The organism is Mucilaginibacter gynuensis, from assembly GCF_039541195.1.
GTDB classification, from domain to species: domain Bacteria; phylum Bacteroidota; class Bacteroidia; order Sphingobacteriales; family Sphingobacteriaceae; genus Mucilaginibacter; species Mucilaginibacter gynuensis.
Window position 1 is genome coordinate 1 of sequence record NZ_BAABFT010000011.1, and the last position, 57671, is coordinate 57671.

At 41.7% G+C, this 57671-nt stretch carries 47 protein-coding genes and 5 tRNA genes (1 of these 52 running past the window's edge); 46 read left to right on the forward strand and 6 right to left on the reverse strand.

Annotated elements, in window-relative coordinates:
* Window positions 1-463: 463 nt before the first annotated feature.
* A complete protein-coding gene (locus ABD894_RS18765; protein WP_345212611.1) occupies window positions 464-1573 on the forward strand; it encodes a Gfo/Idh/MocA family protein in 1110 nt (369 codons plus the stop codon).
* Window positions 1574-1751: 178 nt separating this feature from the next.
* Here ABD894_RS18765 and ABD894_RS18770 read toward each other — a convergent pair whose 3' ends face one another.
* Window positions 1752-3254, reverse strand: a complete 1503-nt coding sequence (locus ABD894_RS18770; protein WP_345212612.1) for a glycine--tRNA ligase — start codon at window positions 3252-3254, stop codon at window positions 1752-1754.
* An 88-nt stretch (window positions 3255-3342) separates the two neighbouring features.
* Complete coding sequence (locus ABD894_RS18775; protein ID WP_345212613.1) at window positions 3343-3774, reverse strand: hypothetical protein; 432 nt, start codon at window positions 3772-3774, stop codon at window positions 3343-3345.
* Window positions 3775-4005: 231 nt separating this feature from the next.
* On the opposite strand from ABD894_RS18775, the gene ABD894_RS18780 reads away from it, so the two are divergent.
* The 10 genes from ABD894_RS18780 to ABD894_RS18825 all read left to right on the forward strand — a co-directional run bounded on the left by ABD894_RS18780 (window position 4006) and on the right by ABD894_RS18825 (window position 14322).
* Window positions 4006-4713, forward strand: a complete 708-nt coding sequence (locus tag ABD894_RS18780) for an ATP-binding cassette domain-containing protein (protein ID WP_345212614.1) — start codon at window positions 4006-4008, stop codon at window positions 4711-4713.
* Between the two features lie 8 nt (window positions 4714-4721).
* Complete coding sequence (locus tag ABD894_RS18785; RefSeq protein ID WP_345212615.1) at window positions 4722-5225, forward strand: hypothetical protein; 504 nt, start codon at window positions 4722-4724, stop codon at window positions 5223-5225.
* A gap of 131 nt (window positions 5226-5356) precedes the next feature.
* Window positions 5357-5872: an outer membrane beta-barrel protein gene (locus ABD894_RS18790; RefSeq protein ID WP_345212616.1), complete on the forward strand. Its 516-nt coding sequence runs from the start codon at window positions 5357-5359 to the stop codon at window positions 5870-5872.
* Window positions 5873-6212: 340 nt separating this feature from the next.
* Window positions 6213-6719: a hypothetical protein gene (locus ABD894_RS18795; RefSeq protein WP_345212617.1), complete on the forward strand. Its 507-nt coding sequence runs from the start codon at window positions 6213-6215 to the stop codon at window positions 6717-6719.
* 262 nt (window positions 6720-6981) lie between these two features.
* The gene (locus ABD894_RS18800) at window positions 6982-7989 is read left to right on the forward strand and encodes a lipid A deacylase LpxR family protein (RefSeq protein ID WP_345212618.1); all 1008 of its coding nucleotides are present in this window, start codon (window positions 6982-6984) and stop codon (window positions 7987-7989) included.
* A 552-nt stretch (window positions 7990-8541) separates the two neighbouring features.
* Window positions 8542-10947, forward strand: coding sequence for a gliding motility-associated ABC transporter substrate-binding protein GldG (gldG, locus tag ABD894_RS18805; RefSeq protein WP_345212619.1), 2406 nt, complete (start codon window positions 8542-8544; stop codon window positions 10945-10947).
* Between the two features lie 34 nt (window positions 10948-10981).
* Entirely contained in the window at window positions 10982-12106 is a 1125-nt protein-coding gene (gene dnaN, locus ABD894_RS18810) for a DNA polymerase III subunit beta (RefSeq protein ID WP_345212620.1), read from the forward strand.
* 113 nt (window positions 12107-12219) lie between these two features.
* Complete coding sequence (locus tag ABD894_RS18815) at window positions 12220-12885, forward strand: DUF4397 domain-containing protein (RefSeq protein WP_345212621.1); 666 nt, start codon at window positions 12220-12222, stop codon at window positions 12883-12885.
* Between the two features lie 9 nt (window positions 12886-12894).
* Window positions 12895-13626, forward strand: a complete 732-nt coding sequence (locus ABD894_RS18820) for a DUF4397 domain-containing protein (RefSeq protein WP_345212622.1) — start codon at window positions 12895-12897, stop codon at window positions 13624-13626.
* 39 nt (window positions 13627-13665) lie between these two features.
* Window positions 13666-14322: a DedA family protein gene (locus ABD894_RS18825; protein WP_345212623.1), complete on the forward strand. Its 657-nt coding sequence runs from the start codon at window positions 13666-13668 to the stop codon at window positions 14320-14322.
* 1 nt (window position 14323) lies between these two features.
* On the opposite strand, the gene ABD894_RS18830 is transcribed toward ABD894_RS18825, so the two are convergent.
* On the reverse strand, window positions 14324-15298 hold the full coding sequence (locus tag ABD894_RS18830; RefSeq protein ID WP_345212624.1) for a zinc dependent phospholipase C family protein: 975 nt from the start codon (window positions 15296-15298) through the stop codon (window positions 14324-14326).
* 182 nt (window positions 15299-15480) lie between these two features.
* Between ABD894_RS18830 and rpsT the strand changes: the two genes are divergently transcribed.
* Together rpsT and radC are read left to right on the forward strand one after the other, a co-directional pair.
* Window positions 15481-15735 carry a 30S ribosomal protein S20 gene (gene rpsT / locus ABD894_RS18835; RefSeq protein ID WP_345212625.1) on the forward strand — a complete coding sequence of 85 codons (255 nt, stop codon included), beginning with the start codon at window positions 15481-15483 and terminating at the stop codon, window positions 15733-15735.
* 298 nt (window positions 15736-16033) lie between these two features.
* Window positions 16034-16732, forward strand: a complete 699-nt coding sequence (gene radC / locus ABD894_RS18840; protein ID WP_345212626.1) for a RadC family protein — start codon at window positions 16034-16036, stop codon at window positions 16730-16732.
* Here radC and ABD894_RS18845 read toward each other — a convergent pair.
* Window positions 16727-17041, reverse strand: coding sequence for a hypothetical protein (locus ABD894_RS18845; RefSeq protein ID WP_345212627.1), 315 nt, complete (start codon window positions 17039-17041; stop codon window positions 16727-16729). The two genes, radC and ABD894_RS18845, sit on opposite strands and share 6 nt — an antisense overlap.
* A 237-nt stretch (window positions 17042-17278) precedes the next feature.
* Between ABD894_RS18845 and ABD894_RS18850 the strand changes: the two genes are divergently transcribed.
* The 8 genes from ABD894_RS18850 (at window position 17279) to ABD894_RS18885 (ending at window position 27770) form a co-directional block, all read left to right on the forward strand.
* Complete coding sequence (locus ABD894_RS18850; RefSeq protein WP_345212628.1) at window positions 17279-17500, forward strand: hypothetical protein; 222 nt, start codon at window positions 17279-17281, stop codon at window positions 17498-17500.
* A gap of 281 nt (window positions 17501-17781) precedes the next feature.
* On the forward strand, window positions 17782-20181 hold the full coding sequence (pheT, locus tag ABD894_RS18855) for a phenylalanine--tRNA ligase subunit beta (RefSeq protein WP_345212629.1): 2400 nt from the start codon (window positions 17782-17784) through the stop codon (window positions 20179-20181).
* Between the two features lie 194 nt (window positions 20182-20375).
* On the forward strand, window positions 20376-20666 hold the full coding sequence (locus ABD894_RS18860; protein WP_345212630.1) for a hypothetical protein: 291 nt from the start codon (window positions 20376-20378) through the stop codon (window positions 20664-20666).
* Between the two features lie 21 nt (window positions 20667-20687).
* A complete protein-coding gene (locus tag ABD894_RS18865; RefSeq protein ID WP_345212631.1) occupies window positions 20688-20978 on the forward strand; it encodes a cell division protein ZapA in 291 nt (96 codons plus the stop codon).
* A 222-nt stretch (window positions 20979-21200) separates the two neighbouring features.
* Complete coding sequence (gene rny / locus ABD894_RS18870) at window positions 21201-22763, forward strand: ribonuclease Y (RefSeq protein WP_345212632.1); 1563 nt, start codon at window positions 21201-21203, stop codon at window positions 22761-22763.
* 45 nt (window positions 22764-22808) lie between these two features.
* Window positions 22809-23345 carry an Mpo1-like protein gene (locus tag ABD894_RS18875; RefSeq protein ID WP_345212633.1) on the forward strand — a complete coding sequence of 179 codons (537 nt, stop codon included), beginning with the start codon at window positions 22809-22811 and terminating at the stop codon, window positions 23343-23345.
* Between the two features lie 105 nt (window positions 23346-23450).
* The gene (locus ABD894_RS18880; RefSeq protein ID WP_345212634.1) at window positions 23451-26234 is read left to right on the forward strand and encodes a TonB-dependent receptor; all 2784 of its coding nucleotides are present in this window, start codon (window positions 23451-23453) and stop codon (window positions 26232-26234) included.
* Window positions 26235-26324: 90 nt separating this feature from the next.
* The gene (locus ABD894_RS18885; protein WP_345212635.1) at window positions 26325-27770 is read left to right on the forward strand and encodes a hypothetical protein; all 1446 of its coding nucleotides are present in this window, start codon (window positions 26325-26327) and stop codon (window positions 27768-27770) included.
* A 132-nt stretch (window positions 27771-27902) separates the two neighbouring features.
* Here ABD894_RS18885 and ABD894_RS18890 read toward each other — a convergent pair whose 3' ends face one another.
* Complete coding sequence (locus ABD894_RS18890; protein ID WP_345212636.1) at window positions 27903-29660, reverse strand: bifunctional lysophospholipid acyltransferase family protein/GNAT family N-acetyltransferase; 1758 nt, start codon at window positions 29658-29660, stop codon at window positions 27903-27905.
* Between the two features lie 89 nt (window positions 29661-29749).
* On the opposite strand from ABD894_RS18890, the gene ABD894_RS18895 reads away from it, so the two are divergent.
* From ABD894_RS18895 to rpoC, 20 genes are all read left to right on the forward strand, one after another.
* Window positions 29750-30613: a ComEA family DNA-binding protein gene (locus ABD894_RS18895; protein ID WP_345212637.1), complete on the forward strand. Its 864-nt coding sequence runs from the start codon at window positions 29750-29752 to the stop codon at window positions 30611-30613.
* Window positions 30610-31137: an adenine phosphoribosyltransferase gene (locus ABD894_RS18900; RefSeq protein WP_345212638.1), complete on the forward strand. Its 528-nt coding sequence runs from the start codon at window positions 30610-30612 to the stop codon at window positions 31135-31137. Before ABD894_RS18895 ends, ABD894_RS18900 begins: the two co-directional genes overlap by 4 nt.
* A 7-nt stretch (window positions 31138-31144) precedes the next feature.
* Window positions 31145-34537, forward strand: a complete 3393-nt coding sequence (locus ABD894_RS18905) for a DEAD/DEAH box helicase (protein WP_345212639.1) — start codon at window positions 31145-31147, stop codon at window positions 34535-34537.
* A 106-nt stretch (window positions 34538-34643) separates the two neighbouring features.
* Window positions 34644-34835 (forward strand): 30S ribosomal protein S21, encoded by a 192-nt coding sequence (gene rpsU, locus ABD894_RS18910; protein WP_345212640.1) that lies wholly within the window; start codon window positions 34644-34646, stop codon window positions 34833-34835.
* Window positions 34836-34925: 90 nt separating this feature from the next.
* The gene (locus ABD894_RS18915) at window positions 34926-35813 is read left to right on the forward strand and encodes a tyrosine-type recombinase/integrase (protein ID WP_345212641.1); all 888 of its coding nucleotides are present in this window, start codon (window positions 34926-34928) and stop codon (window positions 35811-35813) included.
* A gap of 12 nt (window positions 35814-35825) precedes the next feature.
* Window positions 35826-36173, forward strand: coding sequence for a ribosome hibernation-promoting factor, HPF/YfiA family (gene hpf / locus ABD894_RS18920; protein ID WP_345212642.1), 348 nt, complete (start codon window positions 35826-35828; stop codon window positions 36171-36173).
* Between the two features lie 253 nt (window positions 36174-36426).
* Window positions 36427-36499: transfer RNA gene (locus tag ABD894_RS18925), tRNA-Thr, on the forward strand.
* Window positions 36500-36584: 85 nt separating this feature from the next.
* Window positions 36585-36665: transfer RNA gene (locus ABD894_RS18930), tRNA-Tyr, on the forward strand.
* A 92-nt stretch (window positions 36666-36757) separates the two neighbouring features.
* Window positions 36758-36830: transfer RNA gene (locus ABD894_RS18935), tRNA-Gly, on the forward strand.
* An 86-nt stretch (window positions 36831-36916) separates the two neighbouring features.
* Window positions 36917-36988 (forward strand) — tRNA-Thr (locus ABD894_RS18940).
* A 61-nt stretch (window positions 36989-37049) separates the two neighbouring features.
* Window positions 37050-38237: an elongation factor Tu gene (tuf, locus tag ABD894_RS18945; protein WP_345212643.1), complete on the forward strand. Its 1188-nt coding sequence runs from the start codon at window positions 37050-37052 to the stop codon at window positions 38235-38237.
* Between the two features lie 100 nt (window positions 38238-38337).
* A tRNA-Trp gene (locus ABD894_RS18950) sits at window positions 38338-38408 on the forward strand.
* A 20-nt stretch (window positions 38409-38428) separates the two neighbouring features.
* Window positions 38429-38623, forward strand: coding sequence for a preprotein translocase subunit SecE (secE, locus tag ABD894_RS18955; RefSeq protein ID WP_345212644.1), 195 nt, complete (start codon window positions 38429-38431; stop codon window positions 38621-38623).
* A 12-nt stretch (window positions 38624-38635) separates the two neighbouring features.
* Window positions 38636-39178, forward strand: coding sequence for a transcription termination/antitermination protein NusG (gene nusG, locus ABD894_RS18960; protein ID WP_345212645.1), 543 nt, complete (start codon window positions 38636-38638; stop codon window positions 39176-39178).
* Window positions 39179-39358: 180 nt separating this feature from the next.
* Window positions 39359-39802 carry a 50S ribosomal protein L11 gene (gene rplK, locus ABD894_RS18965; RefSeq protein WP_345212646.1) on the forward strand — a complete coding sequence of 148 codons (444 nt, stop codon included), beginning with the start codon at window positions 39359-39361 and terminating at the stop codon, window positions 39800-39802.
* Window positions 39803-39825: 23 nt separating this feature from the next.
* Entirely contained in the window at window positions 39826-40524 is a 699-nt protein-coding gene (rplA, locus tag ABD894_RS18970; RefSeq protein ID WP_345212647.1) for a 50S ribosomal protein L1, read from the forward strand.
* A 2-nt stretch (window positions 40525-40526) separates the two neighbouring features.
* The gene (gene rplJ, locus ABD894_RS18975; protein ID WP_345212648.1) at window positions 40527-41045 is read left to right on the forward strand and encodes a 50S ribosomal protein L10; all 519 of its coding nucleotides are present in this window, start codon (window positions 40527-40529) and stop codon (window positions 41043-41045) included.
* Window positions 41046-41102: 57 nt separating this feature from the next.
* A complete protein-coding gene (gene rplL / locus ABD894_RS18980; protein ID WP_345212649.1) occupies window positions 41103-41486 on the forward strand; it encodes a 50S ribosomal protein L7/L12 in 384 nt (127 codons plus the stop codon).
* Window positions 41487-41633: 147 nt separating this feature from the next.
* Window positions 41634-45437, forward strand: coding sequence for a DNA-directed RNA polymerase subunit beta (rpoB, locus tag ABD894_RS18985; RefSeq protein ID WP_345212650.1), 3804 nt, complete (start codon window positions 41634-41636; stop codon window positions 45435-45437).
* A gap of 103 nt (window positions 45438-45540) precedes the next feature.
* Complete coding sequence (rpoC, locus tag ABD894_RS18990) at window positions 45541-49830, forward strand: DNA-directed RNA polymerase subunit beta' (protein WP_345212651.1); 4290 nt, start codon at window positions 45541-45543, stop codon at window positions 49828-49830.
* 117 nt (window positions 49831-49947) lie between these two features.
* Here the strand turns inward: rpoC and ABD894_RS18995 are convergent, their stop codons facing one another.
* Window positions 49948-50817 (reverse strand): endonuclease/exonuclease/phosphatase family protein, encoded by an 870-nt coding sequence (locus ABD894_RS18995; RefSeq protein ID WP_345212652.1) that lies wholly within the window; start codon window positions 50815-50817, stop codon window positions 49948-49950.
* A gap of 658 nt (window positions 50818-51475) precedes the next feature.
* Between ABD894_RS18995 and ABD894_RS19000 the strand changes: the two genes are divergently transcribed.
* The 5 genes from ABD894_RS19000 to ABD894_RS19020 all read left to right on the forward strand — a co-directional run.
* Window positions 51476-52885, forward strand: a complete 1410-nt coding sequence (locus tag ABD894_RS19000) for a UDP-glucose 6-dehydrogenase (RefSeq protein WP_345212653.1) — start codon at window positions 51476-51478, stop codon at window positions 52883-52885.
* A gap of 334 nt (window positions 52886-53219) precedes the next feature.
* On the forward strand, window positions 53220-54014 hold the full coding sequence (locus ABD894_RS19005) for a polysaccharide biosynthesis/export family protein (RefSeq protein WP_345212654.1): 795 nt from the start codon (window positions 53220-53222) through the stop codon (window positions 54012-54014).
* 13 nt (window positions 54015-54027) lie between these two features.
* Window positions 54028-56439, forward strand: coding sequence for a GumC family protein (locus tag ABD894_RS19010; RefSeq protein WP_345212655.1), 2412 nt, complete (start codon window positions 54028-54030; stop codon window positions 56437-56439).
* 39 nt (window positions 56440-56478) lie between these two features.
* Window positions 56479-57543, forward strand: coding sequence for an NAD-dependent epimerase (locus ABD894_RS19015; protein WP_345212656.1), 1065 nt, complete (start codon window positions 56479-56481; stop codon window positions 57541-57543).
* Window positions 57544-57569: 26 nt separating this feature from the next.
* Window positions 57570-57671, forward strand: partial view of a UDP-N-acetylglucosamine 1-carboxyvinyltransferase gene (locus ABD894_RS19020; RefSeq protein WP_345212657.1) — the 5' portion only. 1188 nt of this gene lie beyond the right edge of the window; 102 of the gene's 1290 nt are visible here — the first part of the coding sequence; the start codon lies at window positions 57570-57572; the stop codon falls past the right edge of the window.

The window sequence follows — 57671 nt, forward strand, 5'->3', positions numbered from 1 at the left end:
GGAAAGCCCTTGCATCAGTATCATGTGCAGAATAAAAATCCTTAGCGAATCTAAAGACGGCATGCTCGCCCCGCTTTACCTGCTCATACTCACTGATCAGGAATCGATATTTGCTAAGATAATTCCGTTTTAATGTAAGATCATTGTTAATGTTTCGCATAACGTTTAGCTTTATAACATAAAGCTAATTCTGTTACCGAATTACTTGACCTTTACAATTGCGAGGTACGAAGCAATCGCAAAGTATCCAGAGCGAATTTGTACAGTTATGTGATTGCTTCATTACGTTCGCAATGACACATTTTCTAAATCCAGGCCTTTGCTTTTATCACTCATCTATAACTAAATTTAAAAAAGCTACAACATTTTTTAACTCCCTGATGTTAAGGTTACAACAGGAGCAACCCCGGCTTCGGTTCTGTATGTTTCTATCAATCAATATACTTAAACAATATCGATACTTATGAAACTTAACGATTCCTTTAGCAGACGAAATTTCCTGAAAAGTTTGGGCTACGGCGCAGGTGCGTTGGCGCTGGCTCCGGCCTTAAACGCGTTTTCGCAGGGCTTGCCTGCCGATAAAAAGCTGGGCATAGCATTGGTAGGTTTGGGCGGTTACGCAGGCGGACAATTAGCTCCGGCCTTACAGCAAACCACCAATTGTTACCTTGCCGGTATTGTTACGGGCACACCATCAAAAGCCGACGAGTGGAGCAAAAAATATAACATCCCCGAGAAAAATATTTATAACTACGCCAATTTCGATTCGATAAAGGATAACCCTGCTATTGATATTGTTTACATAGTGCTGCCGGTTGCCCTGCATAAGGAGTTTACCATACGTGCGGCTAAAGCAGGTAAGCACGTAATATGCGAAAAGCCGATGGCTCTAAATGCCGCCGACTGTACCGAAATGATAGAAGCCTGCAAGAAAGCCAACCGCATGCTATCGATAGGGTATCGCCTGCATTTCGAGCCGCATAACCAGGAGGTGATGCGCCTTGGGCAGCAAAAGGTGTTGGGCAAAGTAACAGCGATTGATACCGCCAACGGCTTTGTTTACGGTGGCGATCCGAATGCCTGGCGTTTAAAAAAGGTGTTATCAGGCGGTGGCGCGTTGATGGATATGGGTGTGTATTCTATTCAAGGTTCAAGATACAGCGTGGGTAAAGAGCCACTGTACGTAACCGCTACCGAAGAAAAAACCAAACCCGACCTGTTTAAAGACGTAGATGAAACCATCTTCTGGGAACTGGAATTTCCGGATGGCTTGAAGGCCAAAGGCAGATCGAGCTATAACAATAACTGGGGCTACCTGAAGGTGACTGCCGAAAAAGGGAATTTCGAATTGCAACCCGCTTTTGGCTATGGTGGTATACATGGCAGTACCTCTGCCGGGCCCATGAACTTTCCGCAGGTTAACCAGCAGGCCCTGCAAATGGATGATTTTGCCCGCTGCGTAATCAACAAGAAACCAACCATCGTGCCCGGCGAAGAAGGGCGTAAGGATATGCTGGTGATAGATGCTATTTACCGCAGCATTGCATCGGGGAAGAGAGAGAAAATAGGTTGAAAGCTTAAAGCAGAAAGACTAAAGCTGAAAGGGGCTCTAAGCTGAAAGGATAAAGGTAAAAGCTGAAAGGTACATGAAGCGATAAAAAACCAAGTACAAAAAAGGCGAAAGGTTAAAAGCGGACAATCCACCTTTAACCTTTCGCCTTTAAGCTTTAACCTAAATGAAGCTTTCAGCTTTAGTCTTTTAGCTTTCTGCTTTCTGCTTTCAAAAGGTTCTTCCAGCTTACCTGGTCGCCGATTATTTTTTCTAATTGGCTGGCCGGTACGCGTTCTTGTGCCATGGTGTCGCGGTAGCGGATGGTTACAGTATCGTCTTCCAGTGTTTGGTGATCTACCGTGATACAGAAAGGTGTACCGATAGCATCCTGGCGACGGTAGCGTTTACCGATAGCGTCTTTTTCTTCGTATTGCAGGTTGAAGTCGAGCTTCAGTTTATCCATTATTTCGCGTGCTTTTTCAGGCAGACCATCTTTTTTGGTCAGCGGGAAAATAGCGGCCTTTACAGGCGCAAGGGCAGGGTGCAGGCGCAACACGGTACGGCTATCTTGCTTTTCCTCAGTGCTCAGGTCTTCTTCCTCGTAAGCGTTGATCATGGTAAGCAGGAACATCCTGTCTAAACCTATTGATGTTTCAATTACATAAGGGATATAGTTACCGTAAGGCTTGCCGTCTTCACCCAGTTCAGGATCGAAGTATTGCATTTTTTTGCCCGAAAACTTTTGGTGCTGGCTCAAATCGAAATCGGTACGGCTGTGGATCCCTTCTACCTCTTTAAACCCGAACGGAAAATTAAATTCAATGTCATAGGCCGCGTCGGCATAGTGTGCCAGTTTGGTATGCTCGTGGTAACGGTATTTAGCTTCGTCGGTGCCCAGGGCAAGGTGCCATTTCAGGCGGGTTTCTTTCCATTTGTTAAACCACTCTTTTTGTGTGCCGGGGCGTACAAAAAACTGCATCTCCATTTGCTCAAATTCGCGCATGCGGATAATGAACTGGCGCGCGATCACCTCGTTACGGAAAGCCTTACCAATTTGCGCGATACCGAAAGGGATTTTCATCCTGCCTGATTTTTGTACGTTCAGGTAGTTCACAAATATACCCTGCGCGGTTTCGGGGCGCAGGTAAATAGTATCCGATTCATCTGCAATAGCGCCAACCTGCGTACTGAACATCAGGTTAAACTGGCGTACATCTGTCCAGTTGCGGGTGCCGCTAACGGGGCAGGCAATTTCCTGCTCAATGATCAGCTCTTTTAAACGCGGCAGGTCTTCAGCTTTCAGGGCATCGTCCATAGCGGTTTGCAACGCAGCAGCTTTGTCGGTTTTGCCGTCGGCCTCGTATTTGGCTATCTTGTCTTCCAGTAACTGGTCGGCACGGTAGCGTTTTTTCGAATCCTTGTTGTCAATCATCGGATCGCTGAAGCCATCAACGTGACCGCTTGCTTTCCATATTTTAGGATGCATGAAAATCGCGGAATCAATACCCACAATGTTATCGTGCATTTGCACCATGGCTTTCCACCAGTAAGTTTTAATGTTGTTCTTTAACTCGGCACCATTTTGTCCGTAATCGTAAACAGCACTTAGTCCATCATATATTTCGCTTGACTGAAATACAAAGCCGTATTCCTTAGCGTGTGATATTACGTTCTTAAAAAGTTCGTCGGTCGCTTTACTCATAATAGTGGCAAAGATAGTTTTTACTATGAAAGTGCGAAAGTTTGAAGTGCGAGATATTTATATCTCGCAATAAGTAGTTTAGGTATGTTTAATCGAACGCGAAATACAGCACAGTTTCTTTTTTCTTTTTAGCGTAAGCAATTGAATACACACCTTCGTATCCTTTATTATAGGTAAAGCCTATAGAAGTGGCATCGTCTTTAATAGCGTCAAAGGCAGATTGTATAATGTAGTCCTTATCTATCTTGTCCGTTTTGTTAATAGCCGGTGTTTTAAATGCCGACTGATGAAAGAATCTTTTAAAGCGTGCATTGATAGTATCTTTTTGTTGCTGCTCACTGCCCTCAAAGTCACCAAGTAAATCCTTGCCATTAAAATCGTCGGTAAAGATCTGTTTATTGTTAAAGCTGATTATTTCAAACGTGACCTTACTGTTAAGTATGGTTGGGCCTGATAAGAATAATTTGAATGTGTCTTGCTTTTGCTGATCAGAAAAAGCGTGGGTGACAATATTTGTCAACTTATACGGTGTTTGTGTGGTTTTTAAAGATGACGAATCTGAAAGGGATTTTGTGTTGCTGTTTGGCTTTTGCTGGCAGGCCGTAAGTAACGTGCAGATTAAAAAAATGTAAGCGTACTTCATGATAAAGGTTAAGTTAAGGTGTAAATAAAGGTGATAAATAAATCATAAACATACATAATTATCATATCTCTATGTCACATTTAAAATCTATACCATAATTTTACCGCCATGAGTATTTCGGTAGAAGGATTGACCAAGATATACGGTACACAAAAGGCGGTTGATAATATTTCGTTTATGGCCAAGCCCGGTGTGCTGGGTTTCTTAGGCCCAAACGGGGCGGGTAAATCAACCACCATGAAAATACTTACGGGTTTTATTCCGCAAACATCGGGCAACGCGTTGGTATGTGGGTTTGATGTAATAAAGCAGCCGCTCGATGTTAAAAAGCACATCGGCTACCTGCCCGAAAACAACCCGCTTTACCAGGAAATGTATGTGAAAGAGTCGCTGGGTTTTATAGCAGGCATTCATAAACTAAATGCCCCCGAACAACGCATAGCCGCCATAATAGAACAAACCGGCCTTGGCCCCGAGCAGCATAAAAAGATTGGCCAGCTATCAAAGGGTTATAAACAACGCGTTGGCCTGGCGCAAGCCATATTACATAACCCCGAAGTGCTGATACTGGATGAACCTACCTCCGGGCTTGATCCTAACCAGTTGATCGGCATTCGCCAGCTGATACTTGATCTGGGTAAAACCAAAACCATTGTGCTATCCACCCACATTATGCAGGAGGTAGAAGCCGTGTGCGATCATGTGATCATCATTAATAAAGGAAAGATAGCCGCCAACGATACCTTGCATGATTTGCGCCACAAGAACGGCGACAAAACGCTGGAAAATATTTTTATACAACTCACCAACAACTAAACCCTTCTATGAAGAAGCTTCTACTGGCCCTGTTATTTTGTTACGCGCTTACCGCCAAAGCCCAAACAGCTACACCAACCGCCGCTTTCAGTATAGGGCCCGAGCTTGGAATACCTACCATGAGCATTTATAAAGTTGGGTTTTCGCTGTTGGGCAAAGTAGAGATACCGGTTAGCGATCCTTTAAGTTTGAGCATAACAGGTGGCTACAGCAGTTTTGGCTTTAAACGTACACTTATTGGCAGCAATATCAGCCAGGAGGCGGCTAAATTTGCGCCTGTAAAAGCAGGGGTGCGGTACTTTGCAAGTTCGGGGTTTTATATAGAAGGAGAGTTGGGGGTGGCCATTGGCCTGAACTATGAAAAAGATAAATTATTCGCCTATTCCATCGGTCCCGGTTTTCTGATCCCGGTTGGTGAAAAACAAAACGTCGACCTTGGTTTCCGCTACGAAAAATGGAGAAATCAGCTAACCCAAACCGGCATCCGAGTAGCTTACAGGATAGGCTGGTAAACACTAAAATATATTCATTATTCATTGATTGCCTATGTTAATTGGAAGTTAATTATTTCGATGAAAATTTGCTTGTATCATAAATTCTCCTATGTTTGTCCTCGAAAAATTAACCTAATTTACAGTTTCACATGAAAAAAATTATCTTATCATTACTTGTACTGGGCGCAGCGACGTTCAGTTCTTACGCACAAACTTCTGACGAAGGCGGCAAATTCAGCATCGGTGTTGATGCAGGTTTACCATTAGGCGATTCAAAAGACGTTTCGTCATTTGTAATTGGTGGTTCGTTAAAATACGATCATCCTATCGCCGAAAACCTGTTTGCTACACTTTCTGCCGGTTACCAAAAGTTTTTGTTAAAAAGCGATATTAAAGACGCTTATAAAGCACTTGGTCTTGAAGAACCAAAACTTAGCGCTATCCCTGTAAAAGCGGGTCTTAAATATTTCTTTGACGAAGGTTTCTTTGGTGAGGCCCAATTAGGCGCGGCGTTTTTATCAGATGGCGGCGGTACTGCATTCGCTTACGCACCTGGTGTTGGTTATGCCTTTGCCGGTGGTTTTGAAGCAGGTGTACGTTACGAAGCATGGTCAAAAAATGGCACTACAAGCCAGGTAGCTTTACGTTTGGCGTACAAATTTTAATAGCAAAAATTCACAATTGTTACAGAGGTTCGGGTATTTACCCGAGCCTTTTTTTGTTTAGTGAGTCGATGGTTTGCAGGTGAATCACAAAAAATATAAATTTTTTTTTCGGGTTATTTGAATACACTAAAGCTAAGGTTTGTGGCCATAATTGTTAACCTGATTTGAATAAATTATTAACCTAATAATGTTTAAACGCTGATACACTAAGTGTTTTTTATTTTATTTTTTTTGATGACCGGCTGTAGCATCCTGCCGATAATGTGCGTCAATGTCATCAAACTGCGGCAAAACAGATGGTACCCTGTGGCGTCGCGCTAAACATTACACAATAATTAAAATGAAAAAATTCTTATTCTCATTAGTCGTATTAGGCGGCACAGTATTCAGTTCATTCTCGCAAACTACTCCGGCCGATAAAGGCAGGTTCAATGTTGGTTTAGAGTTAGGCGCCCCGGTTGGCGATGCCAGCGAAGGTTTCTCTTTTGTTATCGGCGCATCTCTTAAATATGAACACCCTGTAGTTGAAAATTTCTTTCTTACAGGTTCGGCAGGTTACTCCAACTTCCGTATTAAAAGCGATTATAAAGTTGAAGGCGGTAAATCGGGCTTTGGCTTTATCCCTGTAAAGGTAGGTGGTAAATACTATTTCCAAAAAGGTTTCTTTGGTGAGGCTCAATTTGGCGCAGTATTTTCAACCGAAGAAGGTATGGGCACCGCCTTCGCTTATTCACCTGGTATAGGTTATTCCTTTACCGATAATGTTGAAGCGGGTATTCGTTACGAAGCATGGTCAAAAGACGGCACCATCGGTCAGTTTGGCCTGCGTTTGGCTTACAAGTTCTAAGCTTAATCAACATAATCTTAATAAAAGAGGCAGTACTTCAGCTTGAGGTACTGCCTCTTTTATTATATACTGAGCTGCGCCATAAAATGAAGCCGGTAATTAAGCTAAATAGTAGTGTTAGTGTGCTTTATACAATATGTTCATTTTATAGCATTACAACTACAGGTTGTTCGTTTTGTTCATAATAGCCTAAAGAAACTTATTTAACCTTCGATTCAATTATTTTGTGATAGCAATTAACCCAATATTAAAAAATTAGGCTATGCTATCACCAAATCACATCAAAGGCGGGTTTTTTAACCCAAACGAAATATTAAAAAAGGCACTGTTTACAGGCGCGTTTTGTTGCCTGAGCCTGACGGCTTTACATGCGCAAAACTTTAAAAGCCAGATCAGAATTACCTCTGACAACGATGCCTATATATCGCGCATGAAAGACAGGTATTATACCAACGGCGCTTCTTTAAAATATACCCACGCGCTCAACCGCGATAAGATCACTAACCCCAATCTTGCTAAAAAGATAATAGAGATAGAAGGCGGTCAGCAAATTTTCAATCCTTACTCGGCCACCCTCAAAAAATCGCGGCCCATCGACCGCCCATTTACCGGCTACCTGTTTGCAGGCGGATCAATGAACTGGCTGTACAAAAATGAAAGCGCCATAAAAGTGAGCGCGCAGGTAGGGGTTATAGGGCCGGCGGCTTTGGGCAAAGAGGTACAAAGTTGGTTCCACTCCGCTTTTAAACTTCACGAGGTAAAGGGCTGGGATTACCAGCTCCGTAACGAGCCCGGTTTAAATGCCCGGTTTGATTATCAGCGGTTATTGTATCGTAATGCTTCCAAATGGTTTGATGTTACTGTAAGTCCATCAGCATTACTGGGCAATACCTTTACCGGGGCGCAGGCAGGCCTGCAGTTAAGGTTCGGACTGCTCGATAAACTTTTTCAATCGGCGGCTACCAATAGTCGCTTGAGTTTTGGCGGCGACAGGCACCGCAAGGTAGAGCTATACGTTTATTTAACGCCCCAGCTTAACTATGTAGCGTACGATGCTACTATTGAAGGCGGCATGTTCCGTAATAATAAGGGGCCTATAACTTTTGGCGTGCAGCCTTTTGTATACGAGCAAAAAATGGGTGTGCAGTTTGCCACATCCCGCTGGAGCGCCACATATGCGGTTAGTTTGCGCACTAAAGAAGTACAAAGCCGCGCGGCAGGTAGTCAGTATGGTTCTTTAAGTGTGGGGTATAGTTTTGATGGTTTGTAATTGGTTTGTTTTAAACTTTTGTTATTGTGATGTGCGAAGCAATTCTGTCGCGTATATAAATCACGTCATTGCGAGGAACGAAGCAATCTCTCTTAGGTTGTGCTTGTGTTATTATCAATGTCAGCCTGCTCATTGCCGCAGAGGCTACTACTTTTGGCTATGCCCCAAAAGTAGCAAAAGGTCATGTCCAGCAAAAGGCTTCTTTGCCGCACAAGGCCTTGCCCTGCAAACCGAACAGAACTTGGGGCTGGAACTTTTGCCCCATGCTTCGCCCCTCATTTCTTCCCCACATGCAACAAGTTCCTATGCCCGCCTTTGCGCTCCTGGCCATCACAGTTCTGCCCGCTTTCGCCCGAAGCTGTTTGCTGACGGGAAACGAAGCATTTTCTAAAGCCCTCTCCCTTGGAGAGGGTTGGATGAGGCTGAAAGATTGCCTTGTTGTGCTTAGTTAGGGCGACAAATTAGAAATTGAACATCCGAAATTCGAAATCCAAAAATCAAATTGCGTTAGGCTGTTTAATATTGTAATTTCGGCCATTAACGTAATTATCTGTGTTAAGTATCTTAAAAAAAGAAATAACCGCTTATTTAAGCTCATTGGTTGCTTATGTTACCATCGGGGTGTTCCTGTTGGTGCTGGGGCTTTTCCTGTGGGTATTTCCAGAATCAAGCATCCTCGAATACGGTTATGCCGGGCTGGATAGTCTGTTCAGCACCGCGCCATACCTGTTCATGTTCCTGATACCGGCTATCACCATGCGTTCGTTGGCCGAGGAGCGCCGCGAAGGTACTTTTGAGCTGCTGCTTACCCGTCCGCTTACCGATTGGCAAATTGTGCTGGGTAAGTTTTTAGCTGCGTTACTGTTGGTGCTGTTCGCGCTATTGCCCACCTTGGTGTATTACTTTTCGGTTTATACATTGGGTTTGCCCGAGGGGAATATAGATACCGGCGCGGTAATAGGTTCGTACATTGGGTTGTTTTTATTGGGCGGCGGATTTGTTGCTATTGGTTTGTTCGCTTCGTCGATCACCAAAAACCAGATCATCGCGTTTACCGTAGCCGTGTTCCTATGCTTCTTTTTTTATAGCGGGTTCGATTCTTTGAGCCAGCTGCTTTCACTACAAAACCTTGGCTTGCAATCGCTGGGGATTACCGAGCACTACCAGTCGGTAAGCCGGGGTGTTTTAGATACGCGCGATTTGGTATATTTCATCCTGCTGGCCGGCTTTTTTATATGGCTTACCCTGTTCATGCTCATCAGGCAGCAGCAAAAAAGTATCCGCGGTACCATTATGCTGAGTTTAATCTCGGTTATGATCTCGCTCGGGCTGTTATCTCAGTTCGCTTTTACCCGTTTTGATTTTACTAAAGAAAAAAGATACACCATATCCGATATAAGCCGTAACCTGATGGACAGCCTGGCCGCGCCGGTTAAGGTAACGATCTATTTAAAAGGCGATAACTTCCCCGGAGGTATGAAGCGTTTGCAGCGCGCTACGGTAGATATGCTGATCGACCTGCAATCGTACAGTAAACGAAAGTTGCAGTATGAGTTGGTAGATCCGCTGGAGAAGATAAAAGGCCTGTCGGAAGATGAGCAAAAGCAAGCCTACCAGAATTGGTATGATAAAGGCATCGAACCACAAAACCTAAGCGTAAAAAGCGATGATGGCGTATCGCAAAAGCTGATCTTCCCATTCGCGCTGGTATCATCGGGCGGGCATGATATTGCCGTTAAGCTGTTGCAAACCCGTATCGGGTTATCACCCGAAGAGGTGCTGAATAATTCTATCCAGAATTTAGAATACGCCTTTTCATCGGCCATAAAAAAAGTAACCAGTAATGGTAAGCCGCGTGTAGGTTTTACCGAAGGCCATAACGAGTTGACCAATCTGCAACTGGATGACGCTTTTAAATCATTATCCGATGGTTTCTTAGTAGGCCGAGTCGATCTGAAAACGATCCCTGTGGATAGCTTGAACAAGATAAGGCTGCTGGTAATACCCAAGCCGGATGCCCCTTTTACCGAGGCCGAAAAGTTTAAGGTAGACCAATATATTATGCAGGGCGGGCGAGTGCTATGGACGATAGATCAGGTAAGCGCCGAGCTTGATAGCCTGCGCGGTCATGGCGGGGAGCAATTGGCCTTCCCTAAGAAATTGAACCTCGACGATCAATTGTTTCGTTACGGCATCCGTATCAATTACGACCTGATAGCCGATATGAGCTGTTCGCAGATCCCGGTGGCTGCCGGTAACATGGGCGGGCAGGCGCAGATACAAATGGTGCCCTGGTTATTTTACCCGGTATTTATCCCGGTATCAAAGCATCCGGTAGTGAAAAATGTAGACGGTATCCGCAGTGAGTTTGCCAGCACCATTGATATACTTGATACCAAGGATATTAAAAAAACCGTGCTGCTTACTTCATCGCCATATAATAAAAAACTGAACGCGCCGCACTTGTTATCATTACAGGCACTGGAGCAGGAGCCTAATCCGAAGGAGTTTCAAAGCGTACCTAAAGTAACAGGCGTATTACTGGAGGGTAATTTTACCTCTGCTTTTCGTAACCGCCCGGTGCCCGATAGCGTAGGCAGCCATGCCGCGGTACTGCCCGAAAGTAAGCCGACTAAAATGATCATCATTAGCGATGGTGATATTTTAAAGAACCAGGTAGGCAGCGACGGCTCACCGTATCCGCTGGGTTACGATCATTATACACAGCAAAGTTACGGTAACAAAAACCTGCTGCTCAACATAGCCGACTACATGACCGACGATTCGGGCCTGATAGCCTTACGCGGTAAGGAAATAAAACTGCGCCTGTTAGACAGGGCGCGCATCCGTACCGATAAGTTGTACTATCAAATAATAAATACTGTAATTCCGTTGGCAATGGTGTTGATATTTGCTATTTTTCAACATTATTTCCGCAAGAGAAAGTATGCCCGTTAAATTTTATACTTTTGAGTGATCAATATAACTATATATGCGATTTATTGTTTCTACATCAACATTACTTAAGCAATTACAGGCTGTTAGCGGCGCGCTGAGCAACAGTACCGTATTGCCCATACTGGAAAACTTTTTATTTGAGATCAAAGAAGGCAGCCTTACCATTTCGGCTACCGACCTGCAAACCAGCATGACTACCTCGCTGGCGGTTGAAGCTAAAGAGAATGGCCGTATAGCCATCCCATCACGCATATTATTAGATACTTTGAAATCATTACCCGAGCAGCCAATAGCTTTTTCGGTAGATGATGCTACTTTCGCTATTGAAATAAGCGCTGGCGATGGTAAGTACAAATTAAGCGGAGAGAACGGTGAAGATTTCCCGAAAATTCCGGTTGTTGAGAACGCGTCGCAGGTAAACCTGCCTGCATCTGTACTGGCCGAAGCTATTAACAAAACCATTTTCGCGGTAAGTAACGATGAACTACGCCCGGCCATGACGGGGGTATTCTGCCAGCTATCAACCCAGCACCTTACTTTTGTAGCTACCGATGCCCACAAGTTGGTACGTTACCGCCGTAAAGATGCCAAAGCTGCCGGTACTACTTCGTTCATATTACCTAAAAAGGCTTTAACGTTGTTAAAATCATCACTACCTGCTGATGATGTAAATGTGGCGGTAGAGTATAACAATACAAGTGCTTTCTTTAAATTTGGCAGCATTAATTTGGTTTGCCGTTTAATTGACGAGCGTTACCCTGATTACGAAGCGGTTATTCCGTTGAATAACCCTAATAAATTAAATATAGACCGTTTGGCGTTTTTAGGTTCACTTAGCCGTGTTGCTATTTACGCTAACAAGACCACTCACCAGGTACGGTTAAAAATAAATGGTAGCGAGCTGCATATCTCGTCAGAAGATATCGACTTTGCTAACGAGGCGCACGAGCGTTTAGGTTGCCAGTACGAAGGTGAAGATATCGAGATCGGCTTCAACGCGAGGTTCCTGATCGAGATGCTGAAAAACCTGGGCAGCGAAGAGGTGGTACTTGAAATGTCGACCCCTAACCGTGCCGGTTTATTGTTACCACAAGGTGGCGATGAAAATGAAGATGTGCTGATGCTGGTAATGCCGGTAATGCTCAATAGTTATGCTTAAGTTGTAAACTTAAATTATAGATCCAACCTAAGTCCGGCTTAACACCCGGACTTTTTTTATGAGCCCTTATAACAAATCGTTATAAATACGTTATAGCATTATAAACCAAAATTATGAAGTTAAAAACATTTACTTTTCTTACAATAGCGGTGGCTGCACTTACAGCCTGCAATAAAAAAGATCTGGTGTTTCCGGAGGATAATGATATCGCGTCGCTAAATGTGTACAACCTGTCTACCACCTCTCTAAATGTGTTTTTAAATGGTAACAGGCTTAACACCGTAGCTTCCATTACGCCCATTGGCGCATCGGGCTATATGAGTGTTACACCGGGAGCGCAAACGTATCAGTTTAAAAAGAGCGGTACGCCCGACGTGCTTTTTACAAAAGCGTTGGATTTAGAAGTTACCAAAGATTATACCCTTTTTGTTGCCGGCACAAGCGATGCCAACTCATTTTTGGTAAGCGATGCCTTTGCAACCGATACCAGTAAAACGGCAAGGATCAGGTTTGTGAACGCGTCGACAGATAATGCAGGCAACAAGGTAACCTTAAATACAGATACAGTAGTGTTTAATGGTATTATGTTTAAAACAGCTACTGAATTTGTAAATATCAAACCGGGAAAAAAATTGCTAACTGTATCGCAAGCCGGTAGTGTGGCTGTATCTGATTCGGTTACTTTTGTATCGGGCCGCGTTTATACCATATTTTCAAAAGGTACTAAAACAGGTACAGAAGATGCCGCTTACGGAGCAGGCATTGTAGCGAACAATTAATTTTATAAAATGCGCAATAACAGCAGCAAAGTATTACTTACGTTATTTTTAGTTACCATCAGCATGATGGTTATTCCGTTCATATCATCGTGCGGTAAGCAGGGTACCATTAACCCTACCGAATCGAAGATACAGTACCAGGTATTAAACCTGAGCTACGATGTATTGCCGGTTTATCTGTACGTTAACTTTTTAAAGCAGGGTAATACTTACAGCTATCCGAGCGCGTCGGGGTATTTTGATTTGAATACTATTGATACTCCGTTCCAGATCAGGTCGGCGGCTACCGCTTCTGTTACCAATTTGCTGCGTATCGATAGCAGCCGTTTAAATCGTAATACCAAATACTCGCTGTATATTGTAGGTACAAGAAAGAATAATGACCTGAGCTACCTCTTTACCGTTGATACCTCTACAATACCACCGATAGGAAAGGGCAAGATCCGTTTTGTGAATGCCGCGCCAACCGTGGCAGGCACTTCAGATCAGGGTCTTAATTTGGCTGCTAATGGTACTAACGCGTTCAGGCAGCAAAAATATAAGAGTGTAAGTAATTATATTGAGATACCGGCGGGGGTTTACAATTTCCAGGTAAGCGGTAGTAATCCGCCTAATGGTATAATAAAGGAGCTGAAACGCACTACTATTAACGACGGCGGCTTGTATACTTTATATACTTACGGGCTTGCGGGTCGCGTTGATACGGCGGCTTTTGGTTTTGCGATACTTACTAACCGTTAAGCCATTTTATTTTATATTTTTACGGCAAATTAAACACCCGTGGAAATAATAAAAAGCATCATAGATTTTATATTGCATATTGATGTGCACCTGGCACAAATAACGCACGATTACCAGGCCTGGACATACCTTATTCTTTTCCTGATCATTTTCGCGGAAACAGGTTTTGTGGTTACCCCATTTCTTCCCGGCGACTCATTGCTGTTCGCGGCAGGCGCGTTAATAGCTGGCGGTAACACAGGGTTGAATATCTACATCTTAACCATTTTGCTTGTTATAGCGGCCTTTACAGGTAATACAGTAAACTATATGCTGGGTAACTATTTAGGGCCAAAGGTATTTAAAGAAAGCAACAAGATATTAAAGCTCGATTACTACCTGCAAACCAAGGCTTTTTTTGATAAGCACGGTGGTAAAGCGGTAATATTCAGTCGCTTTTTGCCTATTATACGTACTATTGCACCCTTTGTGGCTGGCGTAGGAAGCATGCCTTTTGCACGGTATAGCCTTTATAACATTATAGGTGGTTTAGCCTGGGTGGTTAGCTTTTTATTTTTAGGATACTTTTTTGGTGGCATAGAAGTGATAAAAAAGAATTTTACTATCGTAGTATTCGCTATCATCCTGTTCTCCATCATTCCGCCGATCTTCGCCGCGATAAAAAGCAAGACCTCTAAAAAGGTTACCGGCCAATAATTTAATGATTGGTATAGAGCGTTTTGCCTTTTCGGTAAAATGCTTCTTCTTTTAATATAGCCGCTTTTTGGTTTACAGAAAGCGGCTTTTCTATTAATTTATTCAGATCGGGTTGCCCGGCATCAACCCATGCGGAGTACCAGTAGCTGCCAATATCAACTATTGATGCCCTGATGCGCCTTTCAACCATGCCTTTGAGCGCTTTATTATAAGCGATGCAATAGGCAGGCGAATAATCTTTTATAGTGCGCTTACCACGTTTTACCATGGCATATTTTTTATCCTGCGGAAAAGTTCTGTTCAACAAACGCTCGGCACTTAATACGGTATCCGCTCTCCTGAATGAGCTTTGGCAAATGCGGAAAGCCTCGGTAAGCGGATTGTCGATATAATGCGCCTTGCCCGCGTAATAATTGAATTTGTAGCTCAATAGTTCGGGCAGGCGGCTTTCCCAAAGAGCGTGTATGCCTGTTTGGTTGGTAAGTTGACCATCGTGGTTAAGCACTATATGCAGGGGCACATGCGCGTCGGCCACGTAATGGCCCAGGTTTGATGAGGTGATAAGTATGGTGGTAGTATCGTGTGCTTTAAAAGCCCGCACCAGTTTGTAGTATTGGTATTGGATGGTCCAGGGCAGGGTGCCGTTTTTATTAAGCGTATCAATAGTATATTTAGCAGCTGCCTCTTTCCATTTTTTAGGGATGGTCTTAAATGGGTCTTTAGCCTTACTGTAAGCATCGGCGTTAAAAAAGTGATGCGGTATCTCGGTCGAATCTACGTAGCGGCGCTTATCGGCACTGATGGCGTGCTCGGTAATGAGTTCGATATTGCTTTGGTAAAAGCCGCTCATGGCTTTTGGCAGGGTGAATACCGCCAGCCTGTTTACCCGGTAATGTACAAAGAAACCCCACGATGAGCATAGTAACAGCACCAGTAGCCCGGTAAAAGAAACGATGAGATTCCGGTATTTAAACATGGCTCAATTATAATAAATGTAAATAAAACAAGTACTTTATAAACAAATAAATAAGAATTTACAACGTAAGCCGTAGGTGTTAATAAGTAATGATAGTTTTTTAGTTTAAAAAGCCTTGCATAATTAAAAATATCATTCTATATTTGCACTCTTTAAAAATAATAGAATAACAAAGCTATACAATGGCAAATCATAAATCATCATTAAAAAGAATCAGATCAAACGCTGCGAAGCGTCTGCGTAACAGATACCAAGCGAAAACTACTCGTAACGCTATCAAAAAGTTAAGAGGTGCAACTACTAAAGCTGATGCAACTCCAATTTTAGGTAAAGTAATTTCTATGCTTGATCGTTTGGCTAAAAAGAACGTTATTCACAAAAACAAAGCATCAAACAATAAATCAAAACTTACTAAATTCGTTAACGGTTTAGCATAAGCTACATTTATTTGTAATAATATTGAAAGGGATAGTGCACTGCATTATCCCTTTTTTAGTACCATGATTCTGGATCAGAATTTTCAGGATTTATGAATTTACAGAATGCTTTGACCGGTATTATACCCTGATCGCTGGCGCACGCATGCCGCGTGTGCCTGTGGAGCCCATGTTGTAAACATTCTGAAAATTCACAAATTCAGTAAATTCTGTTCAATATTTTCAGAAAGCGAAACCTTGTAGTACTTTGCATCTGCAATTCTGAAAATTCATAAATCCTGAAAATCCTGATCAACTGATGGATAATTACGACAATAAGATCAGTATAAAATCCTGGGCCGAGGAAGATCGTCCGCGGGAAAAGCTGAGCGGGCAGGGGAGGCGTTCCCTTACCGATGCCGAACTGATCGCTATTCTTATTGGTTCGGGCAGCAGGGACGAATCGGCCGTGGAGCTGAGCAAACGCATCCTGCATCATTACGAAAACGACCTGAATAAACTCGGCAAGGCCTCCATCAGCGAACTATGCAAGTTTAAAGGTGTGGGAGAAGCCAAGGCGATCTCTATTATTGCAGCGCTGGAGATCGGTCGACGCCGCAGCGATACCGAAGTAAAGGTGCGCGACCAGGTAACCGGCAGTAAGGATGCCTATAACATTATGCGCCGCCATCTTGTAGATCTTAACCACGAAGAGTTTTGGATACTGCTCATCAGCCGTTCCTCAAAAGTGCTGGCTAAGGAGTTGGTGAGCAAAGGCGGTTTATCAGGTACGGTAGCCGACCCCAAGATTATCTTCCACATGGCATTGCAGCACCAGGCCAGCGCCATCATCATGATCCATAACCACCCATCCGGAAACCTGAAACCAAGCCAGCTGGATATCGACCTTACCAAAAAGATAGCCGCCGCCGGGCGTATGCTGGATATTAATGTACTTGATCACCTTATAATTACCGACACCGGCTATTACAGCTTTGGCGACGAAGGGCTGCTATGATTTCGGATTTCGGATGTTCGATTTCGGATCCAGCCTCACCCAACCCTCTCCAAGGGAGAGGGCTTTAGAAAATGCTTCGTTTCCCGTCAGCAAACAGCTTCGGGCGAAAATGGGCAGAACTGTGGAGGCTTCGAGCGCAAAGGCGGGCATTTGAACTTGTTGCATGTGGGAAGGGATAGTGAGTAGGGGCAAAAGTTCCAGCCCAAAGTTCTGCACGTTTTTCAGGGAAGGCCTTGTATGGCAAAAAAGCCTTTTGCTGGACAAGGGTTTATTCGCTGTTTGTTTGTTTGTTTTTTTATCGGTGCTCATGAGATCGCTTCGCTTAGTATGTTACTTTTGCCCTCAAAAGTAATAGGGCCCTGCGGCCAAGAGCAGACTAACATAAAATACAGTCCAACCAAGGGGGGCGTGTTTTAATGACAATTCTTTAGGTACGTTTAGTTATTTTCTGATTTTGAATGTTTAATTTCACACTTAACATTTATAAATTAGCACAAACAACAATTACGGCACAGCGTTACAACTAAACAACTAATATTTAATACCATGATAGAGCCCGAAGACCAATTACAGCAAGACGATTCCCTGGATCAAAATGATGAGCAGGCCAGCCAGCAGGACATTCACTCCAATGGCTTTGACGAAACAAACGAAGATATTGGCGAAACGGACGAAACCCAAAAAGCGCAACAAGCTTATGACGCTGCCGAATCATCGTACACCCTCAACCTGGATGACGATGGTGACGATCTTGACGATGAAGACTAATCACAAAAATACATAGCGAACTCGCTGCTTAACCGAGCTATAGTGATGGATACAGCATCCGTCATTATAGCTTACTTTTTTGTATTACACCCAACCTCATCTAAAAGGCAACCCTTTCCGCCTTGGCCTTTTAGCTTTCTCCTTTAACCTTTCGCCTTTAGCTTTTCCCTTTTCTGCTATAACTTTCTTGCTTTTACCTTTCAGCTTTTCGCTTTAAGCTTAAAGATGCGCTTTCTCCTTTCCGCTTAAATTGTATCTTTGCCGATTATCATTTTGCTATAATGAAGATATCTTATAATTGGCTTAAAGAATTTATACATACAGATAAAACCCCCGAAGAAATTTCGACCATTTTAACGGGTATAGGTTTGGAGGTGGAAAGCCTTGAAAAGGTACAGGCCATCCCCGGTGGATTGGAAGGCTTGGTGATTGGCTATGTAAAAGAAACCGCCCAGCACCCCAATGCCGACAGGCTGCGTGTTACCAAAGTTGATGTAGGCGGTACCGAAGACCTGCAAATTGTTTGCGGCGCTGCTAACGTAGCCGCCGGACAAAAAGTAGTAGTTGCAACCGTGGGCACTATGGTGTACCCTATGGAAGGCGACGCTTTTAAGATCAATAAATCGAAAATTCGTGGTGAGGTATCTGAAGGCATGATCTGTGCCGAAGATGAAATTGGCCTTGGTCACTCGCACGATGGTATTATGGTGCTCGACGATGCCGCCGTGATAGGTACATTCGCCAAAGATCACTTTAAAATAAACGACGATTTCCTGTTCGAGATAGGCTTAACCCCTAACCGTGCCGACGCGGCTTCGCATTTGGGTACCGCGCGTGATATTGCCGCTTTTTTAAAGATAGGTGTTAACAAACCTGATGTTTCGGCATTTAAAGTTGATAATGCTACATCGCCAATTGAGGTAACGGTAGAGAACGTACAGGCGGCACCGCGTTACAGCGGCGTTACCATCAGCGGGGTAGAGGTAAAAGAATCACCAAAATGGTTGAAGGAGCGTTTGGCAGTTATCGGCGTGCGTTCTATTAATAACATTGTAGATGTAACCAATTTCGTACTGCACGATCTGGGTCAGCCGCTGCACGCTTTTGATGCTGCTAAAATAAAAGGTAACAAAGTAATCGTTAAGAACACTGCTGAGGGTACGCTGTTCAAAACCCTGGACGACGTAGAGCGCAAGCTATCTGCCGACGACCTGATGATATGCAGCGCCGAAGAGCCGATGTGTATTGCCGGTGTATTTGGCGGTATAGATTCGGGCGTAACAGCGGGCACTACATCCATATTTTTGGAGAGCGCTTATTTTAATTCAGTATCGGTTCGTAAAACGGCAAAACGCCATGGCTTAAAGACTGATTCATCGTTCCGTTTTGAGCGTGGTACCGATCCGGATATGACGGTTTACGCGCTTAAACGTGCTGCCCTGTTAATACAGGAAGTAGCCGGCGGTACTATCACATCTGATATTGTTGACCTGTATCCATTGCCTGTTGCACCATTTGAGGTTGAGTTTTCATACAAAAACGCCATCCGGCTGATCGGTAAAGATATTCCGCATGAAGAAATCAAATCGATCATCGAGGCGCTGGATATAGAAGTGGTTGCCGAAACAGCGGAAGGGCTGTCGTTAAAAGTTCCTCCATACCGTGTGGATGTAACCCGTGAGGTAGATGTGATTGAAGAGGTGCTGCGTATTTACGGCTATAATAATATCGAGATCCCTACACAGATCAGGGCATCGTTAAATACATCGGTAAGGCCCGAGAAAGATATCGTGCAGAATATGCTGTCGGATTTGTTAACGGCTAATGGCTTTAACGAGATATTGTCGAACTCGCTTACCAAATCGGCCTATTCTAATAACCTGGATGCGGCTGTTAAAATATTGAACCCTTTGAGCAGCGATCTGGATGTAATGCGTCAAAGTTTGCTGTTTTCCGGATTAGAAGCTATTGCTTATAACCAAAACCGCCGCAGTGCCGATTTAAAACTGTACGAATTTGGTAAAGTGTATAGCGTAGCCGAAGATAAGTATACCGAAACCCAGCGTTTCTCTATCTTCATTACCGGCGACAGCGCTGCCGAGCAGTGGAATCAAAAGGCCAAAGAGGTATCATTCTACAACCTGAAAGCTATTGTTGACGGTATTATTGAACGCCTTAACGTGAAAGAAGTAACCGTTACCGATGCTACCTGCTCAAAACTGGCCTATGGCCTGCAATACAGCCGAGGCAACAAGCAACTGGTTAAGTTTGGCGCAGTAGCTGCCGATGCACTGAAAAAGGTTGATGTAGACAAGGCCGTTTTTTATGCCGACTTTAATTTCGATATGATATTAACGCTGGCCCGTAAAAACGTGATCGTGTACCAGGAGGTGTCAAAATTCCCGGCGGTAAGGCGCGATCTTTCCATGCTGATTGATAAGGCTATTACCTTTGAGCAACTGAAACAAATTGCTCAAAAAACCGAGCGTAAATTATTGAAAGCTGTAAATGTATTTGACGTTTACGAGGGCGATAAGCTGCCTGCCGGTAAAAAATCGTACGCGTTGAGCTTTGTGTTGCAGGATGTGGAGAAAACCCTTACCGACAAAGCCATTGATGCCATAATGCAGAAATTAATTATTAATTTAGGCAAAGAAGCAGGAGCGGAGATACGCAAGTAGTGAGTGAGTGAGTGAGTGAGTGAGTGAGTGAGTGAGTGAGTGAGTGAGTGAGTGAGTGAGTGAGTGAGTGAGTGAGTGAGTGAGTGAGTGAGTGAGTGAGTGAGTGAGTTGTTCAAACATTCGTACTATCGCCAATTCACTAAATCAATAATTCAGTAACTCACTAATTCGATAAAGTCAACTAATAAAAAAGAATGTCGCAGGTAGCAGATCAGTTAAGTAATATAATTGATAAAACCGAAAGGTTGATAGAACTTTGTGCTGCCTTGCAGGAAGAGAACGATTTGATGAGACTGGAAAATCAATCGTTAACGGTAGCACTGAATACCAGCAGGAATAAGACTTCGGAACTGGAAGAAAAACTTCGTGTATTGAAACTGGCCAAGTCGTTTTCTGAAACAAATGAAAAAAGTCTTGACATAAAGCAAAAAATTAACGACTTTGTGCAGGAAATAGACAAGTGTATTGTATTACTGAAGAAGTAGTGCAGAATGTGAAAAGCTCAAATGGGAGAAATCTCAATAAAAATAAACATTGCTGACAGAGTTTACCCGCTAAAGGTAAACATGGAAGAGGAAGAAATTATACGACGGGCAGCCAAACTGATCAACGACCGCATAAAGGAGTATCAGGAGAATTATGCAGTTAAAGATAAGCAGGATCTGCTTTCAATGTGTGTGTTGCACTATGCTACATCTACGTTAAAAGCCGAAAAAAGGGTCACGGTGGAGGATACCGAAGTGGCCGATAAAGTTTATCAGCTTGATGATCTGCTGTCGGAATTTTTCTCGAAGTAATAACGTTCTTTAAACATAACCGAGCATATTAAGATATAACCGCAGTTAGATCTTAAGTTTCACTATTAAAAACTTAACGCTTCAATATCAGCGGATCGTGTAAGAGGCATACGTTACTTCGTGTATTTAACGATAGCCCTTGATCCCCAAATCTGATAAGAGGTTTTTCAATACATGAGACTTGAGATTTAGTTGCGGTTTTTTTATTTATAAACCTTAAAAATGGACATATTATATATTATTATCGGCCTCCTGGCAGGCGCCATTATTGGCGTGCTGATTGGCCGCTTCCTGTTACGGAAGTTATTTAAAGACCAGGAAGTATCAGCGCAAAACAAAGTAAAGAAGATATTAAAAGATGCTGAAAACAATGCCGAGATCTTAAAGAAAAATAAGATGCTTGAGGCAAAAGAGAAATTTTTGCAACTGAAAGCCGAACACGAGCAGGAAGTAAACAATAAAAACAACGCTGTTCAGCAACGCGAAAACGGCATTAAGCAAAAAGAACAATCGTTAAACCAGCGTTTAGAGAACCTCAACCGTAAGGAGAGCGAGATAGATAACGTTCGTAAAAACCTGGAAAAACAAACCGACATCGCTGTTAAAAAACAGGAAGATGTTGAGCAGCTTAAAAACGAACATGTTAAGCAACTGGAAGCTATAGCGGGCTTGTCGGCAGAAGATGCCAAGAACCAGCTAATCGATAACCTGCGCGAGGAAGCCCGCAGCAAGGCTATGGCGCAAATAAAAGATATTGTTGATGAGGCTAAACTTACCGCAACCAAAGAGGCTAAGAAGATAGTTATACAAACCATACAACGTACCGCTACCGAAAGCGCTATCGAAAACACGGTATCAATTTTCAATATTGAAAATGATGAGATCAAAGGCCGTATCATTGGTCGTGAAGGGCGCAACATCCGCGCGCTGGAAGCGGCAACCGGTATAGAGATCATCGTTGATGACACCCCGGAAGCCATCATCCTGTCGGGTTTTGACCCGGTAAGGCGTGAGATAGCCCGTTTGGCTATGCACCGTTTGGTAACTGATGGCCGTATTCACCCTGCCCGTATTGAGGAAGTGGTGGCCAAAACCAAAAAACAAATTGAAGAAGAAATTGTTGAGATAGGTGAGCGTACCGTAATTGATTTAGGTATCAACGGGCTTCACCCGGAATTGATTCGTATGGTTGGCCGTATGCGTTACCGTTCATCGTACGGGCAAAACCTGTTACAACACTCACGCGAGGTAGCTAACTTTTGCGCCACCATGGCTGCCGAATTAGGCCTTAACGTAAAACTGGCCAAACGTGCCGGCTTACTGCATGATATTGGTAAAGTGCCTGATGACAACCCTGAATTGCCACACGCGATTTTAGGTATGCAACTGGCCGAAAAATATAAAGAGCACCCTGAAGTGTGTAACGCTATAGGCGCCCACCACGATGAAGTGGAGATGACCTCGATGTTATCGCCTATCATACAGGTGTGTGATGCTATATCAGGTGCCCGCCCGGGTGCCCGCCGCGAGGTGGTTGAAAGCTACATCAAACGTTTGAAAGAGCTGGAAGAACTGGCGCTGTCATATCCGGGTGTTGAAAAAACCTTCGCTATACAGGCCGGCCGTGAGCTGCGTGTAGTAGTAGAGAGCGAAAAGATAAGCGATGCCCAGTCGGAAGTACTGGCGGCAGATATATCCAACCGAATACAAACTGAAATGACCTATCCGGGCCAGATAAAGGTAACCGTGATTAGGGAAACCAGGTCGGTAGCATTTGCAAAATAATCATTACAGCCCTCCCTAAAAAGAGGGCTTTTTTCATACATACAAGTGGCCCAGTTAAAAAAAACATCTACGGCAAACCAACCGGCGCAACCACAGCAGCGCCCCATTGATAAAGAGTTTGCCGCTTACAGCGCATCCCATCAAAGCCCTGCAAATAACATTATCCATTGGATATGTATACCCTTATTTTTTTTAGGGCTATTTGGTTTGTTATGGTCAATCCCGTTTCCGCATATAAAAATACTGGGCAAGTATAATGGGTTCTTCAACTGGGCATCGTTCCTTATCGCACTAAGCATTTATTATTACTATAAGCTGTCGCCGGTATTATCGTACTTTATATTGTTCACCTTATTTGGTTTCAGCTATGTTATCATCCAACTGGAGCAATTACAAAAGGCCGGTGGTCCCATGCTGTGGCAAATAAGCGGAGCGATGTTAGTATTATCGTTAATAGGTATAATAGTCGGTAACAATATGGAAACCACTAAACCAAACATAGGCAAGCAATTGAAAAGCCTTGCTATCGCTCCAATATTTCTATGGCACCTGATTGTTAACAAACTTGGTGTTAAATTCTAAGCTTGGTTAACACCAAATTAACATTATGACTATGTTAAGGTAATTGCAAACTAACATTCAGCTAACATTGGGTTAATAGTTTTGCCCTTGATAAAAAGAAATCAAGTGAAAAAACTATTACCCTTAATTTTTACGCTATTAGTCGTAAACCTATTATCAGCAAATCTATATGCGCAATCGACGGGTAAAATCGTCGGTAAGATCATAGATCAAAAGACAAGTGAAACCTTAATTGGTGCTACTGTATTGATACAGGGTACATCAAAAGGCGCCGCCACTAACGTTGATGGTCAATACGCATTAAGCGATCTTAAAGCAGGAAGCTATACAGTAATTGTAAAATATGTTGGCTACCAAAGCAAATCAATATCTGACGTTGTTGTAAAAGGCGGCAGCGCAACCAACCTTGATGTGGCCCTGGCAGAAGCCAGTACGCAAGCGCTTAAAGAGGTTGTTATTAAAGCAACTTACAGACAAGCGTCAGTAGCGTCATTATACGCGGTTCAAAAGAACAGCGTTTCGGTATCTGATGGTATTTCATCAGAGATTATCAAAAGATCGCCGGACAGAACTACAGGTGACGTTTTAAAACGCGTTAGCGGTACTACTATACAGGATAACAAGTTTGTTGTTGTGCGTGGTTTGAGCGATCGTTATAACAACGCCTTGTTAGATGGTACGCCACTGCCAAGTACCGAGCCTAACCGCAAGGCTTTCTCGTTTGATATTGTTCCATCAAGTTTGATTGATAACATCACCATCACCAAAACTGCAAGTCCTGATATCCCGGGCGATTTCGCGGGTGGTACTGTACAAATCTTTACTAAAGATATCCCTGATCAAAACTTTGTAACTATTGGTGCAGGTTACAGCTACAATACGGCAAGTACATTTAAAAACTTCCAAAGTGGTTACCGCAATACCAGCGATTATTTTGGTTTTGATGGTGGTGCACGTAAGTTGTTGAACAATTTCCCAACTACCGATCAAATTGCGTTACGCCAGTTAACCCCGACCCAAAACATACAAGCGATAAATTCATTAAACAACAATTTTAATGTATACAATAAAAACGCGTTTTTAGGTCAGAGCTACCAGTTCACTTTAGGTAACGTACAGGAAATAGGCGAAAACAAAAATCGCTTCGGTACTACTATCGCTTTAACCTATCGTAACGCTGAAACCACTACGCCAAACATCATCAGAAACTATGATGACTTTAACTTTTTGGATAACCAGTACAAGTTTTCGACTAACGTAGGTGTTTTGGCTAACTTTGGCTACAGCTTCGGTGGAACCAAAATAACCTTCAAAAACTTATACAATCGTATTTTCGATGATGTGTTTACTTACCGTACCGGTCCTAACTTAGGTAGCAGCAGCAACGATAACCGTTTTTACGCTTTTGACCTTGTGCAAAAGGCCCTGTTAAAATCAACTTTAGAGGGTGAGCACAAAATTGGATCAAAAAATGCTAAACTGAACTGGAACCTGGGTTACAGTAATATCATTAACGATCAGCCGGATCAAAGAAAAGTAAACTACATTCAGCAAAGTGCCGGCGATCCTTACTACGCCAGTGTAACCAGTATTGGTAAAGCTAATACAAGGTTCTTTTCATACCTGAAAGAAGATATTTATTCCGGTAAAGTTGATTTCAGGTTGCCGGTTAAAATGTTTGGTCAAACCAGTACTTTTAAAGTAGGTGGTTCATCTCAATACCGCGATCGTCGTTTCGATGCCCGTTTCATTGGTTTGGTTATCAATACCAACGATCCTAATTCTTCAGCGATACTTCAGCGCCCTATAGAAACATTGTTCGGTAAAAACGCTATTAATTCAGGTATTTATACTCTGGATGAAATACCTAACCCTAACGACAGGTATACAGCGCACAGCTTAACTAACGCAGGTTATGCCATGTTAGATAACAAGATCACCGAGAAATTCAGAGCGGTATATGGTTTACGTGTTGAGCAGTTCGATCTGAAACTTGACACTAAAGACCTTACACAATCGCAACCAAGGGCACAATTGAAAAAAACAGACCTTTTGCCTTCAATTAACCTTACTTATAACTTAACCGAGAAAGCTAATTTAAGAGCAGCATATTACCGCACGCTTGCCCGCCCTGAATTTAGGGAGCTGGCACCATTCTCATACTACGATTACGAGATATTGGCTACGCAAGAAGGTAATAAAGACCTGCAAAGAACGCTTATCGATAACTTCGACCTGCGCTACGAGTTATATCCTTCAGCCGGTCAAATCTTCTCGGTTTCGGCCTTCTACAAAAAATTCAAAAACGCAATTGAGCCATACATTGATGATATTAACTCATCAACTACCATATCATACTTTAACAGGGATGCTTATGTGTACGGTTTTGAAATGGAAGCCAGGAAAACCCTTGATTTCTTAAGCGATCAGAATTTCTATAAGAACACTACAGTATATGCCAACGTATCTGTTACAAAATCAAACGTTAAAAATCCTGAATTGGGTAATCCGCTTGAAAAGGAGAGGCCACTTGTTGGTCAGTCACCTTATGTAATAAACGGTGGTATACAACACATGGCATTCAACAATAAGCTATCTATTAACGCGCTGTATAACAGACTTGGCCGTAGGATATTTTATGCAGGCGGTTCAAAATTGCCAAGCGTTTGGGAAAATCCAAGGGACGTGATCGATCTTCAACTGGGTTATAAAATATTAAAAAACAAAGGTGAGCTCAAACTTGCTGCAAGCGATATCTTAAATCAGCAAAATGCTTTTTATTATGATAATGATAACAGCAAAACCTACACACCTAACAATGGGGACAGACAGTTTAAGAGATACATGGCCGGTTCAACCATCTCACTAACCTTTAATTACACATTCTAATAACAATATGGTAATGCATTGTTAAATCCGTTTTAACATGGATTTAACAATGTTGAAGTTCCTTTACATTAAAATTGAAAGAGATATAAAATGAAAAAACAATTATTATTCTTAGCATTATCAGCAGGTCTATTTATCACTGCTTGTAGTAATAGAGACAGTACTATCGATCCGATAATTCCATCTGATACTACTAAAACCCCGGTAAGTAATGTGGTTGAAGTGAGTGGTGATATTGCTACCAGTACTACTTGGAAAGCCGATAAAATTTATTTGCTTAAAGGATTTGTTTATGTAACTAACGGCGCAACATTAACTATTGAGCCGGGTACTATTATAAAAGGTGATAAAGTATCAAAAGGTACGTTAACCATTACCAGGGGCGCTAAAATATCAGCAATTGGTACTGTTGAGAAACCTATTGTATTTACATCAAGTTTTGTTGCCGGTACACGTCAGGCTGGTGACTGGGGTGGTTTGATCCTTTTGGGTAAAGCTCCTGTTAACAAAGCAGAAGGTGTTAAAATTGAAGGTGGTTTAGATGCAAAAGGTGATCCTGCTAAATACATCCAATATGGTGGTACTGATGCTAATGATAACTCAGGTACTTTAAAATACGTTCGTGTTGAATACGCAGGTATCGCATTTTCACCGGATAACGAGATCAATGGTGTTACTTTCGGTGGTGTTGGTGCCGGTACTACTGTTGATTATGTACAAGTTTTCCGTTCAGGTGATGACGGTATCGAGTGGTTTGGTGGTACAGTTAATGCTAAACACTTAGTTGTTATTGGTTCTACTGATGATGATTTCGATACTGACTTTGGTTTTTCAGGTAAGGTACAATTTGGTGTGAGCCAACGTTACCCTACTATTGCCGATATTTCAGGTTCAAACGCGTTTGAATCAGATAACGATGGTACAGGTACTAATGATGCACCTCAAACAGCAGCAGTATTTTCTAACATGACTTTGTTAGGCCCAATTGCAAATGCAACCTCTCCTAACATCAACGCTAACTATCAGCACGCTGCTCAAATTCGTCGTAACTCTGCTGAAAGTATTTTCAATTCGGTATTTGCCGGTTTTGTTGAAGGTATCTATATTGATGATTCAAAAGTTGTTACTCCAAAAGCTACGTCAATTAACTATACTGCCGGTCGTTTGGTGTTTGTTAACAACCTTATTTACGGTAGCAATAAAAAGTTAACCGAAGTTAAAGGTGAAAATAAATCTGATTTTGAAACTAAGCTGAGAGCTGAGAATACATTTGACGCTGCTTTATATGCTGACGCTGTTATTACTGATCCATTCAAATACGCTGCAGAATATGCTAACCCAGGTACTCCGGTATTTACTGTAAAAGCTGGTTCGGCTGCTGCTGCTGGTGCTTTATACACAGATGCAAAATTGAACGATCCTTTCTTTGATAAAGTTGCTTACAGAGGTGCTTTTGGTGCTGACGACTGGACTATCGGTTGGACAAGCTTTAACCCACAAGCTTTACCTTACACTACTCCGGGTGTTGTTAAATAATCACAACTTCCTGTTAAGTATATAAAAAGAGGTGTTCCAAACGGAGCACCTCTTTTTTGTTGATATAGTTATCAATAAAAAAAGCTCCGCGATTTTAATAGTCGCGGAGCTTTTTTATCTTGTGGGAATGTGTTAAAGATTTTTGCCCAGTTTTTCTAACATCTCCTGAGGTACCTTATCCAGGTCGAGTACCAGGAAACCGTCTAACGAATCGGCAAACTTAGGGTCGATGTTGAAGCAGATGATCTTGGCATTAAGGGCGATGTACTGGCGAAGCAATACCGGTACCTTCATGTTGCGTGTCTCGATGTCGGATATGATGGCATCGAGCGTTTTGAAGCTATCCTCGCCGGAGGCTTTCAATACATCGGCATCAACGCTGGAGAAATCAACCTTGAATTTTTTACGCGGTTTTACATACTGTGCCATTTCATGGTCAAAGTGGTTACGGTTAATGTAATCAACAATGAGCGATTTGGATAGCGTAGAGAACGAGTTACTGATGCTCACCGGCCCAATCAGGTAACGATAGCGCGGATTATCAATCAGGTACTTGAATATACCCTTCCACAGTAAAAAGAGTGGTAAAGGTTTTTGTTGGTACTCCTTACGGATGAACGAGCGGCCCAATTCAAGGCTTTTCTTTAATACCGGGGTAAGTTGCGGACGTATTTTAAATAGTTCGGCTACGTAGAATCCGCTTTTACCCATGCTGTAAAATATCTCGTCGCCAAGGCCAATACGGTAAGCGCCTACTATGCGTTTGGCATCGGTATCCCAAATAAAGAGGTGATGATAGTAAATATCATACTCATCAAGGTCTATCTTTTTATTGGTGCCCTCACCAACTTCACGGAAGGTGATCTCGCGCAGGCGGCCTATCTCACGGATAATACAAGGCAGACTTGATGGTGGGGCGATGTATACCTCGTAATGATGCTCCTGCCATACACGATAGTTTTCGCGCAGGGTTTCTACCTCTTTTTCAAGTACGGCGGTATCCGTTTCGGGCACTATCTCTTCGGGCGTTTTACGGATCTTGAACAGGTTGCGGGGACTGAAGAGTTTCTTCTCTTCTTCCAGGCCTGCACCCAAAGCATACGTTTTTGCCCTTAAGAAGCTAAGCAGCTTGGTGTTGTTGGTATTATCGGGTATATCCTGAAATTGTATCGGCTTGCCTATGCGTACCTTAATGGTGTGGCCTTGCTTATTGAACAGTTCCGACGGTAACTTGGCTGTGCGCAATGCCGGGTGTATTAAACTAAGCAGGTTAAACAGCAGGCCGTTGTTACCATGAAAGTACACCGGTACAACCGGCACTTTGGCTTTTGATATGATCTTGCCTACAACCGGGTGCCAAAGGCGGTCGGTTATTTCTTTTTTATCTACCTTAAAAGTTGATACTTCGCCGGCAGGGAAAATACCGATAGGAGTGCCTCTATTTAGCAGTTCGAGCGTGTTTTTTAATCCACTGATGCTGGATGAGTGCTCTACATTTTCGAAAGGGTTAACGGCTATAAAATACTCGCTCAGGTTAGGGATCTTTTTCAGCAGAAAGTTAGCCATGATCTTGGCATCGGGACGGGCGGTACATAGCAGTTTAAGCAGTACCATGCCCTCAATACCACCATAAGGGTGGTTGGCAATGGCAATAAAGCCGCCCGATTTCGGAATGTTCCGCAGATCTTTCTCATCGTACTCAATGCTAACACCGCAGCCTTTTAATATGGCATCAACAAAGGCAGGGCCTTCATTGGGTTGTGCCTGGGCAAACAGATCGTTAACCTGGTTAATTTTCATCAGCTCCATCAACAGGGCTGCCAGTCCGGGCATTTTTAGCTTATCCAGCTTTGTGGCCTTGGCAAACTCTTCGGTGGTGATTATCTTCATGTATTATTTCGGGGTGTTACAGGTAAATCAAAATTTAAATATGCCAAAAAATATTTACTTTGTTAGCTGATCAATATGTTCAAACAAGCATGAAACTTAAAAATGACCTGTCCATCACTAAAAAAGAGTGGAATGGCTTGGTATTGATGCTTGCATTGATAGCAGTGGTTTTGGCTGCCCCTTACGTATATCAATCAATTAGCAAAGATAACACAATTAACTATAGCCTATTTAACAACAGGCATGCCATAGCTGTAAATAATGCTAAAAACAAAGTTAATGCCGGCTATTCGCATACAAATGATAACGTTAATAGCCCCGTTACATTGTTCCGCTTTGATCCGAACGGATTACCTGCCGAAAAATGGAAACAATTAGGCCTAACCGACAGGCAGATCACCGTGATAAAACACTACGAAGCCAAGGGCGGCAGGTTCTTTAGTAAGCACGATGTGCAGAAAATGTACTCGCTATCGGCAGCCGATTATGAACGGTTAGAGGCCTACATCGCTCTGCCCGAAAAAAGCGACTACACCCCAAAGCCCCGGCTTACCGAACCGGTAGAGCTCAACACGGCTGATTCGGTAAAGCTGACCACCATACATGGTATAGGCCCGGTGTTTGCCTCGCGCATTATTAAATACCGGCAGCGTTTAGGTGGATACATCAGCAAGGTACAGCTAAAGGAAGTGTATGGCGTAGACGATAAGAAGTACAACGAGATAGCCGACCAGGTAAAAATAAACCCGGGGCATATACAGCATATAAACCCCAATACCGCTACCTTTGACGATTTTAAGCGCTTGCCCTATCTTACCTTTAAACAAATGAATGCCATTATACAATACCGCCTGCAACATGGCGATTATAATAGCGTAGCAGATATGCAGGGTATAGCAATTTTAACCAAGCACGACATCGATAAAATAAAACCATACCTCATTTTTAAATGATAGAACAACAGATAAAAGCGGCCATAAGGGACATCCCAGATTTCCCGAAGCCGGGCATTATTTTTAAAGACATCACCCCGATACTAAAAGACCATAACCTTTGCGAAGGTATTGTTGACGCTTTTATTGAGCAGATAAAAGGCATAAAGGTAGATGCCGTTGCCGGTATTGAAAGCCGTGGGTTTTTGTTCGGCTTAACTTTGGCTAATAAACTGGGCGTGCCTTTTGTACCCGTACGTAAAGCAGGAAAGCTGCCTTATACCATCAAACAAAAGGTATATGAACTGGAATACGGCACCGCCACTATTGAACTGCATACCGATGCATTTGAACCGGGTAGCCATATATTAATTCACGACGACCTGCTGGCTACCGGCGGCACCGTTACCGCGGCCAGCGAACTGATACAGGAAATGGGTGGGGTAGTGGCCGGTTATACCTTTGTGGTTGGTTTGGGTTTTTTAAACGGGAAAGAACGCATTACCCCTGTAAGCGATAACGTGATAGTACTGGCCGAGTATTAATAATAGCTTGAATACTATAAACGAAGATAGCGACACCCACCAAGCTCCCCGGCATACGTATGTGCTGGATAAAGAGCTATCGGTACTTACCGAGGGCGAGCTGTTAAAGCATAGCTTGTACATAGAGCAGGCCTCTTCCTATTCGCAGGGTATTGTAGCGGTTGAGTTATCAGTTAACGAGGGACTATTCGGGAGTATATCTAAATACAGCCAGTTTCCGGAAGTGGCGATTGTGCAGCAGGCAGGGCGTGTAGTGCTTTCGTGTGGCTGCGGCTTGCAGGAAAACACGCTTTGCGAACACCAGGTGCAGGTGCTTACCCATATTATAAGGAAGGAAGATGTATTGACTTTCTTCGATCCTTCGCTCCGCAGGCGCAAATTGCTGGAGGTTGCCCGTGCTTACGGACTGGAAGAAGCACCCGATCTGGATGTTTACTTTCAGTTGGAATACACAGGTCAGCGTTTAAGCGCCAAGCCTAAAATAGCTTCGCTTTTTTCATCGACTGCCGAAAGTTTGAAAACAGTGAATGAGCTGCTTTTTAATAACGGTCAGCCCGATTTGTCCGTAGCCGATGTTGCGGGCGACGATACTATCCGCGCCATTGTATTGCGGGAGCATAAGTACTACAAGCACCTCATTATTGAACTATATGACGGAGCCGCTACCAAGGAGGGGAAGATCAAAAACCCGCTGGCGGCGGTCAATATCTTGTCGTTACTGGCGGGCAATGAAGACCTGCCTGCCATGAAGTTTTTGGCAGCTACCGCTTATTTTCAGCAGGCTATTGATGCCAAACGATCGGCTACGGCATTGAACCATTTGCGGGCGATAGTGAAAAACCCGATGGAATATGCCATATATGCCCACAATGCCGAAGCAAGCGAAAAGGTTACCGCGAGCGCTTTAGGCCCGGTGCAGTTATCAAGAATCTCCAAGAACATCAACCTATCGGTAACACCCAAAGGAGAGTTTTATGAGATAAAAGGTTTGCTGAAAATAGGGGATACATCTTACCTGTTGAAAGATCTCACGCTGAAATTTACCTACTTCATCGAATTACAGGATACGCTTTATTTGGTGAAAGACCTGCAAATGCTCGGGCTGATCCAGTTGTTCCGGGATAAATACGAGTTGCTGATCCATCATACGCAGTACAAAAACTTCCGCGGCCAGGTATTGGGTAAGCTGGAAGAACAGATGGAGGTGAACTATACACACATAAAACCCGCTACCAAATCACTTATTGAAAGGCAGCAGATCTACCAGAACGAGGAGCGGATCATCTACCTGTCCGACTTTGGGCGGCATGTAATGATAGTGCCGGTGATGCGCTATGATGAGGTGGAGATCTCCATCCGCACCACCAAACAAATATTTACATCAGACGATAAGGGCAACGAGTATCTCGTAAAGCGTGATGAGCAGGCCGAGCAGGATTTTATGGCGATGCTCATCAAGCAGCATCCCGATTTTATAGGGCAGTTAGAGGATGACCTGCAATATTTCTACCTCCATAAAAAACGCTTCCTGGATGCCGGGTGGTTCCTGAATGCTTTTGAAGAGTGGCGAAACCAGGGCATCACCATACTTGGCTTTAACGAATTGAGCGGGAACAGGCTCAACGCGCATAAAGCCAAAATAACGGTACAGGTAATTAGCGGGGTGAACTGGTTCAATGCCAAAATAAACGCGCGGTTCGGCCGAAAGAAGGCTTCGCTGAAGCATCTGCATAAAGCTATCCGCAACAAAAGCAAATTTGTACAGCTTGACGACGGCACCCTGGGTATACTGCCCGACGACTGGATAGAGAAATTCACCAAGTATTTTACCTCCGGCGAAGTGCTGGACGATGATACCCTCATCACCGCAAAAATAAATTACGAGGCTATTGCTGCGCTGTACGATAAGGAAATGATTGATGAGCAGGTAGTGCAGGAGATAGCCGGTTATAAAGCCCGCTTAAGCAAGCTCGAAAATATAAACGAAGTGCCGGTGCCCACAGGGCTGAACGCTACCATGCGCCAGTACCAGCACGAAGGCCTCAACTGGCTTAACCTGCTTGACGACCTCAATTTTGGCGGATGCCTTGCAGATGATATGGGGCTGGGCAAAACCTTGCAGATCATTGCTTTTGTGCTGTTGCAACGCACCAAGGTCGATAAGAACGTGAACCTGTTAATTGTGCCTACATCACTGGTGTTTAACTGGCAGGCCGAGGTGCAAAGGTTTGCGCCATCTATAAAAATACTCACGCTGCATGGTGCAGGCAGGGTAAAGGATGCTAAGGATTTTGATGGATACGAACTGGTTTTAACTACCTATGGCACCCTGCTGGCCGATGTTGGCTTTCTGAAAGGGTACATATTTAACTATATTTTCCTCGATGAATCGCAGAATATTAAGAACCCTGGCTCGCAGCGTTATAAGGCTGCCCGTTTATTGCAGGCCCGTAATCGTATTGCCATTACCGGTACGCTGATAGAGAACAATACCTTCGATCTGTTCAGTCAGCTATCCTTCACCTGCCCGGGTTTGCTGGGCAGTAAGCAATATTTTAAGGACATCTACTCATCGCCAATTGATAAGTTTAAGGTAAGCAAACGCGCCCGCGAACTGCAAAATAAGATTGCGCCTTTTATATTAAGGCGTACCAAACAGGAGGTAGCGCAGGAACTGCCCGATAAGACAGAAATGGTGCTGTACTGCGAAATGCAGGCAGAGCAGCGCAAAATGTACCTCGCTTACGAACGCGAGTTCCGCGAATATATATCGGCCACTACACAGGAGGAACTGCCGGCTTCATCAGTACATGTACTGCGCGGACTAACCCGTTTGCGCCAGCTTTGCGATTCGCCGCTGTTATTGGGCGATGAGAAACTGCCGGGTGAGGAATCATCAAAGATCGATATGCTGCTGGAGCAGATTGAAATGCGTGCGCCGCATCATAAAATACTGGTGTTCTCGCAGTTTGTAGCCATGCTCGACCTGGTTAGGAAGGAGTTGCGGTCGCGTGCAATCAGGCATGCTTACCTTACCGGCAGCACGCGGAACAGGGAAGAAGTGGTGAATGATTTTCAAACCAACCCCGATACGCGGGTGTTCCTGATCAGCCTGAAAGCAGGAGGGACGGGGCTTAACCTCACCGCTGCTGATTATGTATATCTGGTTGACCCATGGTGGAACCCTGCGGTAGAGAACCAGGCCATAGATCGCTGTTACCGTATCGGTCAGCATAAAAACGTGGTAGCCGTACGGCTGATATGCCCCGATACTATTGAAGACAAGGTGCAGAAGCTCCAGGAATCAAAAAAGGAACTGATCAACGGTCTGATACGCTCGGGCAGTTTCAATTTGCAAAACCTCTCGAAAACCGACCTGCTTTCATTGCTTGATTCTTAGCCGTTTCAGCTATCAGAAACATAAATATTCATATTTGAAATTAGTGTTTGATTTTCAAAACTTTGTGCTTACCTTTGTCGTCCCTGAAAGGAGGTATTAGAGGATTATGATTATAATAAACGTAAAAGACGGTGAATCATTAGATAAAGCATTGAAACGCTTTAAAAAGAAATTTGAAAAGACCGGTGTTTTAAGAGAACTACGCAGTCGCCAGGCTTTTGAAAAAAAATCTATTACTCGTAGAACTACAGTTAAAAACGCTATCTACAAACAAGGCTTAAACTTAGATCCATCTTAATTTTTCTTTGTAAAAAGAAATTTTCAGATTTTCTAACTACATATTAAAACTATTTGTACATTCATTTCCCTGGATGTATGAGTAGTTTTTATGTTTTTAGAGCGTTTTATACAATATATTAAATTTGAAAAGCGGTACTCACCTCATACAGTTGCTGCTTATCAGTCAGATCTTGATCAGTTCATCCGTTTTCTACAGAGCGATCAACCCGTAACACATCCTTCCGAAATTACACATCACCACATCCGCAGCTGGATGGTGACCATGATGGATGATAAAATTATTGCCCGTTCCGTTAACCGCAAAATAGCCACGCTGCGCAAATACTTTAAGTTTTTGGTGCAGGAGGGCGTTATTACCGTTAACCCCACCGCCAAAATCAATACGCCCAAAATTCCTAAAAAACTACCCGTGGTGGTAGAAGATATAAAACTGGCTAAAATGCTCGATGATGATTCGGTATTTAATACTGATTTTAAGGGCCTGCGCGATAAGCTGGTGATAGAACTGCTGTTTGGTACAGGCATACGCCTGGCCGAGCTGTTAGGCATCAAAGAAACCGATATTAACCAATATGAGGGTACGGTAAAGGTTTTAGGCAAGCGCAATAAGGAACGCATCATCCCGGTGAATACAGAGCTGAAGCGTTTACTTACTGATTACGTGGAATTAAAGAAAATGCAAAATTTTGATAACAATTCTTTAATATTGATCGTTACAGATAAAGGAGCAAACGCTTACCCGAAACTTATATATTTAATTGTGCATAAATACCTCTCCTACATATCTACCCAAAATAAAAAGAGCCCGCACGTGCTTCGGCACACGTTTGCAACCGCTCTTTTAAACAACGGGGCCGATCTTAATTCTATTAAGGAATTGCTGGGGCACGCCAATTTAAGCGCCACTCAAATCTATACGCACAACTCAGTTGAACGATTAAAGTCTATTTATAAACTCGCCCATCCAAAGGCATAAAACGGAGGAACCATGAAAATCACAGTGCAATCAATTCATTTTACTGCAGACAAAAAATTGTTGGATTTCATACAGAAAAAAGCCGATAAGCTCGATACATTTTATGATCATATAATTAATGGGGAAGTTTATTTAAAGCTGGAGAATGTTGAAGATGAAGCAAATAAGATATCGGAGATAAAACTTCAGCTGCCGGGCAATACCATATTTGCCAAAGAAAAATGTAAAACCTTTGAAGAAGCTACTGATTTGGCTATCGAGAGCCTCCGCAAGCAGATAGAAAAGCACAAACAGAAGAAAAACGCGGCTGATGCCGTTGCCAAGAAGGCAATACTCACATCGGCCGAAGAGGAATTTTAAACGTAAAATACAGTAAATCAAAGCGAAAATCGACAGGTAAAAAGCCTGTCGATTTTTTTTGATAAAAAATTTTGAACGGGTATAAATTTTTGTAGATTTGCAGTCCCTTTCGGGGAGGTGCTTAACGGCGCAAAAACGAAGAAAAGGGATCGTTCTTTAAAAAGAAAAAAATAAAATTTGTAATTATAAAACCATTTATATCTTTGCGGCCGCTAATAAGGTGAACAGAGATAGAGAAAAGGTAAAATAATAAGCCTCCTTAGCTCAGCTGGTAGAGCAACTGACTTGTAATCAGTAGGTCATTGGTTCGATCCCGATAGGAGGCTCTGTTTATTTTAGGTTTGAGATGCAAAATGTACTGATGCTTCCATTATTGGTGCATAGAGCATGGAGAATCTAAAATTAACAACCGGGGGGATACCAGAGCGGTCAAATGGGACGGACTGTAAATCCGTTGCTTCGGCTACGAAGGTTCGAATCCTTCTCCCCCCACATTTTAATTAGTGATGGATTGAATGAGTGAATTGTTGATTTGATCTGAAAAGATTAAGCGATAATTCACTCAATCACTAATTTAAAGAAAAGCGGAAGTAGCTCAGTTGGTAGAGCGATAGCCTTCCAAGCTATAGGTCGCGAGTTCGAACCTCGTCTTCCGCTCAATAAAAATAGTGGACAGTGCAAGGTTCGCGGTAAGCAGCATAACAACTGCAAACTTTAAACTGGCAACTGAAAACTAAACATCAGCCGACGTAGCTCAGGGGTAGAGCACTTCCTTGGTAAGGAAGAGGTCATGGGTTCAAATCCCATTGTTGGCTCAATTTAAGAGATTAAAGAATATTTTTAAATAAAAATTAACCTACAAAATTAATATACATCATGGCAAAAGAAAAGTTTGACCGTAGCAAGCCGCACTTAAACATCGGCACTATTGGTCACGTTGACCACGGCAAAACCACCCTTACAGCTGCAATTACAAAAGTATTAGCTGATGCGGGTTTATCTGAAGCTCGTTCTTTCGATTCAATCGACTCTGCTCCTGAAGAAAAAGAGCGTGGTATCACTATTAATACAGCGCACGTTGAGTACTCAACTGCTAACCGTCACTACGCACACGTTGACTGCCCGGGTCACGCGGATTATGTGAAAAACATGGTTACAGGTGCTGCCCAGATGGATGGTGCAATCATTGTGGTTGCTGCAACTGATGGTCCGATGCCTCAAACCCGTGAGCACATCCTGTTAGCTCGTCAGGTAGGTGTACCTGCACTTGTTGTTTTCATGAACAAAGTTGACATGGTTGATGATCCGGAATTATTAGAATTAGTAGAAATGGAAATTCGTGAATTATTATCATTCTACGAATATCCAGGTGATGATATCCCAGTTATTCAAGGTTCAGCTCTTGGTGGTCTTAACGCAGATCCTCAGTGGGTTGGTAAGATCATGGAACTGATGGACGCTGTAGATAACTACATTCCAATTCCTCCACGTTTAACTGATCTTCCTTTCTTGATGCCGGTTGAAGACGTATTCTCGATCACTGGTCGTGGTACTGTAGCAACAGGTCGTATCGAGCGTGGTGTAATTAACTCAGGTGAGCAAGTTGACATCTTAGGTATGGGTGCTGAGAACTTAAAATCAACCGTAACTGGTGTTGAGATGTTCCGTAAGATCCTTGACCGTGGTGAAGCTGGTGACAACGTAGGTTTATTGTTACGTGGTATTGAGAAAACTGATATCCGTCGTGGTATGGTTATCTGTAAACCAGGTTCAGTAACTCCTCACACAGATTTCAAAGCTGAGGTTTACGTATTGTCAAAAGCAGAAGGTGGTCGTCACACTCCATTCTTCAACAAATACCGTCCGCAATTCTATTTCCGTACTACTGACGTAACAGGTGAAATTTCACTTGCTGAAGGTGTAGAAATGGTTATGCCAGGTGATAACGTTACCATCACTGTAAAGTTGATCAACGCTATCGCAATGGAAAAAGGTCTGCGTTTCGCTATCCGTGAGGGTGGTAGAACAGTAGGTGCCGGTCAGGTAACTGAAATCTTAAAATAATCCCCTTTAAACGCGCAAGCACTAAAGGTTAGGTTAATTATACAAACAAAGTACTCGGATTAGTCTGAGTACTTTGTTTCATAATGAACAACAATAATACACGGGAATAGTTCAACGGTAGAATAGAGGTCTCCAAAACCTTTGATCAGGGTTCGAATCCTTGTTCCCGTGCATATAGAGCAAAGTAGAAAATGGCTAACGTAACTGAATATATTAAGGAGTCGTACATAGAGTTAACCCAAAAAGTAACCTGGCCAACATGGAAAGAGTTACTTAACAGTGCTATACTGGTATTGGTTGCTGCTATTATAATCGCTGCCTTAATATTCGTGATGGATCAAGGTATCGGTTACTTGCTTAAACAGTTTTATAGTTCACTGGCTTAATATTTGATATAGATGAGTGATCAGTTAAAATGGTACGTGGTAAGAGCCATAAGTGGTAAAGAAAAGAAAGTAAAACAATATATAGATGCTGAGGTTAGTCGCCTCGGTATTTCTCATTTGATACCGCAGGTGTTAATACCTACCGAAAAGTATTATCAAATGCGTGATGGAAAAAAGATAGCTAAAGAGCGTAACTATTTTCCGGGCTATGTTTTAATGGAAGCCGCCCTTGATGGCGAGCTTGAACACATTATTAAAAACATTAATAGTGTAATTGGCTTTTTAGGTGATAAAGCAGGTAATGCTATCCCTTTACGCCAGGCAGAAGTTAACCGTATTTTAGGTAAGGTTGACGAAATGACATCACAAACCGAAACCATCAACGTGCCATATTACGTGGGTGAAAATGTAAAAGTGATGGATGGCCCTTTCAATGGCTTTAGCGGCGTAATTGAAGAGGTTAACGAAGAGAAAAAGAAACTGAAAGTAATGGTAAAGATATTCGGCCGCCGTACGCCGCTCGAATTGAATTACATGCAGGTAGAGAAAGAATAATTTGGTGAGCGGTAAATAGTGAGTTATTGATTCACTTGCATACTGCCATACATATATAAAGAAGTTGGGTGATTGTTTTTATGATGGGCTACGGCTCACCATTCACAAAGCACCACTCATCAACAAAATGTTACATAGCTTCCACTTACTAACATTGAGTAATAATTAAAGTAAATTAAAATGGCAAAAGAAGTCGGTGCGTTAGTAAAACTACAAGTGAAAGGCGGCGCTGCGAATCCATCTCCACCAATTGGCCCTGCATTGGGTGCAAAGGGTGTGAACATTATGGAATTTTGCAAGCAGTTTAATGCACGTACCCAGGATAAACCTGGTAAAGTGCTACCTGTGGTTATTACTGTATACGTTGACAAGTCTTTTGATTTTATCATTAAAACCCCACCGGTTGCTATCCAGTTATTGGAAGCTACAGGTTTAAAAAGTGGGTCGGCTGAGCCTAACCGTAAAAAAGTTGCCAACGTAAGTTGGGATCAGGTTCAAACAATCGCCACAGATAAAATGACTGACTTGAATGCGTTCACAGTAGAATCAGCCATGAAAATGGTAGCAGGAACTGCCCGCAGTATGGGGATTACCGTATCTGGTACGGCTCCCTGGAATAATTAATTTATACAAATCAGTTTAAGACAGTGGCTAGATTAACAAAAAATCAAAAAGCGGCACTCTCCAAAATTGAGGCTAACAAATCCTATAGTTTACAAGCTGCGTCAGCATTGGTAAAAGAGCTTACTCTAACCAAGTTTGATTCATCAGTTGATATAGATGTTCGTTTAGGTGTTGACCCTCGTAAAGCCAATCAAATGGTACGTGGTATAGCAACATTACCTCATGGAACCGGTAAAACTGTACGTGTTTTAGTACTTTGCACGCCTGACAAAGAGCAGGAAGCAAAAGACGCAGGTGCAGATTTTGTAGGTTTGGATGATTATATTGCCAAGATTGAAGGCGGATGGACTGATGTTGATATTATCATCACTATGCCAAGTGTTATGGCTAAAGTAGGTCGTTTGGGTCGTATTCTCGGTCCGCGTAACCTTATGCCTAACCCAAAATCAGGAACAGTAACACCAGAAGTTGGTAAAGCTGTAACTGAGGTTAAAGGTGGTAAAATCGACTTCAAAGTTGATAAAACAGGTATCATCCACACTTCAATAGGAAAAGCATCTTTTCCTGCGGATAAAATTTATGAAAATGCTTTGGAAGTATTGCAAACCATTTCAAAATTAAAACCATCTGCAGCGAAAGGAACATATTTCAAGAGTATCCATCTCTCTTCAACTATGTCGCCAGGAATTGAAATTGAAACCAAAACAGTAGCGGGGATTTAATCATGAATAAAGAAGAAAAATACGATCTTGTTCTTGCCCTTACTGAACAGATTAAAGAGTACGGTAATTTCTATATTACTGATACTTCAGATTTAACGGTTGCAAAAATCAATAATATCCGTCGTCAATGTTTCGAAAACGACATTAAGATACAGGTAGCAAAAAACAGCTTGATCAAAAAAGCTATGGAAGCTGCCGGCGGAGATTTCAGTCCGATATATGATGTTTTAAAAGGTTCTTCATCAATCTTCTTTTCAAAATCAGCAACTGCTCCGGCAAAGTTGATCAAGAAACTAAGAAAACAAGGTGACAAACCGGTTTTAAAAGCAGCATACATCGATTCAGCTGTATTCATAGGCGATAATCAGTTAGATACTTTGACCAAACTAAAGTCAAAAGAACAACTGATAGGCGAAGTGATAGGATTACTGCAATCACCGGCAAAGAACGTTGTTTCTGCATTGCAATCAGGCGGAAATATACTGGCAGGTGTTGTAAAAACATTGCAAGAAAGAGGTTAACGAACACCCTTAAGTTCGATATTAAACAAAACGTATTAAAGTAAAAAATTAAATAAAATGGCAGATTTAAAAGCCTTTGCTGAACAGTTAGTTAACTTAACAGTAAAAGAAGTAAACGAATTAGCTCAAATCTTAAAAGACGAGTATGGTATTGAGCCTGCTGCTGCAGCTGTTGCTGTTGCTGCTGCTCCATCTGATGGTGGCGATGCCCCTGCAGCTGCTGCTGAGCAAACTGCATTTGACGTTATCTTGAAAGAAGCTGGCGGTTCAAAATTAGCTGTAGTTAAATTGGTAAAAGACCTTACAGGCCTTGGCTTGAAAGAAGCTAAAGACTTAGTTGACGGTGCACCTAAAGAATTAAAAACTGGTGTAACTAAAGAAGAAGCACAAGCTCTTAAAGCACAATTAGAAGAAGCCGGAGCGGTAGTTGAGGTTAAATAATTAACCCCACACACAATAGCATCAGACTCCGACCGTTTTAGGTCGGGGTCTATTGTTGTTTATATTACACCCATTTTTGTTTGAAGTTCAGGAAAAACTTTAATCAAACAAGTACACAGTTTATTAGTAAACTAAAATTATAATCCCTTGGCAAACAAAAATAATCAAAGAGTAAACTTTGCAACCAGCCGTAAGGTATTGGATTACCCGGATTTCCTGGATGTGCAGTTACAATCTTTCCAGGAATTTTTTCAATTGGAAACTACTTCAGACAACCGCTATAAAGAGGGGTTGTTCAAGGTGTTTGCTGAAAACTTTCCTATTTCCGATTCAAGAAACATCTTCGTTTTGGAGTTTCTTGACTACTTTATTGATCCGCCACGTTATGATATACAAGAGTGTATCGAGCGCGGGTTAACTTATAGTGTGCCTTTAAAAGCAAAACTTCGCCTTTCATGTAATGATGAAGAGCACGAAGATTTTGAAACCATAGTGCAAGATGTGTACCTGGGTACTATCCCTTACATGACACCGAAAGGAACCTTTGTTATCAATGGCGCCGAACGTGTTATCGTATCACAGCTGCACCGTTCACCCGGTGTGTTCTTTGGCCAGAGCCGCCACACCAACGGTACTAAATTGTACTCGGCCCGTGTAATTCCTTTCAAAGGTTCATGGATTGAGTTTGCTACTGACGTTAACAACGTGATGTATGCATATATTGACCGTAAAAAGAAATTCCCGGTTACCACGTTACTTCGTGCGATTGGTTATGATTCAGATAAAGACATTTTGGAATTATTTGAACTTGCCGATGAAGTGAAAGTAAGCAAATCAGGCTTAAAGAAATTTATTGGCCGTAAGCTTGCTGCAAGGGTGCTTAAAAAATGGGTTGAGGATTTCGTGGACGAGGATACTGGTGAAGTGGTATCTATCGATCGTAACGAGATCATCCTTGAGCGTGAAACCATACTTGAAGACGACCATATCGATATGATCATCGACGCGGGTGTTAAAACCATCATCCTAAACAAGGAAGATGCTTCAACCAGCGGTGATTATACTATTATATATAATACATTACAAAAAGATACTTCGAACTCTGAGAAAGAAGCGGTGGAGCACATCTACCGTCAGTTACGTAACGCTGAACCACCTGATGAGGAAACTGCACGTGGTATCATCGATCGTTTATTCTTCTCGGATAAAAGATATGACCTGGGCGATGTGGGTCGTTACCGCATCAACCGTAAATTGAAACTGGATACTTCTGATGAAACCAAAGTTTTAACCAAACAGGATATCATCGCTATTGTGAAGTACCTGATCAAATTGATTAACTCTAAAGCTGAGGTGGATGATATTGACCACTTATCAAACCGTCGTGTACGTACGGTAGGTGAGCAATTGTATGCACAGTTTGGTGTAGGTTTAGCACGTATGGCCCGTACCATCCGTGAGCGTATGAACATTCGCGACAACGAGGTGTTCACACCAACAGACCTGATCAACGCGCGTACACTGTCATCAGTGATCAACTCGTTCTTCGGTACCAACCAGCTATCACAGTTCATGGATCAAACCAATCCACTGGCAGAGATTACGCACAAGCGTCGTCTGTCAGCCCTTGGGCCCGGCGGTCTGTCGCGTGAGCGTGCAGGTTTCGAGGTTCGTGACGTACACTACACCCACTACGGTCGTTTGTGTACTATCGAAACACCAGAAGGTCCGAACATTGGTTTGATCTCTTCACTTTGCGTACACGCTAAGATCAACAACCTTGGTTTTATCGAAACCCCGTACAAACGTGTGGTTGACGGTAAAGTAATGGTTGATGAGGCGGTTGTTTACCTGTCGGCAGAAGATGAAGACGGTAAAACTATCGGTCAGGCTAACGCTTACTATGATGATAAAGGTGAATTTGCCAACCCGCGTGTAAAAGCACGTTTCGAGGGTGACTTCCCGATCATCGAGCCGGAAAGACTTGATTATATGGACATCGCTCCAAACCAGATCACATCTATCGCGGCATCATTGATCCCATTCCTGGAGCATGATGATGCTAACCGTGCATTGATGGGTTCGAACATGCAACGCCAGGCCGTACCATTGTTACGTCCGGAAGCGCCTATTGTTGGTACCGGTTTGGAAGGCCGTGTAGCTAAAGATTCACGTACACTGATCAATGCCGAAGGCAATGGTGTGGTTGAATATGTTGACGCTACCGAAATTAAAATAAAATACGACCGTAATGAGCTTGACCGCCTGATCTCTTTTGACGGCGATACCAAGACTTACCGTTTAACCAAGTTCAAGAAAACCAACCAAAGTACTACCATGAACCTTAAGCCTATCGTTAAGAAAGGTGAGAGAGTTGAAAAAGGACAAGTACTTTGCGAAGGTTACGCTACCCAAAATGGTGAGCTTGCATTAGGCCGTAACTTAAAGGTTGCGTTCATGCCTTGGCAAGGTTACAACTTTGAGGATGCGATCGTGATCTCTGAACGTGTGGTATCACAGGATATCTTCACCTCATTACACGTTGAAGAATTTGAATTGGAAGTGCGCGATACCAAACGTGGGGAAGAAGAGTTAACACCGGATATCCCTAACGTATCAGAAGAAGCTACTAAAGATCTTGACGAAGACGGTATTATCCGTGTAGGTGCCGAGGTTAAAGAAGGCGACATCCTGATTGGTAAGATCACCCCTAAAGGTGAATCTGATCCTTCACCGGAAGAAAAATTATTACGTGCCATATTTGGTGATAAAGCAGGTGACGTTAAAGACGCGTCATTAAAAACTCCGCCTTCAATTGCGGGTGTTGTAATTGATACCAAATTATTCTCACGTGCTAAAAAGACTTCAAAAGCTGAAGAAAAAGCGCAGATTGAGAAACTGGATACTAAACACGAAAAAGCGATAAAAGACCTTAAGAATACTTTGGTTGACAAATTATTCGAAATTGTTAACGGTAAAACATCACAAGGTGTTTACAACGTTTACAAAGAGCTTTTTGTAGCTAAAGGTGTTAAGTTCACGCAAAAAATACTGGCCGAACTGAACTACGAAAACATCAATCCAACTAAATGGACCACTGATGATGATAAGAACGACCAGATAAAAACACTTCTTCATAACTATAATATTAAAGTTAACGAAGAGCTGGGCGCTTACCGCAGGGATAAGTTCGCTATCAGCGTAGGTGATGAGCTGCCATCAGGTATCGTACAAATGGCTAAAGTATACATCGCTAAAAAGCGTAAGCTTAAAGTGGGTGATAAAATGGCCGGTCGTCACGGTAATAAAGGTATTGTTGCACGTATTGTACGTGACGAAGACATGCCTTTCCTTGAAGACGGTACTCCGGTTGATATCGTGTTGAACCCGCTGGGTGTACCTTCACGTATGAACCTTGGACAGATCTACGAAACAGTATTAGGCTGGGCAGGTAAAGAGCTGGGTATGAAATTCGCTACGCCGATATTTGATGGTGCAAGCCACGAAGAGGTTGAAGAGTGGGTTAAAAAGGCAAACTTACCTGAATCGGGCCGTACTTATCTGTACAACGGTTTAACAGGTGACCGTTTTGATCAGCAAACTACTGTCGGTATTATCTACATGCTGAAATTAGGTCACATGGTTGATGATAAGATGCACGCGCGTTCTATCGGGCCATACTCATTAATTACACAACAGCCATTGGGTGGTAAAGCCCAGTTTGGTGGTCAGCGTTTTGGTGAGATGGAGGTTTGGGCATTAGAGGCATTCGGTGCTTCAAATATCCTGCAAGAGATATTAACCGTTAAATCGGATGATGTTATCGGCCGTGCTAAAACTTATGAGGCTATTGTTAAAGGTGAAAACCTGCCTACACCATCAGTTCCTGAATCATTCAACGTATTGGTTCATGAATTAAGAGGTTTAGGTTTGGATATCACGTTAGAATAAGGGGTTGTTGTAATGTTGGAAGGTTGTAATGTTGAAAAGTTAAATCAACGTTACAACATTCCAACTTTATAACCTTTCAACAACAATAAAACAAAAGGAGACTATGTCTTACAAAAAGGATAATAAAATCAAAAGTAATTTTACCACTATTACTATCAGTTTAGCCTCTCCGGAGTCTATCCTTGAGCGTTCAAGCGGTGAAGTTTTAAAACCGGAAACCATTAACTACAGGACCTACAAGCCTGAACGTGATGGTTTGTTCTGCGAGCGTATATTCGGTCCGGTGAAAGATTATGAGTGCCATTGCGGTAAATACAAACGTATCCGTTACAAAGGTATCGTGTGCGACCGTTGCGGTGTTGAGGTTACTGAAAAGAAAGTACGTCGTGAGCGTATGGGCCACATCAACCTGGTGGTGCCTGTTGCGCATATCTGGTACTTCCGTTCGTTACCAAATAAAATTGGTTACTTATTAGGACTTCCAACTAAAAGGTTAGACCTGATCATTTATTACGAAAGATATGTAGTTATTCAACCGGGTATTAAAGAAGGTGACGGCATCCAGAAAATGGATTTCTTAACTGAAGAAGAATACCTTGATGTATTGGATACATTACCAAAAGAGAACCAGTACCTTGATGACAAGGATCCACAGAAATTTGTGGCTAAAATGGGTGCTGAGGCTCTTGAAGAATTATTGAAACGCCTTAACTTAGATGAATTATCATACAACCTGCGTCATCAGGCTGCTAATGAAACTTCACAACAACGTAAAAACGAAGCCTTAAAACGCTTACAGGTTGTTGAGGCTTTCCGCGATGCTAAAACCAGGATCGAGAATAACCCTGAGTGGATGATCGTTAAGATCGTTCCGGTTATCCCGCCAGAACTGCGTCCGTTGGTACCACTGGAAGGTGGCCGTTTCGCTACTTCAGATTTAAATGACCTTTACCGTCGTGTAATTATCCGTAACAACCGTTTAAAACGTTTGATCGAGATTAAAGCACCGGAAGTTATTTTACGTAACGAAAAACGTATGTTACAGGAAGCTGTAGATTCGTTATTCGATAACTCACGTAAAGTTAACGCGGTTAAAACTGAAGGTAACCGTGCTTTGAAATCACTTTCAGATATCCTGAAAGGTAAACAAGGCCGTTTCCGTCAAAACTTATTAGGTAAACGTGTGGATTATTCTGCTCGTTCGGTAATTGTTGTAGGCCCAAGCCTTAAATTACACGAGTGCGGTTTACCAAAAGATATGGCTGCCGAGCTGTTCAAACCATTTATCATCCGCAAAATGATTGAGCGTGGTGTGGTTAAAACAGTAAAATCTGCCAAAAAGATTGTTGACCGTAAAGACCCATTAGTTTGGGATATATTAGAGAACGTATTGAAAGGACACCCTGTATTGCTAAACCGTGCGCCTACGCTGCACAGGTTGGGTATCCAGGCGTTCCAGCCAAAACTGGTTGAAGGTAAAGCGATTCAATTGCACCCGTTAACCTGTACGGCTTTCAACGCGGATTTTGACGGTGACCAGATGGCCGTTCACGTACCACTTGGTAACGCGGCAATTTTGGAAGCCCAGGTATTAATGCTTGCCTCACACAACATCCTTAACCCTGCTAACGGTACCCCAATTACAGTACCATCACAGGACATGGTGCTTGGTTTGTACTACATAACCAAAGGCCGTAAAACAGATGAAACACGTGTGGTTAAAGGTCAGGATTTAATTTTCTACTCTGCCGAAGAGGTAATTATCGCTTACAACGAGAAGAAACTTGACCTGCACGCATTTATTAAAGTAAAAGGCAGGATCAAAGAACGCGATGGCAGCATCGTTACTAAATTGATTGATACTACTGTAGGCCGTGTATTGTTTAACCAACACGTACCTGAAGAAGTAGGTTATATTAATGAGCTGCTTACCAAGAAATCACTTCGTGATATCATTGGTGAGGTAGTAAAGATCACCGGTATGGCACGCGCCGCCCAGTTCCTTGATGATATTAAGGAGTTAGGTTTCCAAATGGCATTCCGTGGTGGTTTATCATTTAACCTGAAAGATATTAACATCCCTGAGCAAAAAGTTACGCTTATCGAACAAGCTTCAAAAGAAGTGGAAGAGGTAATGAATAACTATAACATGGGTTTCATCACCAACAACGAGCGTTACAACCAGATCATCGATATCTGGACACGTATCAACAACCGCTTAACCGCGAATGTGATGGACATCCTGTCGAACGATAACCAGGGCTTTAACTCGGTGTACATGATGCTTGATTCAGGTGCACGTGGTTCTAAAGAGCAGATCCGTCAGCTTGCAGGTATGCGTGGTTTGATGGCGAAACCTCAAAAATCAGGTTCAGGTGGCGAGATCATCGAAAACCCGATCCTTTCAAACTTTAAAGAAGGCCTTTCGGTATTAGAGTACTTTATCTCTACCCACGGTGCCCGTAAAGGTTTGGCGGATACGGCGTTGAAAACGGCTGATGCTGGTTACTTAACCCGTCGTTTACATGACGTTGCCCAGGATATGATTGTTGGTGAGGTTGATTGCGGTACTTTAAGAGGTATCTACACAACTGCGCTTAAAGACAACGAGGATATCGTTGAGCCTTTATACGATCGTATTTTAGGCCGTACCTCTCTGCATGAAGTGCATGACCCTATTACTAACGAAGTGTTGGTATTGGCAGGTCAGGACATTACTGAAGAGATTGGCAAAAAGATTGAGAACTCTCCGTTAGAAGGTATCGAAATAAGATCGGTATTAACTTGCGAAAGCAAACGTGGCGTATGTGCTTTGTGCTACGGCCGTAACCTTGCAAGCGGTAAACGCGTGCAAAAAGGTGAAGCTGTGGGTGTAATTGCAGCACAGTCAATCGGTGAGCCGGGTACACAGTTAACACTTCGTACATTCCACGTGGGTGGTACCGCCTCGAACATCGCGGCAGAATCACAAATTAACGCGAGGTTTGATGGTGTTATTGAATTTGAGAACGTACGTACCGTTAAATATGCCACTGCTGAAGATGGCGATGTTGATGTAGTATTGGGTCGTTCTGGTGAATTCCGCATTGTTGAGGCAGGTACTAACAAGGTTATCGTAACTAATAATATTCCTTACGGTGCTTACCTGTATGTTGAAGATGGTTCTAAGATCTCTAAAGGCGATCGTATTTGTTCATGGGATCCGTACAATGCGGTAATCATCTCTGAATTTGCAGGTGTTACCAAATTTGAGGCTGTATTAGAAGGTATCACGTTCCGTGAAGAATCTGATGAGCAAACCGGTCACCGCGAAAAGGTAATTATCGATACAAGGGATAAAACTAAAAACCCTTCTATCCAGGTTGCCGATAATAAAGGAAACATAATAAAAGGATATAACATTCCGGTAGGTGCCCACATCGCTGTTGATGAAGGTGAAAAACTACAAACCGGACAGGTTATTGCTAAAATACCTCGTTCAACCGGTAAAACGCGAGATATTACGGGTGGTTTACCACGTGTAACAGAGTTGTTTGAAGCACGTAACCCATCTAACCCGGCTGTAGTAACCGAAATTGATGGTGTAGTAACCTTAGGTGGTGTGAAACGTGGTAACCGCGAGATCACTATCGAATCGAGAGACGGCCAAGTTAAAAAATACCTTGTACCACTTTCTAAGCACATCCTTGTACAGGATAATGACTTTGTGAAAGCCGGTATGCCGTTATCAGATGGTTCTATCTCTCCTGCCGATATCCTGGCTATTAAAGGCCCGGCCGCGGTACAGGAATACCTGGTAAATGGTATACAAGAGGTTTACCGTTTGCAAGGTGTAAAGATCAACGATAAACACTTTGAGGTTATCGTTCACCAGATGATGCAGAAAGTAGCTATTGAGGATGCAGGTGATACCCGTTTCCTTGAAAGAGAAGCTGTTGACGGATGGGATTTCATGATAGAGAACGACGAGATCTTCGACAAGAAAGTTGTTGTTGAACCGGGTGATTCATCTACATTGAAATCAGGTCAGATCGTATCACTTAGAAGACTGCGTGAAGAGAACTCGGCCCTTAAACGCCGCGACTTGAAACTGGTTGAAGTAAGAGATGCTATCCCGGCAACTTCAAGCCCGATACTGCAAGGTATCACCAGGGCATCGTTAGGTACCAAATCGTTTATCTCTGCGGCATCGTTCCAGGAAACAACTAAAGTACTGAACGAAGCAGCTATAGCAGGTAAAAAAGATAACATGCTTGGTTTGAAAGAGAACGTTATCGTAGGTCACTTAATTCCTTCAGGAACAGGTTTACGCGAATACGAAAATATCCGTGTAGGTTCTCAGGAAGAATTTGACAGACTGATGGCTTCTAAAACAGAAGAAGTTGATGCTTAATAAGCTATTCTGAAAAAGAATAAAATACAAAACCCGGCAAAGTAATTTGCCGGGTTTTTTTGTGGATTAATATTTTTGTGGATGAGGTAATGCGCCTTATGAAATAGGATATGGATCTTATTTGCTGATGTCGGCAACAACCGGATAATGATCAGACAGTTTTTGGCGCACCACCCGGTAATGCTGTACCTGTGTGTTTTTAGGCACCAGTATATAGTCTATTTGAAAAGGTAACAATGATTCGGCGTAAGTAGAACCATAGCCCGAGCCCTGTTCTTTAAAAGTATTGATTAGCCCTTTTGATAATTTATGGAAAGTATATGAGGCCGGCGGATCGTTAAAATCGCCCGTCAGTATAACAGGGTAGGGGCTGGTGCGAATCTCTTTACTTAGCTGGTTAACCTGCCGGCTTCTTTTAATAAAGCCCATTTTTAATGAATTAACAACGCTTGCGGCATAGGTCAGATCTGATTGTCCGGCTTGCTTTAATGGAAGAAAATACGATTGCAGATGCAAGGCATATACCCGCTGTACCCTGCCATGTATCAATATATCTGCAATTATACATTGATCACATGCTGTCATACTGTTGTTGAGATTTTTTTTATAGATAATTGGATATTTCGAGAAAATGGCGATACCGGTATATTTTTTTTTGACAGGCTGAAAGTAAGCATACTCTGTATGCATGATTCGCTTTATTGAATCTGTAATATCTATGCGCCTGTTAGTCTGATCATAATACTCCTGCAAACACAAAATGTCCGGATTGACACTATCTATAAGTTTAAGCATTTGATGTGTTAGTATTTTAGATTTTCCTTTTAATGGTTGAAAATGGTGTACATTCCAGGTCATGATCCGCATGGCGGATGCGTGTTTGGGCAAGATTTTATTTGAACCCGGTGTTTTAATGTGGTGTGATACCAACCCTAATCCTACTAAGATCACCATCGCAGGTATAAATAGAAGTGCGCTCCTTTTCATACTCCACCATATAAATATTAGCAGGTTGGCAACCAAAAATATTGGATAAGCTAATCCTGCAAATGCGAATAGCCAAAACTTACCGGGATCTATTATGGGTGACAGTATACCAGAAGCCAGGCCGATTGCAAATAGTGTAGTGGATAACAAGTCCCATTTGATGTTATGAGTCTTTATTCCTAAAGTTGTTATTTTGCTGGACATCTTCATGCTAGAACAATTGGCTTTAAATCAATTTGGATAATCGTGAAAATAGCTAGAAGTTTAACTTTATATTTGACACATACAATCGATCTGTTTAAACAAATCTGGAATATTGCTCATAAGCTAAGTAATTGAAAATTTTAATATCAATTATTTAGATATTAGGCGAACCAAAGTAAATCTAATACGTACAAGGTATTGCTTTTATGAAAGTTTTTAAAATATTTTTAAAAAAAACAATTTCAAAATGATTAATTTATATTTTTTTTAATATTTTAGTGCCATATTTTAAAATATACATTTGCCGGTTGTGAAAGTTAAATTTATGTAGTTGAAGCTAACACTTGCTATATAACGGATCTGTGAAGGTTGCCAAGACCGGAAAAATACGTATAGTATTCAGTAGTTAATCAAAGTAAAAAATATAAACAAAGTATTTGATCATTAATTTTTTATGAGTAAAAAAATAACGAAGATTTGCTGTATCGGCGCCGGTTATGTAGGTGGCCCAACTATGGCTGTTATTGCACAAAAATGCCCTGACATTCAGGTAACTGTAGTAGATTTAAATCAGGCCCGTATTGATGCCTGGAATGATCCGGATACTGAAAAGATCCCGGTTTACGAACCAGGTTTGGATAAAGTAGTGGCTGAAGCCCGCGGAAGAAACCTTTTCTTTTCTACCGAAGTTGATAAGGCTATTGACGAAGCTGAAATGATCTTCATTTCGGTAAATACGCCAACCAAAACTTACGGTTCTGGTAAAGGTATGGCTGCCGATCTTAAATACATTGAGCTTTGCGCACGTCAGATAGCCCGTGTTTCAACCACTGATAAAATAGTAGTTGAAAAATCAACGCTGCCTGTACGTACTGCCGAAGCTGTAAAAAATATTCTTCAAAATACCGGTAACGGTGTAAACTACCAGATACTTTCAAACCCTGAGTTTTTGGCTGAAGGTACTGCTGTCGAAGACTTACATGCACCTGATCGTGTATTAATTGGTGGTGATACCACTCCTGAAGGTCAGGATGCGGTACAATCATTAGTTGATATTTACTCACGTTGGGTACCAAGAGAAAGAGTGTTAACTACTAATCTTTGGTCATCTGAGTTATCAAAACTTACTGCTAACGCATTCCTTGCACAACGTGTATCATCTATTAACTCATTATCTGAGTTATGCGAGCGCACCGGTGCTGATGTATCAGAGGTAGCCCGTTCAATCGGTACCGATAGCCGTATCGGCCCTAAATTCCTGAAATCATCAGTAGGTTTCGGTGGTTCATGTTTCCAAAAAGACATCTTGAACCTGGTTTACATTGCCAGATCATATGGTTTAAGAGAGGTTGCTGATTACTGGGAGCAAGTAATTATCATGAACGATCACCAAAAACGTCGTTTTGCTAACAACATTGTAAAAACACTTTACAATACTGTGTCAGGCAAAAAGATCGCTTTCCTGGGTTGGGCGTTCAAAAAGGATACTAACGATACCCGTGAGTCGGCCGCTATTTATGTAGCTGATGACTTGTTGAACGAGCAGGCAGGTATTACAGTTTACGATCCGAAAGTACCGGCAAGCCAGGTATATTCAGATTTGGATTATTTGGAAACACGTAGCTCTGAAAAGAACAAACAATATCTTACTGTAGTTGAAGATCCGTACGAAGCTTGTAAAGATGCACATGCCATTGCTGTATTAACAGAGTGGGATGAGTTTAAAGATTACGATTGGAAAAAGATTTACGATAACATGAAGAAACCAGCTTTCGTATTTGACGGAAGAAGCTTGCTTGATCAGGCAAAATTGTCTGAGATTGGTTTCAAAGTTTATGTTATTGGTAAAGAAGCTGTTAAATAATATTTTAATTATCCAGAAGCAATATCAATGCATCTGGATAATTTTTTACATATCTATCTAGTCGAACATTTCATTGAATCTGTTGGAATTATTGTTCTAATAGTAGTAAATAATGTTATATCTGTTGTGAATAAGCGTTGGGCTTTCAGTTAATAAACATTAGTTTTTCAAAATCTGATTATTAATTGGCTTTGTGGTTAATGGTGAAATTCATGATTTTAACGATCAATGATTTTAAGTATTTCGCCTAACTGTTAACCGTTTATTCATGCCTATAATAGCATAATTTATTTTTCTACATTGTGGAAATTTTAATGAACTAATTTTTGTAATTATGAACTATTATTTAAAGCTTTTCAAAGCTTTCACCATTTTTTATTTTTTCATGTCATTATTGACATCATGCTCTTCTAACAAAAAAATTGCATACTTCCAAACGTTAAATGACTCTGTAAGGCTTGTTGAGCAAATAAAATTTGTAGAGCCTTTAATTCAGCCGGATGATATATTGAATATTTCCATTCAGACAATTGATCCAGCTGGGACAGCTGCCGTCAATCAGGTTGTGGCTAGTGCTGCGATAGGTGCAAGCACGGCTAGCAATTCTGGAAATCAACAAGCACTAGGTTTTTTGGTTGATAAAAATGGCGAAATTGAATTGCCAATGCTTGGTGCTTTAAAAGTTGGGGGGCTATCCACATACGGCGCAAAAGACTTGATTAGGCAAAAGGCTTCGAAATATTTTAAGGACCCAACCGTTCAAATCAGATTTGTGAATTATAAAATCACTGTGATTGGCGAAGTTGTTAGACCTGGAACCTATTTGCTACCTAATGAACGCGTTACTGTTCTAGATGCTTTAGGTTTAGCGGGCGATCTGACAATTTATGGTAAAAGAGAGAACGTATTATTAGTTAGAGATAACGCGGGAAGTAAACAATTTATCAGGTTAAACCTCACATCTGCTGATATTTTTAAGAGTGAGTATTATTATTTGAAACAGAACGATGTCATATACGTCGAACCAAATAAAAATAAATTGGCTTCTTCTGATGCCGGGAGAACAAGGTATATAACCATAGCAGTATCTGTATTAACAGCGCTTGTATTAATAATTACAAAATTATAAAATCCTAAACTCTATGGATAGCCAAAATAATCATTCTGAAAAACAACACTTGGAAGAGGATAATATTATAACAAATTATGTAGGAAAACTTTTACATAATTGGTGGTTAATATTGATAAGTTTCATCATATGCTTAGTAGGTGGATATTTTGTTATTAAATATACTGACCCTATGTTTAATGTAAACGCGCAAATACTTATTGAAGATGATAAAACCGGTGGAAGTGGTATGGGAATCGGTGGTGTTGCAAGTGAACTGAACGGAATATTCGACGTCAAGAATAATGTTGATAATGAAATCGAAGTGCTTAAATCGCGCTCGTTGATGGAAGAAGTTACTAAAGATTTGAAACTTAATATTAGTTATTATAGAAATGAAACAATAAACAAAAAAGAAACTTATAAGGCACCCTTTATTGTAGAGTTAGTTACTCAGAATGATTCAATCATGGCCACAAATTTTGAATTAAAGTTTATCAAAAAGGATCTTTTACACATTAGCTATGAGGACTATATTTCAAAAGACAAAATTGAGAAAGATATTAAGTTTAATGATGGGCTGTTTGTCAACGGTATTGGCGTTATTCGATTAGTTAGAAATGAGAGATTCCCAATAAGTAACGATGGCTATTCGTTCTTTGTTAATTCAATTGACAAAACAGTAGTTTCTATGACTAATAGTTTAACTGTTGAAGTGCCAAATAAATCCACAACATTGGTCAATATTTCTTTAAAGACCTCTATACCGAAAAAAGGAGAAGACATATTAAACAAGCTTATTGAACTTTATGTTAGAAACAACATTGAGAATAAAAATCAAATTGCGGACAGCACAATATCATTTATAAATAACAGATTAATAATTGTAGGACGCGAATTAGGTGATATTGAAGGTGATGTTCAATCTTTTAAGCAAGATAAAAAGCTAGCAGATATTGGAGAACAGTCTCGATTACTTGTTACTAACTCTGGATTGTATAGCGATGAGTTATCTAAAATAAATACGCAAATCAGCGTAATAGATGCTTTAGTAGATTATATGGAAGATGAGGATACCGGAGTGCGAGTAATTCCAGGCGCACTTTTACCTCAGGATGCTGTATTTGCAGGTTTAATAGATAGATATAATAACCTGTTAATAGAAAAAGATAAGCTGTTGTTATCATCAACTTCTGAAAACCCTTACGTGAAAAGTTTAAATGATCGTATTAAGGAAACAAAAGCTGATATGCTCCAAACAGTTTATAACACGAGAAAATCATTAATTATAAATAAAAGCCAACTCGGCAAGACTCAAGGTAAGTTAGAAGGTGAAATACGTCAAGTCCCTGCTCTTGAGAGGGCTTTCAGAGGATTGGATCGCCAGCAGCAAATTAAACAGCAATTGTACCTTTATTTATTGCAAAAAAAGGAAGAAACTGCGATTTCTAAGACATCAAATTTTTCCAATTCTCGAATAATTGATTTACCAAAATCTGAACTATTACCCTACACCCCAAAGAAAAATATCGTCTATGGAATGGCAGCATTTTTGGCACTCTTAATTCCAATAACAATTATTGCCCTAAATTCTTTACTAAATAGACGGATTCTTAACAAGGAGGACATAGTTAAAAGAACATCAATTCCTATTGTTGGCGAAATTAATCATCATCAAGCAAGTGATAATGTTGTCGTAACAGGTACTTCAAGGTCAAGCATAGTTGAGCAATTTAGAGCGTTACGTACCAACTTACAGTTCTTTTTGTCATCTGAAAATAATGAGAAAGTTATTCTTTTAACATCGAGTATGTCTGGTGAGGGTAAGTCATTTGTGGCTATTAATACAGCGTTGATGTTAGCCTTATCTGGCAAAAAGGTACTCCTCATGGAGCTCGATCTTCGAAAGCCAACTCTATCAATGAAATTAAATATGCCCAATAAGTCAGGATTTACTAATTATATGATAACATCTAATATTTCATTGGATGACATAATACAAGTATCTTCTGAAAATGAGAATCTACATTTATTAAGTTCGGGGCCTATTCCTCCGAATCCTGCTGAAACAATTTTGAATAGCAAAACGTCGGAATTGATGATCGAGTTACGAAATAAATTTGATTATATAATTATGGATGCTCCTCCAATAGGATTGGTAACAGATGCTCAGTTGTTGAGTAAATTTGCTGATTTAACATTGTACTTAGTTAGGCATAAATATACTTTTAAAGAACAGCTTTTAATAGCTGATGATATCTATAGAAATAAAAAGATGCGAAAGATGGGAATCGTTATTAATGATATAGAAATATCAAAAGGTTACGGGTACGGCTACGGTTATGGTTATGGTTACGGTTACGGTTACGGAAATTATTCTGAAAACGACCAAACTAAAACTTCATTGGTTTCGAGAATTATCCGATCTGTTAAAAAGAAAAAATAACTAATTCATTTAACAATACAAATTTCATATAATCAGGAGATGAAAATTTTAGTTACCGGAACGGCTGGGTTTGTTGGTTTTTATTTGGCTAAATACCTTTTAAACAGGGGGGATGAAGTCATTGGTATAGACAGTATTAATGATTATTATGACGTGAACTTGAAATATTCTCGCTTGGAGAATTCAGGTATTGCCAAGAGTGAAATAGAATGGCATAAAGAAGTTCAAAGTTTGAAATATCATAAATATAAATTTATAAGAATGAATCTGGAAGATTCAGACGCATTAGAAGTTTTATTTGAAAAATACAAATTTGAAGTTGTTGTTAACTTGGCAGCCCAGGCAGGAGTTAGATATAGCATTGATAATCCCCGGGCATATATTAATAGCAATATTGTTGGATTTTTAAATATTTTAGAAAATTGTCGGAGCCAAAAAACGGGACATTTAGTGTATGCTAGTAGTTCAAGTGTTTATGGATTAAATAAAAAAACCCCCTTTTCTACAAACGATAGCGTTGATCATCCAGTATCGCTTTATGCTGCGACAAAAAAGAGTAATGAATTGATGGCGCATACATATAGTCATCTATTCGGGATTCCAACTACTGGTTTACGTTTTTTTACAGTTTATGGACCATGGGGCCGTCCAGACATGGCCTATTTTTTATTTGCCAAAGCAATTTTAAACGGTGAGTCAATAAAGGTTTTTAATCACGGAAATATGCAACGTGATTTTACTTACATAGACGATATTATAGAGGGTATTGTTCGATCTATTGACAATCCTCCAGTAAGTGACCCTAATTATAATGCTGAGGTCGCGGAATCCTCGGGATCTTCTGCGCCATATACTATTTACAATCTAGGTAATAATCAACCTGCGAAATTGCTTGATTTTATTGAAGTAATTGAAAAAAAATTAGGCATTGAGGCTATCAAGGAAATTTTGCCAATGCAACCAGGTGACGTAGAGATAACTTTCGCAGATATTGACCGAACTGTTAATAATTTAAAATATAAGCCAAGTACGACTATAGATGAGGGAATTGGGAACTTTGTTGATTGGTTCAAGGATTATTATAAAGATGGTGAACAAAAATAATTACTGAAAATATAACTGAAATTTAAATGAAAAAGGACTTAAAGGCATATATAAAGGGCGGGCAAATTCCAAATGGTTCCGTTAAGGTAAGTGGGGCTAAAAATGCTGCTACACGCTTGCTTGCAGCT

Excerpts from the sequence above, each read along its gene's own strand:
- rpsU (WP_345212640.1), top strand. The coding sequence starts at position 34,644 with ATGATTATAATAAACGTAAAAGACGGTGAATCATTAGATAAAGCATTG.
- ABD894_RS18890 (WP_345212636.1), bottom strand. The coding sequence starts at position 29,660 with ATGAAGATAATCACCACCGAAGAGTTTGCCAAGGCCACAAAGCTGGAT.
- secE (WP_345212644.1), top strand. The coding sequence starts at position 38,429 with ATGGCTAACGTAACTGAATATATTAAGGAGTCGTACATAGAGTTAACC.
- rplL (WP_345212649.1), top strand. The coding sequence starts at position 41,103 with ATGGCAGATTTAAAAGCCTTTGCTGAACAGTTAGTTAACTTAACAGTA.
- ABD894_RS18895 (WP_345212637.1), top strand. The coding sequence starts at position 29,750 with ATGAAACTTAAAAATGACCTGTCCATCACTAAAAAAGAGTGGAATGGC.
- ABD894_RS18850 (WP_345212628.1), top strand. The coding sequence starts at position 17,279 with ATGATAGAGCCCGAAGACCAATTACAGCAAGACGATTCCCTGGATCAA.
- tuf (WP_345212643.1), top strand. The coding sequence starts at position 37,050 with ATGGCAAAAGAAAAGTTTGACCGTAGCAAGCCGCACTTAAACATCGGC.
- rplK (WP_345212646.1), top strand. The coding sequence starts at position 39,359 with ATGGCAAAAGAAGTCGGTGCGTTAGTAAAACTACAAGTGAAAGGCGGC.
- ABD894_RS18915 (WP_345212641.1), top strand. The coding sequence starts at position 34,926 with ATGTTTTTAGAGCGTTTTATACAATATATTAAATTTGAAAAGCGGTAC.
- ABD894_RS19000 (WP_345212653.1), top strand. The coding sequence starts at position 51,476 with ATGAGTAAAAAAATAACGAAGATTTGCTGTATCGGCGCCGGTTATGTA.
- ABD894_RS19015 (WP_345212656.1), top strand. The coding sequence starts at position 56,479 with ATGAAAATTTTAGTTACCGGAACGGCTGGGTTTGTTGGTTTTTATTTG.
- ABD894_RS18860 (WP_345212630.1), top strand. The coding sequence starts at position 20,376 with ATGTCGCAGGTAGCAGATCAGTTAAGTAATATAATTGATAAAACCGAA.
- ABD894_RS18865 (WP_345212631.1), top strand. The coding sequence starts at position 20,688 with ATGGGAGAAATCTCAATAAAAATAAACATTGCTGACAGAGTTTACCCG.
- rpoC (WP_345212651.1), top strand. The coding sequence starts at position 45,541 with ATGTCTTACAAAAAGGATAATAAAATCAAAAGTAATTTTACCACTATT.
- ABD894_RS19010 (WP_345212655.1), top strand. The coding sequence starts at position 54,028 with ATGGATAGCCAAAATAATCATTCTGAAAAACAACACTTGGAAGAGGAT.
- dnaN (WP_345212620.1), top strand. The coding sequence starts at position 10,982 with ATGCGATTTATTGTTTCTACATCAACATTACTTAAGCAATTACAGGCT.
- rny (WP_345212632.1), top strand. The coding sequence starts at position 21,201 with ATGGACATATTATATATTATTATCGGCCTCCTGGCAGGCGCCATTATT.
- ABD894_RS18780 (WP_345212614.1), top strand. The coding sequence starts at position 4,006 with ATGAGTATTTCGGTAGAAGGATTGACCAAGATATACGGTACACAAAAG.
- ABD894_RS18885 (WP_345212635.1), top strand. The coding sequence starts at position 26,325 with ATGAAAAAACAATTATTATTCTTAGCATTATCAGCAGGTCTATTTATC.
- ABD894_RS18795 (WP_345212617.1), top strand. The coding sequence starts at position 6,213 with ATGAAAAAATTCTTATTCTCATTAGTCGTATTAGGCGGCACAGTATTC.
- ABD894_RS18845 (WP_345212627.1), bottom strand. The coding sequence starts at position 17,041 with ATGAGCACCGATAAAAAAACAAACAAACAAACAGCGAATAAACCCTTG.
- ABD894_RS18770 (WP_345212612.1), bottom strand. The coding sequence starts at position 3,254 with ATGAGTAAAGCGACCGACGAACTTTTTAAGAACGTAATATCACACGCT.
- rplJ (WP_345212648.1), top strand. The coding sequence starts at position 40,527 with ATGAATAAAGAAGAAAAATACGATCTTGTTCTTGCCCTTACTGAACAG.
- ABD894_RS18830 (WP_345212624.1), bottom strand. The coding sequence starts at position 15,298 with ATGTTTAAATACCGGAATCTCATCGTTTCTTTTACCGGGCTACTGGTG.
- ABD894_RS18765 (WP_345212611.1), top strand. The coding sequence starts at position 464 with ATGAAACTTAACGATTCCTTTAGCAGACGAAATTTCCTGAAAAGTTTG.
- rpsT (WP_345212625.1), top strand. The coding sequence starts at position 15,481 with ATGGCAAATCATAAATCATCATTAAAAAGAATCAGATCAAACGCTGCG.
- ABD894_RS18995 (WP_345212652.1), bottom strand. The coding sequence starts at position 50,817 with ATGAAAAGGAGCGCACTTCTATTTATACCTGCGATGGTGATCTTAGTA.
- ABD894_RS18820 (WP_345212622.1), top strand. The coding sequence starts at position 12,895 with ATGCGCAATAACAGCAGCAAAGTATTACTTACGTTATTTTTAGTTACC.
- ABD894_RS19005 (WP_345212654.1), top strand. The coding sequence starts at position 53,220 with ATGAACTATTATTTAAAGCTTTTCAAAGCTTTCACCATTTTTTATTTT.
- ABD894_RS18790 (WP_345212616.1), top strand. The coding sequence starts at position 5,357 with ATGAAAAAAATTATCTTATCATTACTTGTACTGGGCGCAGCGACGTTC.
- radC (WP_345212626.1), top strand. The coding sequence starts at position 16,034 with ATGGATAATTACGACAATAAGATCAGTATAAAATCCTGGGCCGAGGAA.
- hpf (WP_345212642.1), top strand. The coding sequence starts at position 35,826 with ATGAAAATCACAGTGCAATCAATTCATTTTACTGCAGACAAAAAATTG.
- ABD894_RS18815 (WP_345212621.1), top strand. The coding sequence starts at position 12,220 with ATGAAGTTAAAAACATTTACTTTTCTTACAATAGCGGTGGCTGCACTT.
- ABD894_RS18785 (WP_345212615.1), top strand. The coding sequence starts at position 4,722 with ATGAAGAAGCTTCTACTGGCCCTGTTATTTTGTTACGCGCTTACCGCC.
- pheT (WP_345212629.1), top strand. The coding sequence starts at position 17,782 with ATGAAGATATCTTATAATTGGCTTAAAGAATTTATACATACAGATAAA.
- ABD894_RS18800 (WP_345212618.1), top strand. The coding sequence starts at position 6,982 with ATGCTATCACCAAATCACATCAAAGGCGGGTTTTTTAACCCAAACGAA.
- nusG (WP_345212645.1), top strand. The coding sequence starts at position 38,636 with ATGAGTGATCAGTTAAAATGGTACGTGGTAAGAGCCATAAGTGGTAAA.
- ABD894_RS18900 (WP_345212638.1), top strand. The coding sequence starts at position 30,610 with ATGATAGAACAACAGATAAAAGCGGCCATAAGGGACATCCCAGATTTC.